Source organism: Candidatus Methylomirabilota bacterium, from assembly GCA_036002485.1.
Classification (GTDB): domain Bacteria; phylum Methylomirabilota; class Methylomirabilia; order Rokubacteriales; family CSP1-6; genus AR37.
Map to the genome: position 1 here is coordinate 1 of DASYTI010000118.1, position 57,545 is coordinate 57,545.

55 protein-coding genes and 1 pseudogene (1 of these 56 running past the window's edge) are annotated in these 57,545 nt (G+C 68.3%); 46 read left to right on the forward strand and 10 right to left on the reverse strand.

Going from position 1 to position 57,545, the window contains the following annotated elements; genetic code table 11:
* From VGT00_12025 to VGT00_12055, 7 genes are all read left to right on the forward strand, one after another.
* Positions 1-597: NAD(P)-dependent oxidoreductase (locus VGT00_12025; GenBank protein ID HEV8532138.1), on the forward strand; the 597-nt coding region annotated here is incomplete at its 5' end.
* Positions 598-600: 3 nt separating this feature from the next.
* Positions 601-1,398 carry a sulfite exporter TauE/SafE family protein gene (locus VGT00_12030; GenBank protein ID HEV8532139.1) on the forward strand — a complete coding sequence of 266 codons (798 nt, stop codon included), beginning with the start codon at positions 601-603 and terminating at the stop codon, positions 1,396-1,398.
* Positions 1,399-1,451: 53 nt separating this feature from the next.
* Positions 1,452-2,960 (forward strand): M81 family metallopeptidase, encoded by a 1,509-nt coding sequence (locus tag VGT00_12035; protein HEV8532140.1) that lies wholly within the window; start codon positions 1,452-1,454, stop codon positions 2,958-2,960.
* The gene (locus tag VGT00_12040; GenBank protein HEV8532141.1) at positions 2,957-3,379 is read left to right on the forward strand and encodes a MaoC family dehydratase; all 423 of its coding nucleotides are present in this window, start codon (positions 2,957-2,959) and stop codon (positions 3,377-3,379) included. The genes VGT00_12035 and VGT00_12040 overlap by 4 nt, the downstream gene beginning before the upstream one ends.
* Positions 3,380-3,389: 10 nt before the next feature.
* On the forward strand, positions 3,390-3,785 hold the full coding sequence (locus tag VGT00_12045; GenBank protein HEV8532142.1) for a MaoC family dehydratase: 396 nt from the start codon (positions 3,390-3,392) through the stop codon (positions 3,783-3,785).
* A complete protein-coding gene (locus VGT00_12050; GenBank protein HEV8532143.1) occupies positions 3,782-4,921 on the forward strand; it encodes a cobalamin-independent methionine synthase II family protein in 1,140 nt (379 codons plus the stop codon). Before VGT00_12045 ends, VGT00_12050 begins: the two co-directional genes overlap by 4 nt.
* A 74-nt stretch (positions 4,922-4,995) precedes the next feature.
* Complete coding sequence (locus VGT00_12055) at positions 4,996-6,006, forward strand: LLM class flavin-dependent oxidoreductase (protein ID HEV8532144.1); 1,011 nt, start codon at positions 4,996-4,998, stop codon at positions 6,004-6,006.
* A gap of 35 nt (positions 6,007-6,041) precedes the next feature.
* Here VGT00_12055 and VGT00_12060 read toward each other — a convergent pair whose 3' ends face one another.
* Positions 6,042-6,212, reverse strand: coding sequence for a hypothetical protein (locus tag VGT00_12060; protein ID HEV8532145.1), 171 nt, complete (start codon positions 6,210-6,212; stop codon positions 6,042-6,044).
* 89 nt (positions 6,213-6,301) lie between these two features.
* Between VGT00_12060 and VGT00_12065 the strand changes: the two genes are divergently transcribed.
* The 9 genes from VGT00_12065 to VGT00_12105 all read left to right on the forward strand — a co-directional run bounded on the left by VGT00_12065 (position 6,302) and on the right by VGT00_12105 (position 15,310).
* A complete protein-coding gene (locus VGT00_12065; GenBank protein ID HEV8532146.1) occupies positions 6,302-7,189 on the forward strand; it encodes an MBL fold metallo-hydrolase in 888 nt (295 codons plus the stop codon).
* A gap of 389 nt (positions 7,190-7,578) precedes the next feature.
* Positions 7,579-7,788: an NAD(P)-dependent oxidoreductase gene (locus VGT00_12070; GenBank protein HEV8532147.1), complete on the forward strand. Its 210-nt coding sequence runs from the start codon at positions 7,579-7,581 to the stop codon at positions 7,786-7,788.
* A gap of 7 nt (positions 7,789-7,795) precedes the next feature.
* A complete protein-coding gene (locus tag VGT00_12075; protein HEV8532148.1) occupies positions 7,796-8,962 on the forward strand; it encodes a thiolase domain-containing protein in 1,167 nt (388 codons plus the stop codon).
* 3 nt (positions 8,963-8,965) lie between these two features.
* Positions 8,966-9,358, forward strand: a complete 393-nt coding sequence (locus VGT00_12080) for a Zn-ribbon domain-containing OB-fold protein (GenBank protein HEV8532149.1) — start codon at positions 8,966-8,968, stop codon at positions 9,356-9,358.
* A 4-nt stretch (positions 9,359-9,362) separates the two neighbouring features.
* Positions 9,363-9,971, forward strand: a complete 609-nt coding sequence (locus tag VGT00_12085; protein HEV8532150.1) for a DinB family protein — start codon at positions 9,363-9,365, stop codon at positions 9,969-9,971.
* Positions 9,972-9,998: 27 nt separating this feature from the next.
* Positions 9,999-10,790 carry a class I SAM-dependent methyltransferase gene (locus VGT00_12090; protein ID HEV8532151.1) on the forward strand — a complete coding sequence of 264 codons (792 nt, stop codon included), beginning with the start codon at positions 9,999-10,001 and terminating at the stop codon, positions 10,788-10,790.
* Between the two features lie 70 nt (positions 10,791-10,860).
* The gene (locus VGT00_12095) at positions 10,861-12,516 is read left to right on the forward strand and encodes a thiamine pyrophosphate-dependent enzyme (protein ID HEV8532152.1); all 1,656 of its coding nucleotides are present in this window, start codon (positions 10,861-10,863) and stop codon (positions 12,514-12,516) included.
* 86 nt (positions 12,517-12,602) lie between these two features.
* Entirely contained in the window at positions 12,603-14,156 is a 1,554-nt protein-coding gene (locus VGT00_12100) for a carboxyl transferase domain-containing protein (protein HEV8532153.1), read from the forward strand.
* Positions 14,153-15,310, forward strand: a complete 1,158-nt coding sequence (locus VGT00_12105) for a cobalamin-independent methionine synthase II family protein (protein ID HEV8532154.1) — start codon at positions 14,153-14,155, stop codon at positions 15,308-15,310. The genes VGT00_12100 and VGT00_12105 overlap by 4 nt, the downstream gene beginning before the upstream one ends.
* Before the next feature lie 21 nt (positions 15,311-15,331).
* Here the strand turns inward: VGT00_12105 and VGT00_12110 are convergent, their stop codons facing one another.
* The 3 genes from VGT00_12110 to VGT00_12120 form a co-directional block, all read right to left on the reverse strand.
* On the reverse strand, positions 15,332-16,258 hold the full coding sequence (locus VGT00_12110; protein ID HEV8532155.1) for an ABC transporter permease: 927 nt from the start codon (positions 16,256-16,258) through the stop codon (positions 15,332-15,334).
* 28 nt (positions 16,259-16,286) lie between these two features.
* The gene (locus tag VGT00_12115; GenBank protein HEV8532156.1) at positions 16,287-17,243 is read right to left on the reverse strand and encodes an ABC transporter permease; all 957 of its coding nucleotides are present in this window, start codon (positions 17,241-17,243) and stop codon (positions 16,287-16,289) included.
* A gap of 65 nt (positions 17,244-17,308) precedes the next feature.
* The gene (locus VGT00_12120) at positions 17,309-18,985 is read right to left on the reverse strand and encodes an ABC transporter substrate-binding protein (protein ID HEV8532157.1); all 1,677 of its coding nucleotides are present in this window, start codon (positions 18,983-18,985) and stop codon (positions 17,309-17,311) included.
* A 145-nt stretch (positions 18,986-19,130) separates the two neighbouring features.
* On the opposite strand from VGT00_12120, the gene VGT00_12125 reads away from it, so the two are divergent.
* The 5 genes from VGT00_12125 (at position 19,131) to VGT00_12145 (ending at position 22,618) form a co-directional block, all read left to right on the forward strand.
* A complete protein-coding gene (locus VGT00_12125; protein HEV8532158.1) occupies positions 19,131-19,718 on the forward strand; it encodes a class I SAM-dependent methyltransferase in 588 nt (195 codons plus the stop codon).
* Between the two features lie 88 nt (positions 19,719-19,806).
* The gene (locus VGT00_12130; protein ID HEV8532159.1) at positions 19,807-20,310 is read left to right on the forward strand and encodes a flavin reductase family protein; all 504 of its coding nucleotides are present in this window, start codon (positions 19,807-19,809) and stop codon (positions 20,308-20,310) included.
* A 108-nt stretch (positions 20,311-20,418) separates the two neighbouring features.
* Entirely contained in the window at positions 20,419-20,898 is a 480-nt protein-coding gene (locus tag VGT00_12135) for a maleylpyruvate isomerase N-terminal domain-containing protein (protein ID HEV8532160.1), read from the forward strand.
* Between the two features lie 83 nt (positions 20,899-20,981).
* Entirely contained in the window at positions 20,982-21,848 is an 867-nt protein-coding gene (locus VGT00_12140; GenBank protein ID HEV8532161.1) for an isocitrate lyase/PEP mutase family protein, read from the forward strand.
* 80 nt (positions 21,849-21,928) lie between these two features.
* The gene (locus VGT00_12145; protein ID HEV8532162.1) at positions 21,929-22,618 is read left to right on the forward strand and encodes an aconitase family protein; all 690 of its coding nucleotides are present in this window, start codon (positions 21,929-21,931) and stop codon (positions 22,616-22,618) included.
* A gap of 163 nt (positions 22,619-22,781) precedes the next feature.
* Here the strand turns inward: VGT00_12145 and VGT00_12150 are convergent, their stop codons facing one another.
* Positions 22,782-23,870 (reverse strand): hypothetical protein, encoded by a 1,089-nt coding sequence (locus VGT00_12150; GenBank protein ID HEV8532163.1) that lies wholly within the window; start codon positions 23,868-23,870, stop codon positions 22,782-22,784.
* Between the two features lie 149 nt (positions 23,871-24,019).
* Between VGT00_12150 and VGT00_12155 the strand changes: the two genes are divergently transcribed.
* The 4 genes from VGT00_12155 to VGT00_12170 all read left to right on the forward strand — a co-directional run bounded on the left by VGT00_12155 (position 24,020) and on the right by VGT00_12170 (position 29,854).
* Positions 24,020-24,700, forward strand: a complete 681-nt coding sequence (locus VGT00_12155; protein ID HEV8532164.1) for a hypothetical protein — start codon at positions 24,020-24,022, stop codon at positions 24,698-24,700.
* A complete protein-coding gene (locus VGT00_12160; protein ID HEV8532165.1) occupies positions 24,697-26,007 on the forward strand; it encodes a DNA polymerase Y family protein in 1,311 nt (436 codons plus the stop codon). Before VGT00_12155 ends, VGT00_12160 begins: the two co-directional genes overlap by 4 nt.
* A gap of 20 nt (positions 26,008-26,027) precedes the next feature.
* A complete protein-coding gene (locus tag VGT00_12165) occupies positions 26,028-29,126 on the forward strand; it encodes an error-prone DNA polymerase (protein ID HEV8532166.1) in 3,099 nt (1,032 codons plus the stop codon).
* Positions 29,127-29,200: 74 nt separating this feature from the next.
* Complete coding sequence (locus tag VGT00_12170; protein HEV8532167.1) at positions 29,201-29,854, forward strand: hypothetical protein; 654 nt, start codon at positions 29,201-29,203, stop codon at positions 29,852-29,854.
* Between the two features lie 70 nt (positions 29,855-29,924).
* Here VGT00_12170 and VGT00_12175 read toward each other — a convergent pair whose 3' ends face one another.
* The gene (locus VGT00_12175; protein ID HEV8532168.1) at positions 29,925-30,296 is read right to left on the reverse strand and encodes a prepilin-type N-terminal cleavage/methylation domain-containing protein; all 372 of its coding nucleotides are present in this window, start codon (positions 30,294-30,296) and stop codon (positions 29,925-29,927) included.
* A gap of 327 nt (positions 30,297-30,623) precedes the next feature.
* Between VGT00_12175 and VGT00_12180 the strand changes: the two genes are divergently transcribed.
* The 18 genes and pseudogenes from VGT00_12180 (at position 30,624) to VGT00_12265 (ending at position 50,255) form a co-directional block, all read left to right on the forward strand.
* Complete coding sequence (locus tag VGT00_12180; protein HEV8532169.1) at positions 30,624-32,219, forward strand: PAS domain S-box protein; 1,596 nt, start codon at positions 30,624-30,626, stop codon at positions 32,217-32,219.
* A 43-nt stretch (positions 32,220-32,262) separates the two neighbouring features.
* A complete protein-coding gene (locus VGT00_12185; GenBank protein ID HEV8532170.1) occupies positions 32,263-32,652 on the forward strand; it encodes a zinc ribbon domain-containing protein in 390 nt (129 codons plus the stop codon).
* Positions 32,642-33,625, forward strand: coding sequence for a GNAT family N-acetyltransferase (locus VGT00_12190; GenBank protein HEV8532171.1), 984 nt, complete (start codon positions 32,642-32,644; stop codon positions 33,623-33,625). Before VGT00_12185 ends, VGT00_12190 begins: the two co-directional genes overlap by 11 nt.
* Positions 33,622-34,905, forward strand: coding sequence for a glycosyltransferase (locus tag VGT00_12195; protein HEV8532172.1), 1,284 nt, complete (start codon positions 33,622-33,624; stop codon positions 34,903-34,905). The genes VGT00_12190 and VGT00_12195 overlap by 4 nt, the downstream gene beginning before the upstream one ends.
* Entirely contained in the window at positions 34,902-36,137 is a 1,236-nt protein-coding gene (gene phnA, locus VGT00_12200; protein HEV8532173.1) for a phosphonoacetate hydrolase, read from the forward strand. Before VGT00_12195 ends, phnA begins: the two co-directional genes overlap by 4 nt.
* On the forward strand, positions 36,134-38,578 hold the full coding sequence (locus tag VGT00_12205) for an FAD-dependent oxidoreductase (GenBank protein HEV8532174.1): 2,445 nt from the start codon (positions 36,134-36,136) through the stop codon (positions 38,576-38,578). Before phnA ends, VGT00_12205 begins: the two co-directional genes overlap by 4 nt.
* Before the next feature lie 305 nt (positions 38,579-38,883).
* Entirely contained in the window at positions 38,884-39,888 is a 1,005-nt protein-coding gene (locus VGT00_12210; protein HEV8532175.1) for an ABC transporter ATP-binding protein, read from the forward strand.
* A gap of 92 nt (positions 39,889-39,980) precedes the next feature.
* Entirely contained in the window at positions 39,981-40,940 is a 960-nt protein-coding gene (locus VGT00_12215; GenBank protein ID HEV8532176.1) for an oligopeptide/dipeptide ABC transporter ATP-binding protein, read from the forward strand.
* Positions 40,941-41,185: 245 nt separating this feature from the next.
* The gene (locus tag VGT00_12220; protein ID HEV8532177.1) at positions 41,186-42,796 is read left to right on the forward strand and encodes an ABC transporter substrate-binding protein; all 1,611 of its coding nucleotides are present in this window, start codon (positions 41,186-41,188) and stop codon (positions 42,794-42,796) included.
* A 119-nt stretch (positions 42,797-42,915) separates the two neighbouring features.
* Positions 42,916-43,869 carry an ABC transporter permease gene (locus VGT00_12225; protein HEV8532178.1) on the forward strand — a complete coding sequence of 318 codons (954 nt, stop codon included), beginning with the start codon at positions 42,916-42,918 and terminating at the stop codon, positions 43,867-43,869.
* Positions 43,870-43,880: 11 nt separating this feature from the next.
* Positions 43,881-44,783 carry an ABC transporter permease gene (locus VGT00_12230; protein ID HEV8532179.1) on the forward strand — a complete coding sequence of 301 codons (903 nt, stop codon included), beginning with the start codon at positions 43,881-43,883 and terminating at the stop codon, positions 44,781-44,783.
* Positions 44,784-44,895: 112 nt separating this feature from the next.
* Positions 44,896-45,129 (forward strand): annotated as a pseudogene (gene fdxA / locus VGT00_12235) (ferredoxin).
* A 195-nt stretch (positions 45,130-45,324) separates the two neighbouring features.
* Complete coding sequence (locus VGT00_12240; GenBank protein HEV8532180.1) at positions 45,325-45,645, forward strand: helix-turn-helix domain-containing protein; 321 nt, start codon at positions 45,325-45,327, stop codon at positions 45,643-45,645.
* Positions 45,646-45,716: 71 nt separating this feature from the next.
* A complete protein-coding gene (gene dapA, locus VGT00_12245; GenBank protein HEV8532181.1) occupies positions 45,717-46,604 on the forward strand; it encodes a 4-hydroxy-tetrahydrodipicolinate synthase in 888 nt (295 codons plus the stop codon).
* Between the two features lie 77 nt (positions 46,605-46,681).
* Positions 46,682-47,809 (forward strand): hypothetical protein, encoded by a 1,128-nt coding sequence (locus VGT00_12250; GenBank protein HEV8532182.1) that lies wholly within the window; start codon positions 46,682-46,684, stop codon positions 47,807-47,809.
* Positions 47,806-48,237, forward strand: coding sequence for an OB-fold domain-containing protein (locus tag VGT00_12255; GenBank protein HEV8532183.1), 432 nt, complete (start codon positions 47,806-47,808; stop codon positions 48,235-48,237). The genes VGT00_12250 and VGT00_12255 overlap by 4 nt, the downstream gene beginning before the upstream one ends.
* Positions 48,238-48,292: 55 nt before the next feature.
* Positions 48,293-49,495: a CoA transferase gene (locus VGT00_12260; GenBank protein HEV8532184.1), complete on the forward strand. Its 1,203-nt coding sequence runs from the start codon at positions 48,293-48,295 to the stop codon at positions 49,493-49,495.
* Positions 49,496-49,559: 64 nt separating this feature from the next.
* Positions 49,560-50,255, forward strand: coding sequence for a VIT1/CCC1 transporter family protein (locus VGT00_12265; protein ID HEV8532185.1), 696 nt, complete (start codon positions 49,560-49,562; stop codon positions 50,253-50,255).
* 4 nt (positions 50,256-50,259) lie between these two features.
* Here the strand turns inward: VGT00_12265 and VGT00_12270 are convergent, their stop codons facing one another.
* Complete coding sequence (locus VGT00_12270; protein ID HEV8532186.1) at positions 50,260-50,991, reverse strand: thioredoxin family protein; 732 nt, start codon at positions 50,989-50,991, stop codon at positions 50,260-50,262.
* The gene (locus VGT00_12275) at positions 50,984-52,456 is read right to left on the reverse strand and encodes an amidohydrolase family protein (protein ID HEV8532187.1); all 1,473 of its coding nucleotides are present in this window, start codon (positions 52,454-52,456) and stop codon (positions 50,984-50,986) included. The genes VGT00_12270 and VGT00_12275 overlap by 8 nt, the downstream gene beginning before the upstream one ends.
* Before the next feature lie 156 nt (positions 52,457-52,612).
* Between VGT00_12275 and VGT00_12280 the strand changes: the two genes are divergently transcribed.
* Together VGT00_12280 and VGT00_12285 are read left to right on the forward strand one after the other, a co-directional pair.
* Positions 52,613-54,160, forward strand: a complete 1,548-nt coding sequence (locus VGT00_12280) for an ABC transporter substrate-binding protein (GenBank protein HEV8532188.1) — start codon at positions 52,613-52,615, stop codon at positions 54,158-54,160.
* A 92-nt stretch (positions 54,161-54,252) separates the two neighbouring features.
* Complete coding sequence (locus VGT00_12285) at positions 54,253-54,849, forward strand: Uma2 family endonuclease (protein ID HEV8532189.1); 597 nt, start codon at positions 54,253-54,255, stop codon at positions 54,847-54,849.
* A 171-nt stretch (positions 54,850-55,020) separates the two neighbouring features.
* Here the strand turns inward: VGT00_12285 and VGT00_12290 are convergent, their stop codons facing one another.
* Complete coding sequence (locus VGT00_12290; protein ID HEV8532190.1) at positions 55,021-56,067, reverse strand: alpha/beta hydrolase; 1,047 nt, start codon at positions 56,065-56,067, stop codon at positions 55,021-55,023.
* Positions 56,068-56,080: 13 nt separating this feature from the next.
* Positions 56,081-56,746 (reverse strand): DJ-1/PfpI family protein, encoded by a 666-nt coding sequence (locus VGT00_12295; protein HEV8532191.1) that lies wholly within the window; start codon positions 56,744-56,746, stop codon positions 56,081-56,083.
* Positions 56,747-56,955: 209 nt separating this feature from the next.
* Here VGT00_12295 and VGT00_12300 point away from each other — a divergent pair, with 209 nt between their 5' ends.
* Positions 56,956-57,545 carry the 5' portion of an SDR family NAD(P)-dependent oxidoreductase gene (locus tag VGT00_12300; GenBank protein HEV8532192.1) on the forward strand. Its footprint extends 211 nt past the window's final position, so only the first 590 of its 801 coding nucleotides appear in the window; its start codon is at positions 56,956-56,958; the stop codon falls past the right edge of the window.

Sequence of the window (57,545 nt, forward strand, 5' to 3'; positions counted from 1 at the left end):
TCGACCCCGCGCAAGCTCGAGCCCCGCGCCAAGGCGCGCGGCGTGCATTTCTTGGAGTCGCCGGTGAGCGGCGGCGTCGCCGGCGCGCGCGCCGCCACCCTGGCCGTCATGGTGGGCGGCGACCCCCAGGTGCTGGAGCGCGCCCGCCCGGTGCTCCGCTCCATCGGCCCCAACATCTTCAGCGTGGGCCCGGTCGGGGCCGGCAACACCGTGAAGGCGATCAACAACATGATGGCCTGCGTCAACTCGCTGGCCATGATGGAAGGGCTGGTGCTCGGGATCAAGGCCGGACTCGATCCCATGATCATCCACGACGTGGTGAAGGCGAGCAGTGGAGGGAGCAAGGCCCTCGATCGCATTCCGCGCGCGATCATTCCGCGCGATTTCGAGCCCGGCTTCAAGGTGTTCCTGATGAACAAGGACCTCGAGACCTTCAACACCATCGCCAAGGACCTCCACGTCCCCGTCAGCTTCTCCAACGTGGCCCAGCGCTACGAGCAGGCGGCCATGGCGGCCGGCCTGGCCGACAAGGACACCACGGTGGTCATGACCATCATCGAGAAGCTCGCCGCCCTGGAGGTGCCGCGCGGCAAGTAGGGGGTGCCCCTCCTGCCGGCACTCGTCGAGGCGGCCTCGGCCTGGTTCGCGAGGTCGCCTCTTCTTCTTGGTTACGTCGGCCTCTGCATTCTGGGCGCCTTCGTCGTCCGGGGATTCAGCGGTTTTGGCTCGTCGATGATCGCCGTCTCCGCCCTCACCCTCGCGATGCCGCCCGCTCAGGTGGTGCCGGCCATGTTCGCCCTCGAGATCGTGGCCTCGGTGGGTCTCTTGCCGTCGGTCTGGCACGACGTGGACTGGCGCTCGCTCGTGTGGATCGTCAGCGGCTGCATCGTGGCCACCCCGGTCGGGCTCGCCGTGCTCGCCCAGGCGCCGCTGAATCTCATGCGCGCCCTCGTCTCGGCCGTAGTGGTCATGGTCGCCCTCGTCTTGCTGAAGGGATTCGTCCTCCGGGCCACGCCGGGGCCCGGGGCGACCTTCGGGGTAGGATGCCTCGCCGGGCTCCTCAACGGATCGACGGGGCTCGCCGGACCTCCGGTCGTGATCTTCTATTTTTCCTCGGTGGGCGCCAGGGAGAGAGGCCGCGCCACCCTCATCGCGTTCTTCGTGGCCACCGATGTCTACGCGCTGCTGCTGGCGAGGGCGGGCGGCCTGCTGGACGCCCAGGCCATGGTCCTCGGGCTCTACGCGCTGCCCTTCGTCGCTCTCGGGATCTGGCTGGGGCACCGGCGCTTCATCGCCACCGAGCCGCAGACGTTTCGTCGGGTCGTGCTCTGGTTCCTCGCCGGTCTCGGGGTAGCCGGGCTCGTGCTGGCCGCGGTGAGGTACAGCGCAGCCACGTAGCCTGAGGTATGCTCGGGCGGCGTAGCTCATGCGGGACACCTGAGAGGACGGCCATGGCCCGCGGCAAGATTCTCGTCGCGATGATGATGCACGAGACCAACACGTTCTCGCCGGTGCCCACGCCCCTGGCCTCGTTCCGCCCGCTCTCCGGCCCCGCAGCCATCCAGGAGTTCCAGGACACCAATACCCAGCTCGGCGGCTTCCTGCACGTGGCCAAGGAGACGGGGGCGGAGATCGTCGTGCCCCTCGCGGCGGGCGCCCACCCGTCCGGCTATGTGGAGCGCGCGGCCTACGAGGACATGTGCGAGGCGATCGTGGGCGGGATCAGGAACGGCTGCGACGCGGCCTTCCTCGCCCTGCACGGCGCCATGGTGGCCGAGCACGTGGACGACGGCGAGGGCGAGCTCTTGCGTCGCATTCGCGCGGTGGCGCCACGCCTGCCCATCGCCGTGGGGCTCGATTTCCACGCGCACATGACGGCGCCCATGGTCGACCTCGCGACTGTCTTGACCGGGTACCGGACCTATCCGCACATCGACATGGGCGAGACGGCTCAGCGGGCCGCCCGGACGCTCGTGCGGGCCCTCGCCGGCGAGATCGAGCCCGTGATGGTATGGGGATGGCTGCCCATGATGACGAGCACGCTTGTGCACACTCCCTCTCGCCAGCCCATGAAGGACATCATGGACATGGCGATGGGCGCGGAGTCGTCCGGCGCCGTGGTCAACGCGTCCGTGTTCGGCGGCTTTCCGCATGCTGACATCCCGCATCTCTCCTGCTCGGCGGTGATCGTGTGCGACCGGCGCCCGGAGGCGGGCCAGGCCCTGCTCGACCAGCTGCTCGACCTGGCCTGGGACCGGCGCGAAGCATTCCTCTACCGCGGCGCCCCGCTTTCGAGCCAGATCGCGCAGGCACGGACGCTCGGCGAGGGCCCCATTGTCCTGGTGGATCATGGAGACAATACCGCCTCCGGGGGGACGCAGGACGTGATGAGCGTGATCGAGGAGACCATGCGACAGGGCCTCGCGGACGTCGTGGCCGGACCGATCTGCGATCCTGCCGGCATCGCGCGTATTCTGGCCGCGGGCACCGCGGCCAGCGTCACCCTGCCTCTGGGCGGCAAGGTCGACATGCCACAGGTCAATCTCACGGGCAGGCCGCTCACCATCACCGGCAAGGTCGCGCGCATCACGGAGGGCGAGTTCGTGGTCACGGGGCCGATGGCCACGGGCACGCGCGTGCGCATGGGCCGGACCGCCGTGCTCGATACCGGAAGCATGCAGATCGTCGTCTCGGAGCGCCGCAGCGAGCCGTTCGATGTGGGCGTGTTCACTCACTGTGGCATCGACCCGCGTGGCAAGCGATACGTCCTCATCAAGTCGCGGCAGCACTTCCGGGCCGGCTTCGAGCCGATCGCCCGGCACATCGTCCTGTGCGACGGTGAGGGCGTCACCAGCTCGGACCTCCAGCGCTTCACGTATCGGAACCGCCGCCGGCCCCTCTATCCGTTCGAGGCCAACGTCCACCCCGTTCCCCGCACCCGAAGTGGAGGACCACGATGATCCAGTTCAAGAAGCTGACCTACGAGGCCCTCGAGGTCGGCGAGGAGTTCGTCTCCGACGAGCATCTCGTCACCCCCGAAGACGTCGAGACGTACGCCTTCGCGGTGGAGGATCACCATCCCTGGTTCCTCGAGGACTCGCCCTTCGGGGGCCCCATCGCGCACCCCACGCTGCTCGGGAACCAGGCCCTGCGCATGCGCCACGGCCGCTACATCGTACACGCGGGGCTTCACGCGAAGATGGACTTCGAGTTCCTGGAGCCGATCCGGCCCGGCGTGCGCACGCGCTCGCGCGGCAAGGTCGTCGACAAGTACGAGCGCCGCGGCAAGCCCTACATGGTGACGGAGTTCGTGACCGAGGACGAGAACGGCACGCCGCTCGTCCGTGGCCGCTTCACCCAGATGCTCTTTCGCGACTGAGAGGCCAGCCATGGAGACCATGACCGAGACCCTCCCGTCCCTCGTGAAGGAGATCTCCCAGCGCAAGATCGACGCGTATTCCGTGGTGCGGCCGCGCTCCATTCACACGGATGAGAGCTGGGCGAGGGCCAAGGGATTCCGCGCTCCCCTTGCTCAGGCCATGATGTCGACGGCCTATGTCTCGGAGATGATGACGCGGTTCCTGGGCGCTGGCTTCGTCAAGGGCGGCACGATCTCGATGACTTTCGTCAAGCCCGTCTATGCCGGAGACCGGCTCACCGTGCACGGCGTGGTCAAGGACCGGCGCCCGGAGCATGGCGGCACGCGGATCGTGGTGGAGGTCTGGTGCGTGAACCAGCACGGCGAGAAGACGGCGATCGGCACTGCGAGCGGCCTCGAGCCGTGAAGCGCAGCACGGAGCGTATCCTCACCACCCACACGGGCAGCCTGCCGCGGCCTCCCGACCTGACGGCGATGCTGGAGTCGATGGACGCCGGGTACGCGCTCGACCCCGCCGCCTTCGACGACCGGGTGCGCCGCGCGGTGGCGGACATCGTGCGGCAGCAGGTGCAGGCAGGGCTCGACATCGTCAACGATGGCGAGCAGGGCAAGGTCGGCTACTCGACGTATGTGCGGCATCGCCTCACGGGGTTTGGGGGACAGAGTGCGCTGCCGAGCCGGGCCGACTGGGCCGACTTTCCCGAGGCCGCCGCCCGCGCCGAGCGGCGCTCGGCCGTGTCCCGCCCCTCCTGCGATGGCCCCATCGAGTGGCAAGACCGCGGGGCCGTGCAGAAGGACGTGGCCAACCTGCGCGCCGCCCTCGACGGCGTCAAGCCGACGGAGGCCTTCATGACGGCCGCCTCGCCCGGCGTCATCGCCCACTTCCTGCGTAACGAGTACTATCCGAGCCGGGAGGCCTACCTGGCGCGCCTCGTCGACGTCATGAAGGAAGAGTACGACGCCATCCACCGCGCGGGATTCGTGCTCCAGGTCGACTGCCCCGATCTCGCCATGGGGCGCCACCTCGCCTTCCCGAGCCTCAGCAACGCGGAGTTCGTGAAGATCGCCGAGGCCAATGTGGAGGCGCTCAACCACGCCCTCCGCGACATCCCGCCGGACCGGATGCGGCTGCACCTCTGCTGGGGTAATTACGAGGGGCCGCATCATCGGGACATTCCGCTGCGGGAGATCATCCACGTGGCCCTCAAGGCCCGGCCCCAAGCCCTCTCACTCGAAGGCGCCAATCCGCGCCACGAGCACGAATGGGTCGTGTTCCAGGAGGTGCGCCTGCCTGAGGAGAAGATTCTCATCCCCGGCGTGCTCGACTCCACCACCAACTTCATCGAGCACCCCGAGCTGGTTGCCCAGCGGCTCGTCCGCTATGCCGAGGTGGTGGGCCGGGAGCGCGTGATGGCCGGCACCGATTGCGGCTTCGCGACATTCGGACGATCCACCCTCCAGGTCGAGCCCGAGATCGCGTGGGCCAAGTTCAAGTCGATGGCCGAGGGGGCCCGCCTCGCTTCCGCCCGCCTCTGGTCCTGATCAGCACGTTTCACATCCCTCTCCCCTCAGGGGAGAGGGGAGGGTGAGGGGTGGTCTTCGATAAGGAGAACACGATGAAGATCGGGATCTTCCTGACGAATCAGAACCCGGTGGGAAGTGACATGATCTCCGCCCTCGAGGACCAGTGCCTCATGACGCGCCTGGCGCGGGATCGCGGCTGGGACGCCGTGGCCACGGGCCAGCACTACCTCAGCGAAGGCATGAGCCAGCTTCAGCTCATCCCATACCTGGCCCGCCTGGCCGCCGACGCGGGCCACATGACGGGCGTGGCCGGGGTCCTGCTCATCGGCCTGCACAACCCCGTGGAAGTGGCGGAGTGCATGGCCTCCCTCGACGTCATCTGGCAGGGCAACTTCGTGTTCGGCATCGGGCTCGGGTATCGGGACGTCGAGTTCGACGCCTTCAAGGTGCCCCGCGGGCAGCGCCTGCGTCGATTCGAGCAGTGTCTGGAGGTCGTGAAGCGTCTGTGGACCGAGGACAAGGTGACGGTGGACAATGACGTCTGCACGCTCTCGAACGTCACCCTGACGTGCCGGCCCGTCCAGCAGCCCCACCCGCCCATCTGGGTGGCCGCCAACAACGACAACGCCATCCGGCGCGCCGCGCGAATCGGCGACACGTGGTTCGTGAATCCACACGCGACCATGACCACCATCAAGCGGCAGATGGAGCTGTACCGCGCCGAGCTGGCGAGGCTCGGCAAGCCGTTCCCGCGGGTCCTTCCCCTCATCAAGGAGATCTTCTGCGCCAGGGACACTCCGACCGCGCTGGAGATGGCCGGCCCTTATCTCGCCAACAAGTACCGCACGTATGCGTCGTGGGGACAGGACGCCGTGATGCCCGGGGACGAGACCTTTCACCAGCCCTTCGAGTCTCTGCTCCGTGACCGGTTCGTGTTCGGAAGTCCGGAGGAGTGCTACGAGCAGCTGCGGCCGTGCTGGGAAGAGGCGGGCGCCAATTTCCTCTTCTTACGCACGCATTGGAGCGGCATGCCGGTGGGGCCTGCCCTGGCCAGCATGCGTCTGATCAGCGATGAGCTGCTTCCGGCCTTGCGCCGGATCTAGGCGGGGGACTGAAGCTCAGGTCCGCGCTATCCCTTCTACGAGGGGTCCTTCTCTCTCGTCCTGGTCACGCCGCGGGCGATGCCGATGCCGACCAGGCAGATGACGCCCACCCCTATCCATTTCGGGGGCACATGGAGCAAGTGGGCACCGATGGCCAGGCCAATGATCAGGATGCAGTACCCGATGAGATAAATCCCGAAGGCCATTGGCCATTCCTCCTTTGGCGAGCCTCGCACCCCATGCGGCCGCCGACTCTGCGTCAGCATAACGCATTCGTCGGCGGTACCATGAGCTCATGGCGAGCGTGAAGAAGCGGCTTCCCGGAAACGCGGCGGGCGAATTCTACGTCGACTCGACCTGCATCGACTGCGACCAGTGCCGGCAGATCGCGCCGGCAACTTTCCGCGCCAAGGGCGAGCACTCGATCGTGTTCCGCCAGCCCGCCACCGCTGGCGAAGCGCGGCGGGCCGAGAAGGCCATGGTCACGTGTCCCATCGGCTCCATCGGCGCCCTGGGGAAGCGCGACCTGTCGGAGGCGATCGCCGCCTATCCCGAGCGGGTCGAGGGGAACGTGTATTTCTGCGGCTTCGCCTCCGAGGACACCTACGGCGGCTCGAGCTATCTCGTCGTCCGCCCCCAGGGCAACGTGCTCGTCGACTCACCCCGCTTCGCCCGCCACCTCGTCCGCCGGATCGAGGAGATGGGCGGCGTCCGCTTCATGTTCCTGACGCATGTCGATGACGTCGCGGAGCACGCGAAGTTCCGGAGTCACTTCGGGTGCGAGCGTGTGATGCACGCGGACGACGCCCGCTTTCCCGTCGAGCGCCGCATCGAGGGCAGGGAGGCGACCCGCCTGGAAGATGACCTCCTCGTGATCCCGACGCCCGGTCACACCAAAGGGCATCAGGTGCTCTTGTACTCCGGGCGCATGCTCTTTACCGGCGACCATCTCGCCTGGTCTCCGAATGTCCGCCGTCTGGCCGCCTCTCGCGATGTCTGCTGGTACTCCTGGACGGAGCAGACGCGCTCCATGGAGAAGCTCCTCGCGTATCGCTTCGAATGGGTGCTGCCCGGTCACGGGCACCGTCACCAGTGCTCGAGCGAGGAGATGCACCGGCACCTGGAGCGCTGCGTGCGATCGATGAAGGGCGAGCAGAAGCGATCCATCCGCGCGATCTCTTGACCCCGGGAGTGGGAGCCGCCGCGGGCCTTGCTGCCGTGAGCTGACCGGACATATACGCCCACCCCGGAATGGCGCCTCGGTGTATGGTGTCCGGGTCCCCAAATGAACATCACGATCCTCGACGACTACCCGGACACCATCAGGACGCTGCCGTGCTTCAGCAAGGTGGCCGGCCATCACATCACGATCTGGAATGACCACACCAAGGACACCGGCACGCTGGCCGAGAGGCTCCGGGAGACCGAGGCGCTGGCCCTGCTTCGCGAGCGCACCCCGATTCGTGCGCCCCTCCCCGAGCGCCTCGACAAGCTCCGGCTCATCGTCTACCCGCGTCAAAACCAGCCGCGCCGGGGGCGCTGGAGGCGGCCCTTCGCGCCGGCCGCCCGGCCATGGCGGCCGTGGACGTCTTCGAGGACGAGCCGGTGCTGGGCGCCAAGCATCCGCTCCTGGGCATGGACAATGTGGTGGGCACTCCACACCTTGGCTACGTCGAGCAGGGCGGGCTCCAGCAGATGCTCAGCACAATCTTCGACCAGATGCTCGCCTATGCGAGCGGCCAGCCGATCAACGTGGTGAATCCGGACGCCCTGAAAGGATGAGACGCGCATGACCATCAAGGGCAAGGCCTACATAGGAGGGATTTACGAACATCCCACGCGCAAGGCCGACGACAAGTCGCTGGCCCAGCTCCACGCCGAGTCCGCCCGGGGGGCGCTGGAGGACGCGGGGCTGACCGGGAAGGACGTGGACGGCTATTTCTGCGCGGGTGATGCGCCCGGTCTGGGCGGGCTCTCCATGGCGGACTACATGGGGCTCAAGCTCCGCCACATGGACACGACGGAGACGGGCGGGTCCTCCTACGTCATTCACGTGGCCCACGCCGCGGAGGCCATCGCCGCCGGCAAGTGCAACGTGGCGCTCATCACCCTGGCGGGCCGGCCGCGGGCCGAGGGCATGGCCACGGGCACGGCGCCGCGCAACTACGGCGCCTCCCCGGACGCCGCCTTCGAGTATCCGTTCGGGCCGACGGTGGTGAATCAGTACGCGATGGCCGCCATGCGACACATGCACGAGTTCGGGACCACGAGCGCCCAGCTGGCCTGGATCAAGGTGGCCGCCTCGCACCATGCCCAGCACAATCCGCACGCGATGCTGCGCGAGGTCGTTACGGTCGAAGACGTGGTGAATTCGCCGATCATCTCCGATCCGCTCCACCGGCTCGACTGCTGCGTCATCAGCGACGGCGGTGGGGCGATCGTCGTCGTCAAGCCGGAGATCGCCAAGAGCCTCAAGCGACCGCGCGTCAAGGTGATCGGGGCGGGGGAAGCCTCGAAGCACCAGATGGGCGGCAAGGTGGACCTGACGTATACGGGGGCGGTCTGGTCGGGGCCGGCCGCCTTCGCGGAAGCCGGCGTCACGCCGGCCGACATCAAGTACGTGTCCATCTACGACAGCTTCACCATCACGGTGCTCATCACCCTGGAGGATCTGGGCTTCGCGGGAAAAGGCCAGGGGGGCAAGCTCGTGGCCGACGGCAATCTCATTTCCGGCACGGGCAAGCTGCCGTTCAATACCGACGGGGGCGGGCTCTGCAACAACCATCCGGCAAACCGGGGCGGCCTGACCAAGGTGGTGGAGGCCGTGCGCCAGCTCCGCGGCGAGGCGCATCCCAAGGTGCAGGTGAAGAGCTGCGACGTCGCGCTCGCCCACGGCACCGGGGGCTCGCTGGCCACGCGGCACGGCAGCGCCACCCTCATCATGGAGAGGGAGTGAGCCATGGCTGCTCAGGAGCGGAAGATCCCGGCGCCCGAAGCCAATCCAGAGACCAAGCCCTTCTGGGACGCGGCCGCGGAAGGGCGGCTGCTCGTCAAGAAGTGTGTGACCTGCGGCCAGGTGCATTTCTATCCGCGGGCCATCTGTCCGTTCTGCGGGAACGACAAGACGGAGTGGGTGACCGCGTCGGGCCGCGGCACCGTCTATTCCTATAGCGTGATGCGGCGGGTGCCCATCCCGTACGCGCTGGCCTACGTGACCCTCGAGGAAGGCGTGACGATGATGACCAACATCGTCGACGGCGACCTCGACGCCATCCGGATCGGCCAGCGGGTGACCGTGGCCTTCAAGCCGAGCGAGGGCGGCCCCCCCGTCCCCATGTTCCGCCCGATGTGACAGGATGGAATACGACTTCCTCCTCGACACCTATGACAGCGAGCGGCTCAAGACGCTCGCTGTCTGGAGCATGTTCGCGGATGCGGATTTGCCGATCCGCCCCCGCGCCTTGCCCCCGCGAGACAGGAATCCGCTCGAGCACATGGTCCATCAGTGCCTGAGCGAGGACAAATGGTTCTGCCGGATGTTCGGCATCGATGTCGGCGCGCCCCCGGTGCCCGCCCGCGAGACGCGCCTGGAGTTCATCAAGCGGTATGCGGAGGATTCGGGCAAGCGGCTCGCCGCGCTGCGGGAGAAGGACCGCGCGTGGTGGCAACGGGAGGTAGCCTTCTTCGATAAGACGCGAAGCATCGCCTGGATCATGGTCCGGCGCATCGCGCACACCGCGCATCACCGGGGAGAGATGACGACGCTCCTGCGACTGCTGGGGCGTCAGGTGCACAGCGTTTACGGGCCGTCGGCCGATACGGGCGGCCTGCCCGACAACAATGCCCGGACCATCTACGCCTATCCGGACATCGAGTCACTGATCGCGGGGGAGTCGCGCGGAGGCGCGAAGACCGCCTTGCCAGGCCCCGGAGACAGGCCGAGCACCGAGCGGCCTGATCGGTAGGTAGGCCTGGGCCACGGATCGCTCGAGATGGAGCCCCCGTTTCGGAGCCTGCTGTACGACCGCCCGGACCTCTACGACCTCGTCTTCCCGGACCCGGGCGAGACGCTGGTCGGGATGTGCCGTCAGGCGTTCGCGCGCTACCTGCCCTCTCCCCCGACGTCGCTCGTGGATCTCGGCTGCGGCAATGGCCACCACCTGGTGTTACTCGGTGCATCGATAGCGGAGTGCTGGGGCGTCGATGTGCTGGAGTCCAATATCGCCTTCGCGCGCTCGCGCGGAAGCTCGTGCGTTTTTCGGGACGGCGACATGCGCACGGTACGCCTCGGGCGGACATTCGACGCCGTGATCTGCCTCGGCAATGCGCTCTCCTACCTGCTGACCGACGAGGAGCTCGCGCAAGGGGTTGCGACATTTGACGCCCACGCCCGGCCCGGGTCGCTACTCGTCCTCGACCTGCTCAATGCCCGCTGCTACCTGGACGGCGACGGATTTCGCGAGCGTATCGAGGGGCGCATCGAGACGCCGGACTTCACGGCCGATTCCGTGGCCGTGCACCGCCTCGATCGGCTCACGCGCCGCCTGAAGCGCACGCGTACCTGGCGAACCCCCCGCCAACCCGACGTCGTGGATGTCGCCGAGTACCGGTTGCTCTACCCCGAAGAGATCCGGCGGCTCCTGGGGGCCGGCGGGTTCGAGGTGCTCGCGATGTACGACAACCGCGAGTTCAAGGACTCGGATCTCGCGGGAACCGTCACGGGCGAGCCCGACTGCGCGGGCATGCGGGGCCGCAAGCTCTACGTCTTCGCCCGGAAGTCATGAGCCCCCTTGACAGGGCCGTCGTCACGGGGTTACGTGGCACGGAGATGGAAGACCACAGAGGAGGAGACCGATGAAGATCAAGGCGGCCAATGGCTTTGCGCGGATCCTCAAGAGCGAGGGCATCCCGTGGGTGAGCTGCTATCCCACCAATCATGTGAACAATGCCCTCGGCGAAGAGGGCGTGCCCATCCTCATGATGGGAGAGGAGCGCTTCGCCGTCGCGGTGGCCGACGGCTTCTCGCGGGTGACGAGCGGGAAGCGGATCGGCGTGTGCACCGTCATGGCCAACCTGAATGCCGCGGGCATCCAGATGGCCTACGGCGCCATCGCCCAGGCCTGGGAGGATTCCTCGCCGCTTCTCGTCATCGCCGAAGGCGTGGGCCAGGGCGCGAGCCGGCACACTCACTTCGACATGGCCGCGGCCTTCAAGTCCGTGACGAAGTGGGTGGGCAAGATCGATCGCGCCGACCTCGTGCCCGACTACCTCCGCCGGGCCTTCACCCAGCTTCGCTCGGGACGGCCGGGACCCGTGCTGCTGCTCGTCCCGCGCGATCTGGGCGAGTACGACGAGGCCGAGCACCCCTACACGCCGGTGAAGGGCTGGAGATCGGGCCCCGATCCGGATGACGTGAAGACGGCCATCCGGACTCTCCTGGGGGCGAAGGACCCGCTCCTCTACGTGGGTGAGGGCGTCCTCTACGCCGACGCCACCAGCGAATTGCTCAAGTTCGCCGAGCTCGCGCAGGTGCCCGTGCTCACCACGCTGAAGGGGAAGAGCGCCTTTCCCGAGAACCACCCGCTCTCCGTGGGCTGCCGGGGCTCGCTGGCCGAGCACTTCCTCCGCAAAGCCGACGTCCTCTTCTCGATCGGCTCGAGCCTGTTTCCCAACCGCTTCAGCCATGCCGTGCCCGACCCCGACAAGAAGACCATCATCCAGTGCACGGTGGACACGCTGGACATCAACCGGAGCTATGAGACGCGCCACGCCGTGATCGGCGACGCCAAGCTCACCCTCCAGGCCCTGGCCGACGAGCTCGGCCGCCGGCCGGGCGGCGCGCGCAAGAAGCCAGAGCTCATCGAGGAGATCCGCCAGGGCAAGGAGGTCTTTCTCGCGAAGTTCCGTCCGTGGATGGAGTCGACCGATATCCCGATCAATCCGTATCGTGTGCTCGGCGACCTCATGAAGGTGCTCGACCCGAAGAATTCGTTCGTCACCGCGGATTCGGGCAACACGCGGGACCAGACGAGCACGGTGTACGAGGCGCAGATCCCGCGCGGGTTCCTGGGCTGGGGCAATGTCTCCACCCTGGGCTTCAGCCTGGCCGGCGTGGTCGCGGCCAAGCTCGCGTATCCGGAGCGGCAATGCGTTCACGTCACGGGCGACGCGGGCGTCTGCTACATGATGGGCAACTTCGAGGCGGTCGCGCGCTACGGCATCGGGATCACCACGCTTCATATCAACAACGGCGGCTACTCGGGCTATGGCCCCGGCTTCTGGGGCGCGGGCCATGATCCCTATACATGGAAGGTGTCCGACCACGGGTCGGCCTGCATGGCGTCCATGGCCAGGGCCGTGGGCTTCCACGCCGAGGACGTGACACAGCCCTCGGAGATCATCCCGGCTCTCAAGCGAGCCCTCGACGAGAACGTCAAGGGCCGGCCCGCCTTCCTGGAGTTCATCTGCTCGCATCATCCGGTGCACGGGGGCTGGGTCCGGAGCGCGTAGCAACTATCCCTCTCCCCTCAGGGGAGAGGGCAGGGTGAGGGGTGGGTCTTTCCCTGATGATTCTCCCGATAGGAGTAGCTCAGTAAATGCCTGACGACTGGAAGCCCGAGCTCGACGAGCTGCGACGGCGCGAGGCCTTCGCCGAGCAGCTCGGCGGGCCGGCGCGTGTGAAGCGCCAGCACGACGAGGGGCGGCTGACCATCCGCGAGCGCCTCGCGCGCCTGGTCGATCCCGACACCTTCCACGAGGTGGGCAAGATCGCGGGCAAGGCGACGTACGACGCGGACAACGAGCTCGAGAGCCTGACCCCGTCCAACTTCGTCTTCGGCCGCGCGCGCGTGGACGGCCGGCCCGTGGTGGTGGGCGGCGACGATTTCACCGTGCGGGGCGGCTCGGCCGACGCCACCATCAAGGGCAAGCACCTCATGTGCGAGCGGATGGCCCAGGAGCTGCGGCTGCCCCTCATCCGCCTCGTCGAGGGCTCGGGGGGCGGGGGCTCCGTCAAGACCATCGAGACCACGGGCCGCGCCAACGTCCCTGGCGTCGACGGCTGGGAGATCGTGGTCGACAACATGGCCATCGTGCCCCGCGTGGCCCTCGGGCTCGGCTCGGTGGCCGGGCTCGGCGCCGCGCATCTGGCCGCCGCGCACTACTCCGTGATGGTCAAGAACATCTCCGCGCTTTTCGTGGCGGGCCCGCCCGTGGTGGAGCGCATCGGGCAGAAGCTGACCAAGAACGAGCTGGGCGGCTGGGAGATCCAGCTGAAGGCGGGGGCGGTGGACGATGCCGTCGATACCGAAGACGAGGCCTTCGCGCGCGCCCGGCGCTTCCTCTCCTACCTGCCCTCTTCCATCGACGATCTGCCGCCGCGCGGGCCACGCACGGACGATCCCAATCGCCGTGAAGACTGGCTCTTCGGGGCCATTCCGCGCGATATCCGCAAGACGTATCGCATGCGGAAGATCGTCGAGGCCGTGGTCGATCTCCATTCCTTCTTCGAGATCGCGCCGCTCTACGGCCGCTCCGTCATCACGGGGCTGGCCCGGCTGGCCGGCTGGCCGGTGGCCATCATGGCGAGCGACCCGAACAACTATGGCGGCGCCTGGTCGGCCGATACCTGCCAGAAGGTCGAGCGCTTCGTCGACACGGCGCAGACCTTCCACCTGCCCGTCGTCTATCTCGTGGACTGCCCGGGCTTCCTGATTGGCCTCGAGGCCGAGCGCACGGGGACGATCAAGCAGGGCGTGCGCGCCATGTCGGCCATGTGGCAGACGAGCGTGCCGTGGTGCGCGGTGATCGTGCGGAGCTCCTTCGGCGTGGCGGGCGCCGCCCACCGTAACGGCCGGCGCTACTGCACGCGCTACGCGTGGCCGTCGGGGCGCTGGGGCTCGTTGCCCCTCGAGGGTGGGATCGAGGCGGCCTACCGGGCCGACATCGACGCGGCGGACGATCCAAAGGAGAAGATGGCGGAGATCGAGACCCGGCTCAACAAGCTCCGCTCGCCGTTCCGTTCGGCCGAGACGTTCTGGATCGAGGAGATCATCGATCCCCGCGACACGCGGCCGCTCCTCTGCGAGTTCGCCGAGCTGGCGGCGCCACTCCGCCGCCCCGGCCCCTCGTCGCACGGGATGCGGCCGTGATCAAGAGCGAGCGGCGGATCCTCGTCACGCATGTGGGCAGCCTCCCGCGCCCGGCCGCGCTGCGCGACCTGCTCGTGCGCCAGGAGCGAGGGGAGGCCATCGACGCGGCAGCGCTGGAGCGCGAAGCGGACGCGGCCATCCGGCGCGTGGTCGCCAAGCAGTTCGAGGTCGGCATCGACGTGGGCAATGACGGAGAGATGCCGCGTCCCGGGTTCTCGACCTATGTCGCGGGACGCATGCGCGGCTTCGGGGGCGAGAGCAAGCGGCGGCTGGCCCGCGATCTCATCGAACATCCAGATTTCGAGGCGATGCTCGCCCAGCGCCGGCGGAGCGCCGCGCGCATCGGCAACGCGCCCCAGTGCGTCGGGGAGATCGACTACGCCGACCTCGGCGCGGCCGGCCGAGAATGCGATCTCTTTCTCGCCGCCACCCAGAAATCGCCGGGGTTCGCCGAGCGCTTCATGACGGCCGCCTCCCCCGGAGTCATCGCCACCATCCTGCTCCGCGCCCACTACGATTCGCACGAGGCCTATATCGCCGCCCTGTCCCGCGAGATGCGCAAGGAGTACGCGCTCATCCATTCCCGCGGGCTCGTGCTCCAGGTCGATTGCCCCGATCTCGCCATGGAGCGGACACGCTTCTTCCAGGACGACTCGCTCGATCGCTTCCTGGCCATGGTCGACCTGCACATCGACGCCATCAACCAGGCCACCGTGGGGATCCCCGCCGAGGGCATCCGCCTGCACGTGTGCTGGGGCAACTACGACGGCCCCCACACCCACGACGTGCCCCTGGAGCCGCTGCTGCCGCATCTCTACCGGGCCCGTGTGGGCGCGCTGTCGCTGCCCCTGGCCAATCCGCGCCACCAGCACGAGTACAAGGTCCTGCGGCGGAACCCGCCTCCCGGCACCATGCTCCTCTTGCCCGGCGTCATCGACAGCACCACCAATTACGTCGAGCATCCCGAAGTGGTGGCCGACCGCATCGGCCAGGCCGTGGAGGCGATGGGCGATCGGACGCGGGTGATCGCCTCGACGGACTGCGGCTTCGGCACCTTCGCGGGCTCGGAGAACGTGGCGGAGAGCGTGGTGTGGGCGAAGCTGCGCGCGCTGCGGGAAGGCGCGGACCTGGCCACGAAGCGGCTGTGGGGGTGACAGCCGCCCCTGAAGGGGGATTTAGGCTCCGGTTCTGTCCTCTTGAAGCGCGGCCGCCGGGCGCGCCGCGACGGCCGGCGCGCTACGTCCCGAGCCGGTGACCAGGCGAAGGAAGCCGGGGGAGAGGCGCGGATCGAGGGTGTCGCGGATCCCGTCGCCGAGCAGGTTGAAGGCGAGCACCGTGGTGGTGATGGCAAGGCCGGGGAAGAACACGAGCCACCACCGCGGCACCAGGCCCGTGATCGAGTCCGCGAGCATATTGCCCCAGGTCGCGGTGGGCGGCGGCACGCCCACGCCGAGGAAGCCGAGGGCCGCCTCGATGACGATGGCCACGCCGAGGTGGGTAGTGGCGAGCACGAGGTAGGGCGCCACGCACTGAGGCAGGACGTGAAGGCGCATGATGCGGAACGCCGAGGCGCCGCTGGCCCGTCCCGCCTCGACGTAAGCCATCTCGCGCACGGTGATCGCCACCGAACGGATCACCCGGCCCCCAAAGGGAATGCGCGTGACGGCGATGGCGACGATGACGGCCGGCAGTCCCGTCCCGATGGCCATGGAAATGGCCATGGCCAGGATGAGATCCGGGAACGCCTGCAAGATCTCCATGATGCGCTGGCTGGCCAGGTCGAAGCGCCCGCCGAGATAACCGCAGGCCACGCCCCACAGCGAGCCCACCGTTGTTCCCAGGAGCACGGCCGAGAAGGCCACGAAGAGCGACGTGCGCGCGCCGTGGATGACGCGGGAGAGCGTGTCCCGTCCCACCTGGTCGGTGCCGAACAGAGACTGCGCGTCCGGCTCGTGGTTCATCCGGCGGAAATTCGTCTTGAGCGGGTCCAGGGGCGCGACCCAGTTCGCCCCCAGCGCGATGGCGACGATGAGCAGGCCCACGAGGGCGCCGGCCGCGGACAGCGGCGTGCGCCCGGCGAAGGCGACGAGCTCGCGGATCACCGAGCGCTCCCCGTTTGCCCGCGCGGGCTCAGGCATAGTGGATGCGCGGGTCCAGCCAGGCATAGCTCAGGTCCACGAGCAGGTTCACCACCACGAAGATGGCCGCGTAGAGCAGCACGAGATTCTGGACGACGATGATGTCGCGCTCGATGACTGCAGTGACGAGCGCGCGACCCAGGCCGGGGACGCCGAAGGCCTGCTCGACGGCGACGGAGCCGCCCAGGACGAAGCCGAGGAGGACACCGGAGATCGTGATGACGGGCAGCAGGGCATTCGGCAGGGCGTGGCCCAGCACCACCCGACGCTCCACCACCCCCTTGGCCCGGGCCGTGCGCACGTAGTCCTCGCGAATCACCTCGAGCAGGCACGAGCGCGCCATGCGCGCGATGTACGCGCCCTGGGCGAGCCCGAGCACCACGGCGGGACCCAGGACGATCTGGAAGTTCTGCCACGGCGACTGCCACACTTGGACGATGATGATGGGCGCCTTGTAGCCGAACCAGAACAGGAGCGCCAGCACGATGAGCATGCCGAGCCAGAAGCCCGGGATGGCGATGAACAGGATGGCGAGGGAGCGGGTGATATTGTCGATGGAGCTATTGGGCTTGATCGCGCTCACGATGCCGATTGGCAATCCGACGAGCCAGGAGACGATGAGCGCGAGGATGCCGATCTCGGCGCTGATGGGGCCGCGATGCAGGATGAGATCGGCCACGGTGTCGCCCCGGAAGAACGACTTGCCCAGCTTGCCCGTGGCGATATCGCGCAGCCAGTGCACGTACTGCACAGGGAGCGGATCGGAGAGTCCGAGGTCGTGCATGATGCGCACGCGATCCTCTTTCGTCATCCTCGCGTGGCCCTCCACCCCGAGGATGGCCACCAGCGGATCGCCGGGCAGGATGCGCAGGACGACGAAGATGATCAGGGAGACCCCGACGAGGGTTCCCAGGGCGAAGAGAGCCCGCCGGGCGAGGTACTTGCGCACGCGTGATCGCTCGCGCTTCCGCCCGCCTCGCCCGGCGAGCTCCTCAGAGGGCTCCGGCTAGCGCCTTACGCCAGCCAGACCTGGTCCCAGCGGACCACGTCGTAGATGCCGAAGTACGTCGAGGGGTTCTGCCCCCGCACCTTGTTGTACCAGGCGTCGTAGATCTGCTCGTAGGCCACGGGAATCAACGGTGGATCTTGCTCCAGGATCTCTTCCGCCTTGCGTACCATGGCCTTGCGCTTCGTGTCGTCGAGCTCGCGCTCGATCTGCTTGGCGAGCGTCTGGAACTGCTCGTTGTTCCACCCGGAGTAGTTCTGAGGACCGTTCAGGCCGTACCAGGCGCTGAAGTAGTCGGAGGGGTCCATGAGGCTGGACACGATGGCGCTGATGGCGAGGTCGAAGTTGCCCGCGGCCGCCTCATCGAACCACACGGAGGTCTGCACCGTCCGCAGGTTGGTCTCGATATTGATGTGCTCCTTGAGCATGGCCTGGATGGCCACGGCCCAGAGCTTGAACGTCTGGATGTCACGCACGACGAAGTCGAGCCCCTTGATGCCCTGGCCGTAGCCCGCTTCCTGCATGAGCCGGCGCGCTTCCTGGACGGCGGGCTTCATGTCCTTCTGGTAGCCGAGGCGCTTCTCCAGATCGGCCTTCGGCGTCGACATTTCGTGGAACGGATAGACGAAACCGCCGATCTGCATGGGCGCGGTGTCCTTCACCACCTCGACCAGGGTGTGACGGTCCATGGCGAGGTGAATGGCCCGGCGCACGCGGGGGTCGGCGAGCGGCTTCCTCTTCATGTTCGTCCAGAAGGCCTGGATCACGCTCTGGTTGAAGGCGGCCGCCGTGACCCCGGGCATCTCCTTGGCCTTGCGCCAGGAGACCGGGTCCAGCAGCCGCGCATAGTCGACCTTGCCGGAGATGAACGCCGAGCCCAGCTCTGGCGAGAACGGGAACATGTGATAGACCTCGAGCTTGTCGAGATAGGGCAGCCCCTTGTTCCAGTAGTTGGGGTTGCGATCCATGATCCAGACCTCTTTGTCCTGCCGCGACACGTGCTTGAAGGGCCCCGTGCCAGGGTAGTTCATGACCTGCCGGAGATTACCCTGATTGTCGTCGAGGGTCTTCTTTCGGACGATGATGTTCCAGCCGCTGGCGAAGGAGCCCAGCATGAATGCCTTCGGCCGCGCCTCGGTCAGCCGGAACTCGATCTTGTGCGGATCCAGCACCACGATCTCGCCCACCGTGGTGAAGAGCGACGAGCGCGGGATGACCACGCCCTTGGGCGGCCGCACGATGCGCTCGTAGGTTGCCCTGACGTCCTCAGCGGTGAAGTCCGCCCCGTCGTGGAACTTCACGCCCTTCCGGAGATGGAAGGTGTACTTCTTGCCGTCCGGCGAGATCTCGTACTTCCACGCGAGGTCGGGGATGATGGTCTGCCCGTCCTTCGGATGGCGCCGGAGCAGGGTGTCGTACATCGGGCTCTGGGGCCCGATATTGGCCACGGTGCCGGACTGGTGCACGTCGAAGTGGGCCGGCGCGTTGTGGACTGCGTAGCGCAGCGTTCCGCCGCGCTTGGCCGCGGGATCAGGCCGGATGGGCGACGGTGTCTCCTGGGCCTCGGCCCTTCTGCGGAGCACGGCGGGGCCGAGGGCGGCGCCGCCCGCCACCCCTGCAGCGCGGAGGAAGGTGCGACGGCTCAGGGTGTGGGGTCGGTTGCCGGAGACGGGCTGGTTACTCATGTGGCACCCCCATTGGGTTTGGTCCGCGCATCGATGCACGGGTGCGCGAAAGATACACGACCGCCCGTCGAGAAACAAGGCGCAACGCGCGTGCGCCTCCGAGAAGCCCGGGACTGGCGCGGCACGGTGGCGGTACTCTAGGGGCGTGAAGGCCTATTACCACGCGAGGGCCCGTGAGTACGACGACTGGTGGCTGGGCCGAGGCCTCTTCGCGGGCAGGAAGCGGCCGGGGTGGGAAGACGAGCTCGAGGTGCTCGCCTCCGTACTCCGCGGTCTCCCCGCGGCGCGAACGCTCGACATCGCCTGCGGAACCGGTTTCCTGACCCGCCACCTGGCCGGCGAGGTGATCGGGCTCGACCAGAGCGATGCCATGCTCGTCCTCGCGCGGCAGCAGGCGCCGCGTGCCGGATTCGTCCTCGCCGACGCGCTCGCGCTGCCCTTCGCGGCGCGAAGCTTCGATCGCGTCTTCACGAGCTTCTTCTACTGCCACCTCGTCGAGGCGGAACGGCTCCGCTTTCTCGCCGAGGCGCGGCGCGTGGCCGGGGAGGTCGTGGTGGTGGGCAGCCGGCCTGGCGGCACCGAGCAACGCGCACGCTGGGAAGAGCGCACGCTCGCCGACGGCTCGCGCTGGAGCGTGTACAAGCGCGTGTTCGAGAAGGATGAGCTCTTCGCCGAGCTCGGGGGCGGTCGCCTCGTCCACGAGGGCCGGTGGTTCGTGGCCGTCTCCGTCTGATCCGCCCGTCCCCGGTGCCGCGCCCGCACCCTGAGCGTCCCTCTGCGTTACACTGACGCCCGACGCATATTCCGAGAGGAGGAGAACCATGGATGCCAATGTGAAGAAGAGCGTGCTGCGGATGATCCCCTACGGACTCTTTGTGCTGACCGCGAAGGGGAAGGACGACGCGGTGGCGGCCGGGACGGTGAACTGGGTGACCCAGGCCTCTTTCGCGCCCCCGCTCATCGTCGTGGGTGTGAAGACGGACTCACACGCGCATGCCGCCATCAAGCACTCGCAGGCCTTCGCGCTCAATGTGCTCGGCAAGGACCAGGGGCCCATGGCCTTCACCTTCTTCAAGCCCGCCGCCCTCGAGGGCCAGACCATCTCGGGCGAGCCGTTCCGGTGGGGGACGACGGGCGCGCCCATCCTGGAGCGGACGCCGGCGGCCATCGAGTGCCGGCTGGTGGACAGCGTCGAGCGCGGCGATCACTCGATCTTCGTGGGCGAAGTGGTCGAGGTGTCGCAGACCAAGGCGCCCGAAGGCCGGGCCGACGATGCCACCCTCTGGCTGAAGGACCTGGGGCCGAGCATCTTCTATGGGGGCTAGCGGGGCTTAGCCCTTTACGCTACCGGCCGTGAGCCCTTCCACCATGTGCTTCTGGAGATAGATGTTTCACACGAGACCAGATTCGGTGTCTCATGCGTGAGCCAGACCATGGCCATCCCGCGCGAGGAGGAGGACATCATGAGCACTGATCGCACCTACGTCACCCAGAACGATGCGGAGCGCAGCCGGCTGCGGTCCCTCGTGGCCCGGCTGAGCGACGCCGATCTCGCCCGTCCCATGCCCGCGGGCTGGACGGTCGCCGCGGTCCTCGCTCACCTGGCCTTCTGGGACCAGCGAATCCTGGTCTTGCTCGAGCAGTGGGAGCACTCTCCATCCGCCAGCCCTCCCCTCGAGAACGCTGCGGATGTCGACTGGATCAATGACGCGACGAAACCGCTTTTCCTCGCATTGACCCCACGCCGGGCCGCCGAGGTCGCCGTGGGCATCGCCGAGGCAGTGGATCGGAAGGTGGCCGCGTTGTCAGACGACTTCCTCGCGCGGAACAAGGCGGCGGGCAGCCCGCTCAACATGGTTCGCGCCGAGCATCGCCGGGAGCACCTTCAGGAGATCGAGCAGATCTTCGGCTGACTGCATTGACAGCCCTGCGGGATCGTAGAACAATCCGCTCCTGTCGCTGCCGTCGGGCCTGAGGGCCCGAGAAAGGCTCTCCCATGCGGACCACCACGCGTCTTCGCCAGATGCTCAGCCAACCCGGCATCATCGTCGCCCCGGGCGCCTACGATGGCTTCTCGGCGCGGCTCATCGAAGCGGCCGGCTTCTCGTGCGTTTACATGACCGGCGCGGGCACGGCGGCCTCGCATCTGGGCCAGCCCGATCTCGGGCTCGCCACGCTCACCGAGATGGCCAATCACGCCTCGCATCTGGCTTCCTGCGTGACGCTGCCCATCATCGCGGATGCCGACACGGGCTATGGCAATGTGCTGAACGTGGTGCGGACCGTGCGGGAATACGAGCGGGCCGGCGTGGCGGGGCTGCACATCGAGGATCAGGTGGCGCCGAAGAAGTGCGGCCACATCGCGGGCAAGCAGATCATTCCCGCGCAGGAGTTCTGCGACAAGATCCGCGCGGCGGCCGAGTACCGTACCGATGCCGACTTCGTCATCATCGCGCGCACGGACGCTCGGGCCGTGACGAGCCTGGACGACGCCATCGAGCGCGGCAATCGCGCCGCGGAGGCCGGCGCGGATGTCATCTTCGTCGAGGCGCCCCAGACGGACGACGAGATCCAGCGCGTGGCGCGCGAGGTCAAGGCGCCGCTCCTGGCGAATATGGTCCAGGGGGGTCGGACGCCCGCCGTCAAGACGGCAGAGCTCGAACGACTCGGCTTCAAGATCGTGATCTTCCCCGCGGTGTGCATGGCGGCGGCGGTTCCCGCCATGGAGCAATCGCTTCAGCGCCTGAAGGAGACGGGCACGGACTGGCACGATGGGCCCGTGCTCTCGCCCATGGACATCTTCCGCCGGGTCGGGTTCGACTGGTGGCAGCAGATCGAGGAGAAGTTCGCGCCCCGGTCGTGAGGATTCAGCCCTGGCGGCGGATGTATGCGTGTTCGTCGTAGGCCCCCTCACCCTGCCCTCTCCCCCGATGGGGGAGAGGGATGGGAACGCTGACTGAGGAGGATGCCGTGCCCACCATGTTCGAGAAGATCTGGAGCCGGCACGTCGTGGCCGAGGGGCCGGGCGGCCAGACGCTCCTCTACGTCGATCGTCATCTGCTGCACGACGGCTCGCCGGAAGCCTTCCGCCGCCTCCGCAAGGCCGGACGCACCGTGCGCAGGCCGGGCGAGCTGGTGGCCACGGCCGACCACTACGTGCCCACGGGGGCGGGGTCGGAGGCCTCAGCCAACGAGGAGATCCGCGGCATGGTCGAGGCCCTCGCCCGCACCTCGCGCGAGCTCGGCATCACGCAGTTCGGACCCGGTGATGTCCGCCAAGGCATCGTGCACGTCATCTGGCCCGAGCAAGGACTGACGCAGCCGGGCATCGTCCTCGTGTGCGGTGATTCCCACACGGCGACCCACGGCGCCTTCGGCGCTCTCGCCTTCGGCATCGGCTCGACGGAGGTCGAGCACGTCCTGGCCACGCAATGCCTCTGGCAGAGGAAGCCCAAGGTGATGCGGATCACCGTCAACGGCGCGCGCCCATTCGGCGTCGCGGCCAAGGACGTGATCCTCGCCATCATCGCCAAGATCGGCGCCGCCGGTGGCGTCGGGCATGCCATCGAGTACGCGGGGCCGGCGATTCGCGCCATGTCCATGGAAGAGCGGATGACCGTCCCTGGCTGGTGAGGGGCGGCGGTCCCGCGGCCTAGCGGTGTGTCCAAGTAATTCCCATGCCTTCGCGAGCAGAAATGGTCCGCTTCGAGCGCCGGCTTCGCCGGCGCAATCGGTACCGGGGGGTGGCTTCGGAAGGGGGGCGGAGCCCCCCTCCGAGTTACCTAGCCGAGCGCGCCTACCGCGCTTCGACCCGGATGCTGGTGAGCACGTTCTGCCAGCTCGCTTCGTCGCCCGATACGAATTGGATCTTCGAGAGATGCACGTCCAGGCACGCGCCCTCCTGACCGAGGTAGGCGTTGACGTGCTTCTGATTGATGGGTACACCTTGAAAATCCTTGATCAAGTAGTCGAGCACGGCGAGCTCGCCCAGCTCGGACATCCGGACCGTGATCCCCTTCATGATCGGACTTCTCTGGAGGCGGGCGGCGTAGTAGGTGCGGCACGCCTTGGCGTCCATGGGCTCCGGCACCCGCTCGAGAAAGGCGGTCAGGGTGATGCTGCCCTCGCGCTTCTCGGCGGCGATACGTCGCGCCGTCCGAGCAGAGTTCATCTCGTCGCCGGTGATGGCGAAGCCCGCGAGATCGAGGCGGACCCCCCATCGGTACCCCGGCAGAGAGAGGGAAAGCGGGCCGGAGGGAGCGGGCGGAAGCGTGGTTGCGACCTCGCTCTTCGCGCGGGCCCCGGCCAGCATGGCGAGCGCGGCCTCCCGGTCGGGCCCTTCCTTGGTGCGGAAGAAGTAGCTGAAGGCAAGGAGGAGGTCTCCCGCGCTGGTCATGCCTTGAATGACGTACGGGTAGTCGCCCGGGGCGGACGGTTTTCCGACCGAGCTCTTGTCGGTGAGCGTGTAGTGATAGCCGCGAGGGGTCTGGCCGGGGAGAGGCTCGACCACGAGGGTCTTCTCGACAGCGGTGGGCAGGAGCTTCTGACCCATGTGCTGGACGAAGGAGCGGATGGCCGCCGGTGAAAACGCATCGGCAGGACGAGTCTGGTCCCAGCTCACCGTGACCTTGAACTCGAACTCCTGGGTAGTAGAGGGTGTGAAGGTGATGGTCGGGGCCCGGCCGCCAGGTGGCTGATCCAGCGAGCTCTTCCACGCGGTGGGCCCATCGAGCTCGAGAACGCCGTGACTCGGGATCGGGTAGGAGCGGGGGGCTTTCGTGGCCGGAGGGTCGGCCGCCTTTGTCGCGGGGACCGTGAGGGTTGCCACGGCGATGAGAGCGAGGATTACCCAGAGCGGGATGACCCAATGTCCATTGAAGGCCATGGATGCCCCCTCCGCCTGGCGGTTGTCGTGAAAGGTCTCAAGACTTCTATATCTTGTAGTGTTCCTCGGCTTTCTCCCCTCCATTTTGGCCTTGTAATACTCAACACATGATGGGTAATCTATGCACTCCTTAATAAGAGAGTGTCGCTATGGCCACCTCGATCGAGTCCCCGCCCCCGCCAGGGCCGGATCGCGAGGGGCTCGATGGCTTGCTGCAGGCTTTTCCCCAAGGCCGGCTCAGCGAGATCGTCGGCCCTCGATCCTCCGGAGGGAGCAGCCTGTTGCTGGCGCTCCTGGCCCACGCGGTCGGACGCGGCGGAGTCGTCGCACTCGTGGACGCCTCCGACACGCTCGATCCCGCCGTGGCTGCCCGCGCCGGGCTCGATCTTCGTGGCTTGCTCTGGGTGCGCTGCGGCGGGCGTCTGCCCGTGGCCTGGCGCGCGACGGATCTCCTTCTCCGCTGCCCGGGGTTTGCCGCCGTCGCGCTCGATGTGGGCGAGTCGGCCTCCGCGCCGCCGGGGATGGGCGTGCGTCTCCAGCGCGCCGTGGCGGGCGGCGAGAGCATCCTCGTCGTTCGCGGGCCGCGGCATCTCCTGGGCTCGGCCGCCGCGCTGGTGGTGTCGGTGCGCCGCGTGCGCACGCGCTGGAATAGTCAATGCGGTGGGGGGGTCTGGGGGCGGAGCGGCGCCGCTCCCCCCCAGAACCGATTCGGCGTTCCCCGGCCTCTGCGGCTGGGCGGGCTCGTCTCCGAGGCGCGCGTGGTGCGCTCGCGCTCCGACCCGCGCCTGGCCATGCCCGAGCGTGCCTGGCTCCTCGAGTGGCGGACATGATGCGCATCGCCTGCCTTCAGGTGCCGGGCGCCGACGCGGCGGTCCAGTCCGCCCTGCTCGACATCGCCCTCCGCCATTCGCCCTCGGTGGAGGATGTCGCGCCGGGCATCGTCTTGCTCGACCTCCGCGGGCTGGGCAAGCTCTGGGGCGGTGAGGAGGAGTTGGCGCGTCGGCTTCGCGAGGCCGTGGCCGAGCGAGGATGGGCGGCGCGAGTGGGGATCGCGGGCAGCCGCGCGGGCGCACGCTTCGCCGCCCGCGCTGGAGATGGTGTCACCATCGTTCCGCCTGGGCGTGACGCGCGGAGACTTGGAGTGGCGCCCCTGGCTCTCCTCGATCTCGGTCCCGAGATGACGGCCCGCCTCGCCCGCTGGGGCATCCGCACGCTCGGCGAATTGGCGGATCTTCCCGCGCGCGGGCTCGCGCAGAGGCTGGGCGACGAGGGACCGCGCCTTCAGCGGCTGGCACGGGGCGAGGATCCCACGCCGCTCCGCCTCTGGGCCCCGCCGCCCGTCTTCGAGGAATCGGCGGAGTGCGCCTGGGGCATCGAGGCGCTCGAGCCGCTCGGCGATCTCATGGCAGGGCTGGCCGAAGTGCTCTGCGCGCGCCTCCGCCGCGACGAGCTCACGGCTGATCGCTTCGAGTGGGTCTGCCGGCTTGCCAATCGCACGGTGCACGAGGGCGTGTGCGCGCCAGCGGCTCCGCTGGCCGATCCCGCGGCGGCCGCCGCGATGCTCCGCGCCTCGCTCGCGGCCCGGCCACCGCGCGCCGCGGTGGAGGGGATCACCCTCCGCGCGCATCCTCTGCGCGCGCCGAAGGCGCAGCCGCGCTTCGATGAGCCGCCGCGCCCGAGCCCGCGTCTGCTCACCGCTGCCCTCGCGCGCCTGAGCGGTCTCGTGGGCGCCTCCGCCATCGGCTCGCCCGAGCTCCTGGACAGCCACCGCCCCGACGCGATCCAGATGACGCCATTTCTTCTCCCCTCTCCCCAATGCAGAGAGGGGGTTCGAAATCAAATCCCTCTCCCCCATCGGGGGAGAGGGCAGGGTGAGGGGGCGGTTCTAGCTGTACGCAGGATGAGACCGCCGCGCCCCGCGCAGGTAACGCTCGAGAGCGGAGCGCCTACTCACCTCCGCGTGACCGGACTCACAGGCCGCATCGTCGCCGGCGCGGGCCCGTGGCGCGTCTCGGGCGAGTGGTGGAGGGAAGACGCTTTCGTCCAGGACGAGTGGGACGTGGAGCTCGGCGACGGCACGCTCTGCCGCCTGGCGCGCGACGGGCGCGGCTGGCGCCTCGAAGCAATTTATGATTAGCCAGCTCGAACGGCACTGACATGTTCGTCGAGCTGCATGCCAAGAGCGCATTTTCTTTCCTCGAGGCGACGGCGTTGCCCGAGGCGCTGGCGGAGCGGGCCAGTGCCCTCGAGCAGCCAGCCCTGGCCCTCCTGGACACCGACGGGGTGTATGGAGCCCCGGCCTTCTACCGGGCCTGTACACGTCTGGGGATCACGCCGCTGGTCGGGGCCGAGATCAGCATGGCCGACGGCGGCAGGCTGCCGCTCCTCGTGGAAGACCAGGAAGGCTACAAGAATCTCTGCCGCCTCCTGACCCGCATCAAGATGCGCGCGGCCAAGAGCCAGGGCACCGCGGGCTGGGACGATCTCGAAGAGCATACGGGCGGGCTCGTCTGCCTCACCGGCGGCACGTCCGGGCTCATCACCTCGGCCCTTGCCCGCGCCGGCCACGAGGCCGCGCGCGCGACGCTCGACAGGCTCGCCGGTCTCTTCGGCCGCTTCGGCGTCTACGCCGAGCTCCAGCGCGATCTCTCCCGCGAGCAGGAGGCGCGCAATGAATGGCTGCGTGCCGAAGCCGAGCGGCTGGGGTTGCCGCTTCTCGCCAGCAATGCCCCCCTCATGACCGCGCGCGGAGATCGCCCATTGCTGGACACGCTGACCTGCATCAAACACGGCACGACGATCGGCCAGGCCGGGCGATTGCTCGCGCGCAATAGCGAGCGCTTCCTCAAGCCCGCTCGCGAGATGGAGAAGCTCTTCGCCGATTGCCCATCGGCGGTGGCCAATACGGGCGAGCTGGCCCTGCGCCTCGGCTTCACCCTCAAGCACCTGGGCTATCGCTTCCCGGACTACCCGCTGCCGCCCGGTCAGACGCCGATCGGCTGGCTCCGCGCGCTCTGCAAGGAAGGGGCGCGGCAGCGCTATGGCGCGGGCCCGCTGGCCCAGCGGGCGAAGCGCCAGATCGAGCGCGAGCTCGACTTGATCGCCCGCCTCGACCTGTCCGGCTACTTCCTCATCGTCTGGGACCTGATCGAGTTCTGCCGCCGCCACGACATTCTGGTGCAGGGGCGGGGCTCGGCCGCCAACAGCGCGGTTTGCTATGCCCTCGGCATCACCGCGGTGGATCCGGTGGGGATGGAGCTCCTCTTCGAGCGCTTCCTCTCCGAGGAGCGTGGCGAGTGGCCGGACATCGACCTCGATCTGCCGAGCGGCGACCGGCGCGAGAAGGTCATCCAGTACGTCTACGAGCGCTATGGCCGGCTGGGCGCCGCCATGACGGCCAATGTCATCACCTATCGCGGCCGGAGCGCGGCGCGCGAAGTGGGCAAGGTCCTGGGACTCCCCGTTGCTCTCTGCGATCGCCTTTCCGGGCTCGTCAGCGACTGGGAGTACAGGGATCCGGGCGATAGCCTCCTCGTCCATCTTCGCGAGGCCGGCTGCGATCCCGCGCAGCCGGTGATGCGCCACTTCGCCGGTCTCTGGACGGCCATCCAGGATCTGCCCCGGCACCTGGGCCAGCACTCGGGCGGCATGGTCATCTGCCAGGGCCGGCTCGATAGCTGCGTGCCCCTCGAGCCGGCGACCATGCCCGGGCGCTCGGTCGTGCAGTGGGACAAGGACGACTGCGCCTCCATGGGCATCATCAAGGTGGATCTCCTGGGTTTGGGCATGATGGCGCTGCTCGAGGACGCCATCGGCATGATCCACCGGCGGGGCGGCCACGTGGACCTGGCGCACTTGCCCCCCGACGACCCGACCGTCTACGCCATGCTGCAGAAGGCCGATACCGTCGGCGTCTTCCAGGTGGAGAGCCGCGCCCAGATGGCCACCCTGCCACGTCTCAAGCCCCGCTGCTTCTACGACCTCGTGGTGCAGGTCGCCATCATCCGTCCGGGGCCCATCGTGGGCGACATGGTGCATCCGTATCTGAGGCGGCGCGCCGGGCGCGAGCTCCCCACCGTGCCGCATCCCTCGCTCGAGCCCATTCTCCGGCGCACGCTCGGCGTCCCGCTCTTCCAGGAGCAGCTCCTGCGCATGGCCATGGCCACGGCGGGCTTCACGGGCGGCGAGGCCGAAGAGCTACGCCGCGCCTTCGGCTTCAAGCGGCGCAAGCAGGCCATGGACGAGGTGGAGAAAAAGCTCCGGGCCGGCATGACGGAGCAGGGGATCACGGGCGAGGCGGCCGAGGCCATCATCCGCTCCATCACCGCCTTCGCCCTCTATGGATTTCCCGAGAGTCATGCGGCCAGCTTCGCGCTGCTCGCCTATGCCAGCACGTATCTCAAGGCGCATCACCCGGCGGCCTTCTACGCGGCGCTGCTCAACAACCAGCCCATGGGCTTCTATCATCCCGCCACCATCGTGGGCGATGCCGCGCGGCACGGGCAGGTGATCCGCCCCGTAGACGTCAACTACTCCGACTGGCTCTGCGCGATCGAGGCCGATGGGACGGTGCGGCTCGGGCTGCGCTATGTCCGGGGGCTGCGCGAGGAGGCGGGTCGGCGCATGGAGCGCCTACGCCCCTTCGCCTCCGCCGACGATCTCGTCCGCCGCGCGGGGCTTCATCGCGACGAGCTGACCCGGCTGGCCGAGCTCGGGGCGCTGGGCAGCCTCGGGCTCGAGCGTCGCGCGGCGCTCTGGGAGATCGAGCTGGCGGCGCGCCCGGCCGGCGCGCTCTACGAAGATATCCCGGCCCCGCCCTCGCCCTCGCCGCTGCCGTCGATGACGGCCGAGGAGGCGCTCGTGGCCGACGGTGAGGGCACCGGGCTCACCCTGGGGCCTCATCCGATGGTTTTCCACCGGGAGCGGCTCGAGCGGCTGCGGGTGGCGCGGGCTACTGATCTGCCTCGGCTCCGGCACGGTGTCACCGTGCGGGTTGCCGGAGCGGTGGTGGTACGCCAGAGGCCCGGCACCGCCAAGGGCTTCGTCTTCCTGAACCTCGAGGACGAGTCGGGGCTCGTGAACGTGGTCGTGCCCCCGCCACTCTTCCACCGCTACCGTCTCATCCTGGTGCAGGAGTCCTTCCTCTACATCGAAGGTACCCTCGAGCATCGCGAGGACGTCATCTCGGTCCGCGCCGGGCGCATCCAGCCCCTCCGCCCCGAGCTCGGACGGATGCCCTCCCACGACTTTCACTAACTCTTGACCGCCGCTTCCTGCTACCTTCTTGCCGCGTCCGATCCTGACCCCGGCCGAGGCCGGAAGGAGGCCAAGTGCTCTTCGCCCCGTGGCTCGTGGTGCTGCTGCTCGGCGCCGCGGGCATCGTCGAGATGAGCATCGGGCTCCATGCGGCGCGGCTCAAGAAGCCGTTCCTGCTGCCCGCTCATCACCTCTACTGGACGCGCGCCGCCGTGTTCACCCTCATCATGCTCATGCTGCCGCGCCTGCCCCTGCGCTCGGCGCCCGGCGTCAACAGCAATGCTCTCGATGCCATGCTGCTTCTCCCGGTGGTCCTGGCCGCCGGCTGCTTCTGGATGCTTGGCCGAGGCTATGCCGCGCCCGGGGTGGCCGTGGAGTCGCTGCTCGAGACCGTGCGCGAGGTGCTGGGGCAAATGGGCTACTACAGCGCGCGCGAGTCCGTCCCGCGCGCCGGGGAGCACGAGCTCATGATCAAGGATCTGGGCGTGGTGGTGACGGTGTCGGCCCCATGGTGGAGCGGGACGCCCCGGCTGCGCGTGCAGCCGGCGGACGAGAGCGGGCTGCTTCGTCAGGTGGTGACCGCGGTCAACGTCCTGCTGGCTCTCGGGCCCTACGAGGTGCGCAGCGCTCCCTTCATGCTCCACACTCTCAAGGGAGGCGTCCTGATCGTGGCGGCCGTGGCAGGCCTGATCGCTCTGGTCGCGCGCGGGACTCTGAGCCCCGCATAGATTCTGTAGGCTGCTCAAAAGGGCCCAGATGCGAGGGCGCCAACGAAGCACATGGGCCTTTTTCAGCAGCCTACGGGCGGACTATTGTCGTACTATCCCCGCTCGCGACGATCTGGTAGCCGTTGGCGCCGCCCGCCGAATAGGTATACGTCCAGCCGGGAGGCGGGGTCGGTGTCGAAGCCATGAAGGGGCCCGCGATTTCCCCGTTCACGTTGGTCTGCGGGCTCGTGAGATCGGTCAGCGTCGAGGGCATCTGGCCCATGTGCGCGCTGAAGGTGCCAATAGCTCCCGCCAGGGTGCGCGTGTCCGCTTCGGCCTTGGCCACGCGCGAGCGGGCCTGAACATTGTGATAGATGGTCATGGCTATGGTGGTCAGCACGCCGAGCACGGCAATGACGACCAGGAGCTCAACCAGAGTGAACCCGGCTTCTCGGCGACGCATGTCGGCCTTATTAGGGCAAAGGTGATGCCATGCGCGGAATTCAGCCCGAGCCCCCTAACTGCCCAAGTTTCCTGACCTTCCACAGGCCCCAACGCGGTCTGGGGTCGGGCAGACCGCCAAAATTTGGTTTCGATTGGCCCATTTAGCGCACTGCGCGCCGGGCTCTGACCGCGCGGATGGGTGGCGCGCCGACCTGAAGTCGCGCGCCTCGAGGGATGCATCCAAGGCGAGGATGACGGCGTATCGCTTCTACGGTATCCTCGGATTCTGGTGCGTAGCGCATCCAAGATCATCAGCAATCGCCCTCCCATGGAGGGGTCCATCGACGTGAGTCCACGCAGGCTACATCGGGCCGAGCGCGCATACCTGCGGCAGCTGCTGAGTCCCGCCTTCGCGCTGGCCGCCATCGCCATCATCGAGGCATTTTCCTGGACCCCGTGGCAGATCGTAGCGCCGACCACCCTTCTCCTGACCGCCGTGGTCGCCTCGACCTTCGTGGGGGGCCTGGTCGACGGGCTCATCAGCGCCGGCATCACCGTGTGGTATTACTCGTACCTGCTCTCCTCCCCCGGCACGGTCTTTCCGTACACTCACGAGACGCTGCGGCGCGTGCTCGTCTATGCCTGCTCGGCGCCCGCCGTCGCTCTCATGGTCGGCGTCATCAAGCAGCGCGCCGCGCGCATCGCCGCCGACGCCGCGCGCCGGGAGCGTGACTCATCGGATGCCGTGTACGCCTCGCTGACGTGGTCGCGGGAGGCGGAGAAGACGGGGCGGGAGGCAGAGCGCCGCTACCGGGCCTTCTTCGACGCCAACGTCGCGGGCATCGTCCACGCCTTCCGGGACGGCAAGATGCTCGTGTGCAATGAGGCCTTCCGGCGCCTGACCGGCTTCAGCACGGATGAGGAGATCAAGGCGCGGAACATCCGCGACTTCTTCGAGGAGCGGGCCGACTTCGACCGTATCATCGAGCGTCTCGATCGAGGGACGCTGTCCATCGAGGAAGAGCTTGGGTTCCGGCGGCGTGATCGCGACCTGCGCCGCGTGCGCCTCACCGCGCGGCGCCTGGAGGAGGGCGCCCGGCTCGTGGTCGAGGTGAGCGTCGTGGACATCACGGCGCAGTGGACGGCTCAGACGCAGGCGGCCGCCCTCGAGACCAAGATGGCCACTCAGGAGGCCTATATCGCCATCTTGGGTCAGGAGGTGGATGCGCTCGCGCATGCCGTGGCGCATGACCTGCGCGGGCCGCTGCGGCGCATGGATGACCTGAGCGAGGCACTCATCGTGGACTACGGTCTCAGGCTCGACGGAGAAGGACGCGGCCGGCTCAATCGCCTGGCCACGACGAATCGCAGCATGGAGAAGCTCGTGCAGCGGTTCATCGAGCTGTCGCGCCTCACGAGCGGCGAGCTCAAGCGCGAGAGGGTGGACCTTTCCGCACTGGCTCGAGGAGTGGCCGAGGGGCTCCGGGCCGGCCATGCCGGGGACGACGTCACCTGCACGATTGCCCCAGGGCTGACGGCCAACGGAGATCCGGGCCTCCTGCGGCTGGCCCTCACGCACCTCATCGGCACGGCCTGGAGCGCGACGGCAGGACAGCCGGGCGCGCACATCGAGTTCGGCTCTGCCCGCGTGGGGGACCGGGAGACTTTCGTGATCACCGATGGCGGCGGCACCATTGACCGGCCCTATGCCGGGGCGCTGCCGGGCGCCGTCCAGCGCCTGGACAATGGGCATGGACCAGAGGGAAGGCATGGACCGGACGGGGGGGCCGTCGCCCTGGTCATGGTCCAGCGCGTCATCCAGCGCCATGGAGGCCGGGTCTGGGTCGAGGCCACGCCCGAAGGTGGGGCCGTGTTCTTCACGCTCGGCAACGAGCCGGAGAAGTCTCCCCCATCCCCCCGCATCTCCCCAGCATCCCTTTGATGTCTTAACGCGTCCAAACACCCGGACAGACGAGGAACCATCGGTGCCTATCTACGAGTACGAGTGCCAGGCCTGCCACCGCCGCCTGAGCCTGCTCGTGCGCTCGATGTCACAGCAAGCCTCGCCTCGATGTCCGGGCTGCGGCAGCGCCGAGCTCTCACGACTCATGTCCCGTTTCGCTACCCTCAAGTCCGAAGATGACCGGCTGGAAGCCGCCGCCGATCCCTCCCAATACGGTGACCTCGACGAAAGCGACCCTCGCAGCATTGCCAAGTTCGTCAAGCGCATGGGCGACGAGGTGGGCGAGGATCTGGGGCCGGATCTCGACGCGGCCATGGACGAGGCCATGGCCGAGGGCGGAGATGGCGGCGAGGAGGGGGGGCCCGGCGGTGAGGCCAGCCTGTCTGAAGCCGGGAGCGACGATGAAGGTTGAGGCGCTGCCGGGTTTCGAAGGCCTGGACGAGCCGCGCTGGAATGGCCTCCTCGACCAGGCCCGCCTCCCCTCCGTTTTCCTGACCTGGCAGTGGCAGACGGTCTGGGCCCGGGCATTCCTGGGCGGCCGGCCGCTTCACCTCCTGCGTATCGCGGACGATGCCGGCACGCTGGCCGGCCTCCTGCCCCTCTACGACGAGGCGCCGGGAGAGCGGCGCCTGGTAGGCGGCGTGGACGTCTCCGACTATCTCGACCTCATCGCACCGGCCGGTCGCGAGGAGGACGCGTGGCAAGCGCTCCTCCATCACCGCGCGGGCGACTCGGCGGCCTGGGATCTCCACGGCATCCGCGCCCTCTCCCCCACGCTCGAGATCCTTCCCAGGCTCAGCCCGACATCGGGGCTGCGGGCCTCGGTCGAGCGAGAAGATCGCTGTCCGGTCCTGGAGCTGCCGTCCTCCTGGGAGACCTATCTGGAGCGGCTGTCCGGCAAGGATCGTCATGAGCTCAAGCGCAAGATACGCAAGCTCGAGCGCGAGCTCCCGGGCACCTCCGCGCGCTCCCATGCCTCGCCCGAAGGGTGGGAGGGAGAGCTCGCGAAGTTCCTCAGGCTCCACCGGCTCTCCAAGGGCGGCAAGGCGCGCTTCATGGACGAGCGCATGGAGGGCTTCTTCCGCGAGGTCACGCGGGCCCTGGCGGCGGCGGGCTGGGCGCGGCTCTGGTTCCTCGATCACGAGGGGGCCGGCGTCGCGGCCTTTCTCTGCTTCGAGTACCGCGGCTCCGTGGGTCTCTACAATTCGGGCTTCGATCCCCAGCACGCCAAGCTCTCGCCCGGCATCGTCCTGCTCGCCCACGTGATCCGCGACGCCATCGAGCGGGGGGTGCCCCTGTTCGACTTCCTCCGTGGAGAAGAGCCGTACAAGTACGCGTTCGGCCCGACCCCGCAGGATCTCTTCCGCATACGGGTGACCCCGTGAGCCTGCGCGTGGCCGTGCTGAGCGTCCACACGTGCCCGCTCGCCGCCCTCGGGGGCAAGGAGACGGGCGGCATGAACGTGTACGTGCGCGAGACCGCGCGCGAGCTTGGTCGCATGGGCGTGGCCGTGGATGTCTTCACGCGGTCACAGAACCCCAGCATCCCCCGCGTGGCCGAGCTCGGAAACGGCGCGCGCGTCATCCACTTGCCCGCGGGACCCCAGGCGCCCATCGGGCGCGCGACCATACACCAGCACCTGGCCGAATTCGTCGAGGGCGTGGAGAAGCATCGCTGGGACGAGGGCATCGACTACGATGTGATCCACGGCCATTACTGGCTTTCGGGCGTGGCGGGGCTCGAGCTGCGCGAGCGCTGGGGCGTGCCGCTGGTACAGATGTTCCACACGCTGGGCCGGCTCAAGAACTCGGTGGCGCAAGACGACCTCGAGAGGGAGCCCGAGCTCAGGCTGTCCGAGGAGGCGCGCATCGTGGCGGGGGCGGACCGCATCGTGGCCGCCAATGTGGTCGAGCGCGCCCACCTCGTCTGGTACTACGGGGCGACCACCGATCGCATCGCGGTCATCCCATGCGGGGTCGACACCGATCTCTTCCAGCCCATGGGGCAGGCGGCCGCCCAGGATCTCCTCGAAGTGCCGACCGGCCCGATGCTGCTCTATGTCGGGCGGCTCCAGCCCATCAAGGGGCTCGAGACGCTGCTGGAGGCGGTGGCGCGGCTGGGTGATTCGTCGCGGCTCTACGTGGTGGGCGGGGATGCCGACGAGCCGGAGCCGTCTCCCCTGGTGCGGGGCGGCGCGGCGCGGGGGCATGCCACCCGGCTCCGCGCTCGCGTGCGGGCGCTCGGGCTCCAGGATCGCGTACACTTCCTGGGCGCCCAGCCGCAGCGGCGGCTCCGACTCTTCTACGCCGCGGCCGACGCGACGGTCATGCCGTCGGCGTACGAGTCGTTCGGGATGGTGGCCCTCGAGGCCATGGCCTGCGGCTGCCCCGTGGTCGCCTCGCGCGTGGGCGGGCTTCAGACCACTGTCAAGGACGGCGTGACGGGCTATCTCGTGCCCGAGGGCGATCCCGCCGCGCTGGCCGAGCGCCTCGAGCGCCTGCTTCACGATCCCGCCGAGCGCGCCCGCCTGGGCCGCGAGGCCTCGCGCTGGGCGGACGACTATCGCTGGCCCTGCGTCACCGAGTCGGTGTGTAGACTCTATTCCGAGCTGCGCCCCGCCGCCGTCTCGCATCTCGGCCGCGGCCGCTGCCAGACTCAACCATGAGCGTCACCTCGCGAGAGCCCATCAGCATCAACGGACGCACCTATGCGTGGCCGCCCCGGCCGCTCGTGGTCGTGTGCGTGGACGGCTGTGAGCCCGATTACCTCGAGCAGGCTTTCCTGGCCGGCGCCATGCCGTATCTGGCCTCGGCCGTGGCCGAGGGTACGCGGCTGCTCGGCGCCTGCGTGGTGCCGAGCTTCACGAATCCGAACAACCTCTCCATCGTCACCGGCGTGCCGCCTTCCGTGCACGGCATCTGCGGGAACTACTTCTGGGACCGCGAGGCCGGCGCCGAGGTGATGATGAACGACCCGAAGTATCTCCGCTGCGATACCATCCTGGCCGCCTTCGCGGAGGCCGGGGCCTGCGTCGCCGTGGTCACGGCCAAGGACAAGCTGCGGCGGCTGCTCGGGCACGGCATGCGGGGGATCTGCTTCTCCGCCGAGAAGGCGAACGAGGCCACGGTGGCCGAGCACGGCATCGCGGATGTGCTCGAGCTGGTGGGGTTGCCGCTGCCCTCGGTGTACAGCGCCGACCTCAGCGAGTTCGTCTTCGCCGCGGGCGTGAGGCTCATGGAGACCACGCGGCCGGACCTGACATACCTGTCCACCACGGACTATGTCCAGCACAAGCATGCCCCCGGCACCTCGGCCGCCAACGCGTTCTACCGGATGATGGACGGCTACCTCGCGCGTCTGACCGGGCTCGGCGCCTCCATCGCCATCACGGCCGACCATGGCATGAACGCCAAGACGGACGGCGAGGGCAAGCCGCAAGTGATCTATCTCCAGGACGTCCTCGACGGCTGGTTGGGGACGGCACGGGCGCGCGTCATCCTTCCCATCACCGATCCCTACGTCGTCCATCACGGCGCCCTCGGCTCCTTCGCCACCGTCTACCTGCCGGATGGCATTGACCCGGGGGCGGCGGCGGGAAGCGTGGCGGCGCTGCCGGGCATGGAGCTGGTGCTGGACCGTTCGGAAGGCTGCCGGCGCTTCGAGCTGCCGCCGGACCGGATGGGCGATCTCGTCGCGGTCTCGCGGCGACACTACGTCATCGGCACGAGCCAGGCCAAGCACGACCTCTCGGGACTGGATGCGCCGCTCCGCTCCCACGGCGGGCTCTCGGAGCAGACGGTGCCGCTCGTCCTGACCGAACGCCTTGGCGACCTGCCGCCCGGTCGCCGCCTCCGCAACTTCGACATCTTCGACCTCGCCCTCAATCGCGTCCTGTGACGCGGCTGCCCAGCCAGGCGCGCGTCGTCATCGTCGGCGGCGGCATCGTCGGCACCAGCGTCGCCTATCACCTGACCAAGCTCGGATGGCGGGACGTGGTGCTGCTCGAGCAGGGACGCCTGTCGGGCGGCACCACGTGGCATGCCGCCGGTCTCGTGGGCCAGCTGCGCTCGTCGAGCAATCTGACCCAGCTCATCCGGGACAGCGTCGACCTCTATGGCCGCCTGGAAGCCGAGACCGGCCAGGCCACGGGCTGGAAGCGCTGCGGCAGCATCAGCGTGGCGCGCACGGCCGAGCGTATGGTCCAGCTCCGGCGCAATGCCTCCGTGGCCCGCTCCTATGGCATCGACGCCGAGGAGATCAGCCCCAAGCAGGCGGGCGAGCGCTATCCGCTCATGCGCACCGATGACCTGATCGGCGCCGTGTGGATTCCCGGCGACGGCAAGGCGAATCCCGCCGACATCACCCAGGCCCTGGCGCGGGGCGCCCGGGCGGGTGGCGCGCAGATCCACGAGGGCGTCAGGGTCACGGGCGTCAAGCTCGAGAGTGGCCGCGTGGCAGGCGTGCAGACCTCGCAGGGCGACATCGCCATCGAAGTGCTCGTCAACTGCGCGGGCATGTGGGCGCGGGAGCTCGGTCGGATGAGCGGGGTCAGCGTTCCCCTGCACGCCTGCGAGCACATGTACATGGTCACCAATCCCATCGACGGCGTCACCCCCGACCTGCCCGTGCTGCGCGATGGCGACGGCCACGTCTATTTCAAGGAGGAGGTGGCGGGCCTCCTCATGGGCGGCTTCGATCCCTGGGCCAAGCCGTGGGGCATGGACGGCATTCCCGAGGGCTTCAGCTTCGGGACGCTCCCCGAGGACTGGGCCAAGTTCGAGATCCTCATGCGGCACGCCATCGAGCGCGTCCCCGCCCTCGAGACGGCCCCGGTGCGGCTCCTCATGAATGGACCCGAGAGCTTCACGCCCGACAACTACTTCATCCTGGGCGAGGCGCCCGAGGTGCGCCGCTACTACGTCGGGGCCGGCTTCTGCTCGGGCGGCATCGCGACGGCCGGGGGGGCGGGGCGGGCCCTCGCCGAGTGGATCGTGGAGGACCGGCCGTCCATGGATCTCTGGCAGGCGGACATCCGGCGCTTCGCTCCCTTCCATGCCAACCCCGAGTTCCTGCGCGAGCGCGCGAGCGAGATCGTGGGCGTGCACTATTTCGTCGCCTTCCCCAACCGTGAGCTCGAGAGCGGTCGCGGGCTGCGCCGCTCGCCCCTTCACGATCGTCTCCAGGCGCGCGGAGCCTGCTTCGGCAACAAGATGGGCTGGGAGCGCCCGAACTGGTTCGCCCTGGCGGGGGTCAAGCCGGAGACCGTCTATTCCTTCGGCCGCCAGAACTGGTTCCCCCAGGCCGCCGCCGAGCACCGCGCGTGTCGCGAGGCGGTGGCCCTCTTCGATCAGACCTCCTTCTCCAAGTTCCTCGTCCAGGGACCCGATGCCGAATCCGTCCTCCAGCGGCTCTGCGCCAATGACGTGGCCGTGCCCCCCGGGCGCATCGTGTACACGGCCATGCTGAACGAGCGGGGCGGCTTCGAGAGCGACCTCACGGTGACGCGGGTCCGCGAGGACGCCTATCTCGTCGTGACCGGCTCCGCCCAGACCACGCGTGACGCCAGCTGGATCCGACGCCATATTCCTGCGGAGGCCCGCGCGACCTTGACCGACGTGGGCAGCGCGTATGCCGTCATCGGCGTGATGGGGCCACGCGCGCGCGCGCTTCTGTCCCGCGTGAGCGGCGCCGACCTCTCGAGCGCGGCCTTCCCGTTCGCCACGAGCCGCGAGATCGGCATCGGCCGCGCTACCGTCCGCGCCTCACGCATCACCTATGTGGGAGAGCTCGGCTGGGAGCTGTACGTGCCGGTGGAAGTCGCCGCGGACGTCTACGACACGCTGCGCGAGGCGGGAGGGGATCTCGGGCTCGTGGATGCCGGCTACTACGCGATCGACTCGCTCCGGCTCGAGAAAGGCTATCGCGCCTGGGGACGGGAGCTGACGCCCGACGACACGCCCCTGGAGGCGGGGCTCGGCTGGGCGGTGCGCTTCGACAAAGGCCGTGACTTCCTCGGCCGCCAGGCATTGCTCGCGCGCAAGGGCCAGCCTCTGGCCAGGCGTCTGGTCAGCCTTGTGCTCGAGGATCCGGAGCTCTTGCCCTGGGGCGACGAGCCCATCTGGTGCGACGGCAGCCTCGCGGGCTCGGTCACCTCGGCGGCGTTCGGGCACACCCTGGGACGCGGCGTGGCCCTGGGCTGGGTACGTCGCGGCGAGGGCGTCGATGCCGACTGGCTCGAGCGCGCGCGTGTGGAGATAGAAATCGCCGGCCAGCGCCATCGGACCCGCGCGAGCCTCCGCGCGCCGTATGATCCCGACGGCCAGCGGGTGAAAGCTTAGCGGGCGCCCGCGGGGCTATTCATCCCTCGCCTCAGCAGGCGAGTGCCGTCGTCCGCTCAAACCTCCTCGCCTCGACGTGCCTCCTCGCTCGGGCGCCTCCGCCCGCCCCCCATCCCCCAGAGGGGGGTGCGCTCGCCGCCCTGCTGCGCAGGACGGCTCGCGCGGCGGAGGCGCCCTGCGCTTCGGGGCACGCTACGGCTCGTCGGATTCGCTCCCGACGGCACTCGCCTGCTGAGGCGAGCGCGGAGTGGGTCAAGGGGCCCGTCGCGTCCCCGGTCAATGGTGCTGTGCTAGACTGCGCGCACATGGAGCAGGGCGGGGATCTCCTCCTCGACGTTCAGAACCTCCAGACCCAGTTCTCGACCGCCGACGGCATCGTGCGCGCAGTGGACGGCGTGTCGTGGGACGTGCGGGCGGGGGAGACGGTGGCCCTCGTGGGCGAATCGGGCTGCGGCAAGTCGGTGAGCGCGCTCAGCATCATGCGGCTCGTCTCCGCTCCCGCCGGCCGCATCCTGGGCGGGCAGATCTTCTTCAAGGGGCGCGACCTCCTCCAGCTTCCCGAGGATCAGATGCGTCAGGTCCGCGGGCGCGAGATCGCCATGATCTTTCAGGAGCCGATGACGTCCCTCAATCCCGTGCTGAGCGTAGGCCGCCAGCTGACCGAGCCCACGGAAATCCATTTCGGGGCGACCCCCTCCCAATCGCGGGCGCGGGCCATCGAGCTCCTGGGTCTGGTCGGCATCTCCGATCCCGAGCGGCGGCTGCGCCAGTATCCGCACCAGTTCAGCGGCGGGATGCGGCAGCGGATGATGATCGCCATGGCCCTGGCCTGCAATCCCGCCCTCATCCTGGCCGACGAGCCGACCACCGCGCTCGACGTCACCATCCAGGCTCAGATCCTCGAGCTCATGAAAGGCCTCTCGCGCCGGCTCGGCGTCGCCATGGTCATGATCACGCACAATCTCGGGGTGGTCGCCCGCTACGCCGACCGGGTCAACGTGATGTATGCCGGCCGCATCGTCGAGCGGGCCACCGCCCGTGAGATCTACGCCAACCCGCGCCACCCCTATACGCTCGGTCTGCTGCGCTCGGTGCCTCGGCTGGACGAGCCGCGGCGCGCGAAACTTCTGCCCATCCAGGGTCAGCCCCCCGATCTGTCGCGGCTGCCCCCGGGGTGCGCCTTTCAGCCGCGTTGCCAGTACGCATTGGAGCGCTGTCGTCTCGAGGCGCCGCCTCTCGAAGCGGTCTCGCCCGGGCACGTCTCGGCCTGCTGGGTCGCCGCCGAGCTGGGCCAGAAGGTGTCCGCGTGACCGTGACGGCCTCCGCGCGCGAAGGCCGAGGCGCTGAAAATCGCGGACGCGACGATCGGGCGCGCGATGAGCCGCAAAGGGGCGAAGAGATCTTGGAAGTCCGCCACCTCAGCAAGCACTTCGAGGTCAGCGGGGGCTTCTTCGGTGGTGGCCGCGGCGTCATCAAAGCGGTGGACGACGTGTCCTTTTCCATCCGCCGCGGCGAGACCCTGGGCCTCGTCGGTGAATCCGGATGCGGCAAGACCACGACCGGCCGCTGTGTCCTGCAGCTGGAGAAGCCGACCAGTGGCTCCATCCTCTTCGAGGGCAAGGATCTGGCCGCGGCCTCGCCGGCCGAGCTCCGCGCGGTGCGGCGCAAGATGCAGGTCATCTTCCAGGACCCGTACAGCTCGCTCAACCCGCGGATGACGGTGGGACAGATCATCGCCGAGCCGCTGGCCGTGCACGGCATCGTCCCCGGCAGCGCGGCCAGGGAGGCGCGGGTCAAGGAGCTGCTCAGCCACGCCGGCCTTCCCTCCGGCATGGCCCGGCGCTATCCGCACGAGCTCTCGGGCGGCCAGCGCCAGCGCGTGGGCATCGCGCGCGCCCTCGCCATGGAGCCGACGCTCATCGTCTGCGACGAGCCTGTCTCCGCCCTCGATGTGTCGATCCAGGCTCAGATCATCAACCTGCTCGAGGAGCTCCAGACGGAGTTCGGCCTGACCTACCTCTTCGTCGCTCACGATCTCTCGGTGGTCCGTCACATCTCGGACCGGGTGGCCGTGATGTACCTGGGCAAGATCGTCGAGATCACCGACCGCCAGGCGCTCTACGAGGATCCGCAGCACCCGTACACCAAGGCCCTCCTCTCGGCCGTGCCCATTCCCGACCCGGCCGTGGAGCTGGCCCGCGAGCGTACGGTGCTGGGGGGCGAGGTGCCGAGCCCGCTCAATCCCCCGTCGGGCTGCGTCTTCCACCCCCGGTGCCCCATCGCTATCGAGGAGTGCGAGGGGGCGGTGCCGGCGCTTCGTGAGATCAGGCCCGGGCACTTTGCCGCCTGCATCCGTGTTTGAGTAGTACTGGGCCAAGTTGCTTCGCCAGATCAACTCAGCTCTCGTCTCGGGGCTGGCTCGCAACTTGACCCAGTACCCTATGTTGGTCGACCTTGACAGGGCGGGGTGGGGCCGCTAGGGTAACTTGCTGTCACAATTGATGGACTTTCCCGTGGCTTCCGAAACGTCCCGGTCTCGTCTGGGGGACTCCCCTATGGACGATGGCTGTGGTCGCTGATCGCCGGTGCCGCGCAAGGAGGCGTGGAATGAAAATGTCAAAGTTGCTGGGAGTCGCCGTCGGGCTTCTCCTGGCGGTCGCGCTGGCGGCCGGGCTAGTGGTCCCTGGCCTCGTGACTGCTCAGGTCAAGCCGCGCGCCGGCGGCGAGCTCATCTTCGTCGTTCCCTCCGAGCCGCCCTCCTACGATGCCCACCAGGAGGAGACCTTCGGCGTCATCCATCCCATGGCGCCGCTGTACAGCACCCTGTTGCGGGTCGATCCCGTCGACAAGACGGGCACCAGGCCCGTCGGTGATCTGGCCGAGTCGTGGACCGTCTCCAAGGACGGCATGACGTACACGTTCAAGATCCGCCAAGGCGTCAAGTTCCACGACGGCAGCGCGCTGACCTCCAAGGACATCAAGGCCTCCTACGACAAGATCGTCTTCCCGCCCGCGGGCATCAAGTCCCTGCGTAAGGAGGCCTACGACGTTATCGAAGTCGTGGAGGCGCCGGATCCGTCCACGGTCCGGTTCCGTCTCAAGAGGCCGGAAGCCTCGCTGCTCCTGAACCTCGCCTCACCGTGGAACTGGATCTACAAGGCCGATCTCCTCGCCAAGGACATCCACTGGTACGAGAAGAACGTGATGGGGACGGGCGCCTTCGTCTTCGTCGAGCACGTCAAAGGGTCCCACCTGGTGGGCAAGAAGAACCCCGAGTACTGGGACAAGGGCAAGCCGTACCTCGACGGCTATCGCGCCATCTTCATCAGTGCCTCGTCGGCCCAGGTGGCGGCCATCCGCGGCGAGCGGGCGCACATCCAGTTCCGTGGCTTCAGCCCGCCCGAGCGCGATCAGCTCGTCCAGGCCCTCGGGCCCAAGATCACCGTGCAGGAGAGCCCGTGGGACTGCTTGAACTTCGTCTCCATGCACCACGACAAGAAGCCCTTCAACGACAAGCGGGTGCGACGGGCCCTCTCGCTGGCTCTCGATCGATATGAGGGCTCGAAGAACCTGTCCAAGATCACCCTCGTGCGGGACGTGGGCGGCATCCAGGTGCCCGGCACGCCGTACGCGACACCGCCGGGCGAGCTCGAGAAGCTCGCCGGCTACGGCCACGACATCGCGGCCAACCGCGCCGAGGCGCGGCGCCTTCTCAAGGAAGCCGGGGCCGAAGGGCTCTCCTTCACCTTCAAGAACCGCGGCATCCCGCATCCCTACGAGCCCATCGGCATCTGGCTCATCGATCAGTGGCGGCAGATCGGCATCACCGTCAAGATGGAGATGATCGAGGCCGCCTCCTATCACCCCATGCTCAAGCGGGGTGACTTCGAGGTGGCCATGGACTTCCAGTGCGGCTTCATCGTGGAGCCGGACCTGGACTTGCCGCGCTTCATAACCAAGTCCGACGCGAACTTCGGCAAGCACAAGGACACGGTCATCGACGATCTCTTCCAGAAGCAGGCGCGGGCCACCGACCTCGAGGAGCGCAAGAAGTACCTCCGGGCGTTCGAGAAGCGGCTGCTGGACGAGGAGGTCCACGTCATCTACACGATCCAGTGGCACCGGATCATCCCGCACAACGCCAAGGTCAAGGGGTGGACGATCACGCCCAGCCACTACCTGAACAACCAGCTCGACGTGGTCTGGCTTGGTGACTAGCTTGGCGTCTAGCCAAGCTACTCCTCTCACCCCTCTCCCCCATCGGGGGAGAGGGCAGGGTGAGGGGGCGGTTCCCGAGGGGGCGGCACCCTGGGCGGGGGCCGTCCAAGCCTGACGCTATGTGGCGCTACCTCCTCAAGCGCTTCGCCCTGATGTTCCCCACCTTGCTCGGGGTGGCCATCTTCACGTTCTTCCTGATCCGCGTCATTCCCGGCGATGTGGTCGAGCTGCGGCTGGCCGGCGACCGCGGGTCGGTCTCCCCGGAGGCGCTGCAGACGGAGCGCGCGCGCTTCGGTCTCGACCAGCCCATCTGGCGTCAGTTCGTGACGTGGATAGGGGGCGCGGCGCGGCTGGACTTCGGCACTTCGATGTGGACCGGCTCGCCCATCTGGCAGGAGATCCGGCTTCGCTTCGCGCTGTCATTCCAGGTGGCCATCATGGCCACCATCCTTTCCGTGCTCCTGGCCATTCCCCTGGGGGTGATCGCCGCCCTCAAGCAGGACACGTGGATCGACTATGCCGTCCGCGTCTTCTCGATCGCGGGGCTGGCCACGCCCTCCTTCTGGCTGGGCATCGTGCTCATCCTGGCCCTCCTCATCATCTTCAAGTGGCTGCCCCCCATGGTCTACACGCCCTTCTGGGTCAATCCCTGGCAGAACCTGGCCCAGCTCATCTGGCCGGCCCTCGCGGTAGGTTACCGCTATTCGGCGGTGGCCACCCGCATGACCCGCTCGGCCATGCTCGAAGTGCTCCGCGAGGACTACATCCGGACCGCGCGCGCCAAGGGCCTCGTGCAGAAGCTCATCCTCTCCCGTCACGCCCTCAAGAACGCCATGCTCCCCGTGCTGACGGTGGTGGCCATCGAGTTCGCCTTCCTCATCGGCGGTCTCGTGGTCACCGAGCAGGTCTTCAATCTCAACGGCATCGGGCTGCTCTTCGTGCAGGCCGTCGCCCACCGGGACTACACGCTCATCCAGGCCCTCGTCCTGCTCGTCGCGGCAATCTTCATCTTCATGAACTTCCTGATGGACATCATGTACGCCTGGCTCGATCCGCGGATCCGGTACCGATAAGGCCTCCCTCCATGGCCATCAATCCCGCCATCGATTCCGTCGCCGATCGGCTCGCCGAAGAGCCCCCGGCGGGCTGGGGTGCCGCCGTCATGGACTTCGCCCGGCGCCGGCCGCTGGGCGCCGTGGGCGGGCTCGTGGTGGTGCTGATGCTCGTCACGGCCGCGGGGGCGGGCGTCCTGGCGCCGTACGATCCCGTGACCGTCGACTTCGGGGCCATGCTCGCTCGACCGAGCGCCGCTCACTGGCTCGGCACCGATGCCTTCGGCCGCGACGTGCTGAGCCGGCTGATCTATGGCTCGCGCACGGCCCTCCTCGTCGGATTCGGCGCGGCGCTGATCGGCGCCACCGGGGGGGCCATCCTCGGGGTGGGCAGCGCCTACTTCGGCGGGAAGGTCGACCTCTATCTGCAGCGGCTGATGGATATCTTCCTCTGCTTCCCGCTCATCATCCTGGCCCTCGCCCTCGTGGCGATTCTCGGCAATAGCCTTCCCAATCTCATCACGGCGATCACCATTCCCATGATCCCGCGCTGCGCCCTCGTCATCCGCGCGAGCGCCCTGGCCATCCGCGAGATGCCCTATGTCGACGCCGCGCGGGCGGCCGGCTTCAGTAGCGCGCGCATCATCCTGCGACACATGCTGCCCAACGTGATGGCGCCGTACCTGATCATGCTCACGGCCTTCCTGGGCCAGGCCATCCTGCTCGAGTCCTCGCTCTCCTTCCTGGGTCTGGGCGTCCAGGAGCCGACGGCCGCCTGGGGGCTCATGCTGCGCGGAGCGGCCGTGGACTTCGCCGAGTCGGCGCCGTGGATGGCCATCTTCCCCGGGCTCGCCATCAGCCTGGCCGTCTTCGCCTTCAATCTCTTCGGCGACTCCCTCCGGGACGCGCTGGATCCCAAACTCCGGACCCTCTAGACGTTGGCGTAAAGGCTTGACACACTAGGACCACGTTGATACAACTACGAGGGTTTTAGCGCCCGGCGCCCACGCGCCGACGAGGAAAACCGCGGTTCACAGGGAGGCGGTAATGGCGTACATCATCGCGGAACCATGTATCAGCGTGAAAGACAAGGCCTGCGTGGAGGTCTGCCCCGTGGACTGCATCTACGAGGGCGACACCATGCTCTACATCCACCCGGATGAGTGCATCGATTGCGGCGCCTGCGAGCCCGTCTGCCCGGTCAAGGCCATCTTCGCCGAGGACGAGACGCCGGCCAACTGGAAGAACTACATCGAGCTGAACAAGCAGTTCTTCAAGGACCACCCGGGCGTCAAGCCCGCGACCAAGTCCTAGCCGCTCCGATCGCTCGCATCCACGCGGGGGCCCGCGGCCGGGCTCCCGCTTTTTTTGTGCGCGCGAGCTGCCCAGCCCCGGCGGCAGCGCGAGCGCCTCGATGCACAGGGCCTGCGGCAGCCGCGCGTCGCCCAGACGCCCATGTGGCTGAAATGTAGAAGGGTGCGTGGTGGCACGAGCCTTGCCATCTCCTTCTGCATGGCCGCCATCGCTCCCACACCCGATCCCACGCCGCCGAGCTTCCATGGCGCCGTCACCGACTTCAAGCGGCGACTCATCGAAGCGACCTTGACTCAGTCCGGCGGCAATCGCACACGCGCCGCCCGCGTGCTGGGGCTTCAGCGCACGTATCTCCTTCGGCTCATGCGCGAGTTCCAGGTGAACATCCCTCCGCCACCGGGTCCACACGGGCGCGCGGCGGGCGTGCCGCCCGCCAACGGCGGGAATGGCGCCCCGCCTGCCCCGCCGAACCGGAGACGATGACCTCACGGAGCCGTGCTAGACTTCCTTCCCAGAGCCGACGGCCGGGTGCCGCGGCGAAGAGGAGCCTGGCCATGGCGACGTTCTCGGGAGTGTGGCTGCCCATCATCACGCCGTTCATCGACGGCGAGATCGACTACGCAGGCTACGAAAAACTGATCGACCACTACCTGCGCGCCGGGGTGGCCGGGATCATTCCGCTCGGCACCACGGGCGAGAGCCCGACCATCGACGAGGTCGAGGCCGAGACGCTGGTGGAGCGGACGGTGGCCGCGGTGGCGGGACGCGTGCCGGTCCTGGTGGGCGTAGGCGCCAACGACACGCGCAAGGCCGTCAAGGCGGTGAAGCGCCTGGGCCGCCAGAGCGTGCAGGGCATCCTCTCCGTCTGTCCCTACTACAACCGCCCGAGCCAGGACGGCATGCGCGAGCACTTCACGCGCATCGCCGAGGCGACCGACCGGCCGATCCTGATCTACAACATCCCGTATCGGACCGGCGTCAACCTGAGCAACGAGACCCTGCTGGCCCTGGCCGAGCTGCCCAATATCGCCGGGGTGAAGGACTCGTCTGGCATCATCGCCCAGTCTCTCGAGCTCCTCCGCCTGCGACCCAAAGGCTTCAGCGTGCTCACGGGCGAGGACGCCTACTTCTACACCATGCTCGCCCACGGCGCCGACGGCGGCATCCTCGCCTCCTCGCATGTCGAGACCGACCGGTTCCTGTCCGTCTACGACCGTATGAGCGCGAACGACCACCAGGGTGCTCGCGCGGTCTGGCAGGGGCTCGAGACGCTCGTGCCGCTCCTCTTCAAGGAGCCGAACCCCATGCCGATCAAGCATTGCTTGTGGCGGCAGGGGCTGATCCAGTCGCCCGAGGGCCGCCTGCCCCTCACGCGCATCACCGAGGCCCTCGCCCGCGAGCTCGATCGCGCGACCGCCGGCGCCGCGAAAGCGGGCGTGTAACGCGCCCGTAAGGGTCGACTTCCACCGTCTGGCCAAAGAGTTTGACACTTCATAGGCTCACGGTTTGAAATGAGTCCGTGAACCAGGTGTGGATAGCCGGGGTGGGGATGACCCGCTTCGGCCGGCGCGACGAAACCCTCCCCGACCTCATGGCCGAGGCCGCCCTGTCCGCCCTCGCGGATGCCATGATCGAGGAGCCCGACGGCCTCGTGGTGGCCGCCATGAATCCGGAGGAGTTCACCGGAGCGGGCAACTACGGCTCGCTCATCAATACGCATCTCGGCCTGTCCCACGTCCCCGCCCTCCGCGTGGAGACGGCCACATCTTCCGGGGTCGCGGCTGTCTATACCGCGTTTGCCGCGATAGCCTCGGGGCTGCACAAGACTATCCTCGTGGTGGGCGGCGAGAAGATGAGCCATATGCCGACGCCGCGGGTCTCGGAGATCATCGGCCGATCCATCGACCCCCACGAGCGGAGCTATGGCACGACCATGCCGGCCCTGGCGGGGCTCATCACGCGAGCGGCCATGCAGCGTCGCGGCCTCACCCTCAAGGAGATCTCCCAGGTCGCCGTCAAGAACCACGCCAATGGGGCGCGCAACCCGCTGGCCCACTTCCAGGAGGCGGTGACGCTCGAGACCGTCATGGAGAGCCGCCTCGTGGCCGATCCGCTCCGGCTCTTCCACTGCTGCCCCATCTCCGACGGCGCGGCAGCCCTCGTCATGACCGCCGAGCCGGCGGAGGTTCGCATCGCCGGCATCGGGCAGGGCACCGACACGATCGCCATGCGCTACCGGAACGACCTGACCGCCTTCGTGGCAACCCAGACGGCCGCTCAAGTGGCGTACCGGATGGCGGGCTTCGGTCCCGAGCGCGTCGAGGTCGCGGAGATCCATGACGCGTTTACCCCCTTCGAGATCATCTCGCTCGAGGACACGGGGCTCATCCCGCCGGGCAAGGCCGGGCGGGCCACCCTCGAGGGCGAGACGGCGCTGGACGGTCGGCTGCCCATCAATACCTCGGGCGGGCTCAAGGCGCGCGGGCATCCCCTGGCGGGCACCGGTATCGCGCAGCTCGTCGAGCTTTGCTGGCAGCTCCGCGGTATGGCGGCGGGACGTCAGGTCCAGGCCCAGGTCGGGCTCGCCCAGTCCATCGGCGGCCTCGCCACCAACAACTGGGTGACCTTGCTCGAGGCGCGTCGGTGAACGTCCACGCGCTCCCGGCCTCACGCTGCCCGCGCTGTCATCGCCTGGTGGTGCCGCCGGCGCGACTCTGCCCCGACCACCCGGTGACCATGGAGGCCGCGACCGTTGCCAATATCGGCGAGGTCGTGTCGTTTACCACGCTCCACTCGCCGCCCGAGGGCTTCAAGGCCCCCCTCCATATCGCGCTGGTGGAGCTCGACGGCGGCGCCCGGCTCTTCTGCCACGGCGAGGAGACGCGCGGCATCAGGATCGGCTCGAGCGTGGGCGTCGAATCGGTCGATCACGTGTTTTACTTCTCGCACATGGGGTTCGCGGATCGGGCGCGGCTCTTCTGGCGGCGGGCGGGCGCCAGTGGCGAGAAGGTCGCCTCCATCACCAAGAGCGTGGTCCAGGGCATCTGGAGAGGACGGTCCCGTGGCGACAGCTAGGAAGAAGGCGTCGGCGAAGAAAGGACGGTCCCCCTCACCCCGTCCCTCTCCCCCACTGGGGGAGAGGGGGGAAAGCCCGCCGCTCGCGGGTATTCGCGTGCTCGACCTGACCCGCGTGCTGGCCGGCCCCTTCTGCTCGATGATCCTGGGCGACATGGGGGCGGAGGTCATCAAGGTCGAGGAGCCGGGCAAGGGGGATGACACGCGCGGCTGGCCGCCCTTCGCGGGGGGCGAGGCGACGTATTTCCTCTCCGTGAACCGCAACAAGAAGAGCCTGACCCTCAACATGAAGGCGCCCGACGGGCAGGCCATACTGAGAAAGCTCGTGGCCAAGGCCGACGTGGTGCTCGAGAATTTCCGGCCCGGCACCATGGAGCGGCTGGGCTTCGGCTTCGCGGCGCTCCGCAAGCTGAACCCCCGCCTGATCTACTGCGCCATCTCGGGCTTCGGCGAGAGCGGCCCCGAGGCCTTGCGCCCGGGCTATGACCTCATCGTCCAGGGCGAGTCAGGCGTGATGGACCTCACCGGCTTCGCCGACGGCCCGCCCGTCAAGGTGGGCAACTCCGTGGCTGATCTCGTCTCCGGTATGGCGGCCGCCCATGGCGTGACCCTCGCGCTTCTTTCGCGCGCCCGTACCGGCAAGGGCCAGAAGGTCGAGATCGGCATGCTGGATGTCATGGCCTCGCTCCTGACCTATCAGGCGGGGCTCTACTGGAATGCCGGGGGCCGGCCTGCGCGTCGCGGCAACCAGCATCCCTCGATCGTGCCCTACGAGGTGTTCCAGTCGCAGGACGCCTACCTGACGCTGGGCGTGGCCAACAACTCCCTCTTCGAGCGCATGTGCCGCGCCATCGGCCGGGAAGAGCTCGCGAAGGACCCGCGCTTCGATTCCGAGACCAATCGCGTGACCAATCGCGAGACGCTCGTCCCGCTCCTGAATTCGATCTTCTCGACGCGCCCGGCCTCCGACTGGCTCGAGCGCCTCGACGAAGCGGGCGTGCCCGCGGGCCGGATCAAGACCGTGGCCGAGGTCTGCGACAGCGAGCATCTTCGCGCGCGCGGCATGTTCGTCCAGCTCCAGCATCCGAAGGCCGGGGCCGTCACCGCCATGGGCGTGCCCATCCGCCTCTGGGACACGCCGGGGTCCGCGCAAGCTCCCGCGCCCCTCCTTGGCCAGCACACCGACGAGATCCTGACCGGCCTCCTCGGCATCCCCAAGGCCAAGGTCGACCAGCTCCGCGCCGACAGCGTGGTCTAGGTTTAGACTCCCGCCGTAGCAGGTTGTTCCCGGCGCGCCCACCACGTCGAGATGGAGGTTACCCGTGCCCCAGACTCCGCACGTCGAGAAGCACTTCACCGCCTCGGAGACGATTCGGGACATCGTGATCGGCATGTCCGACGGGCTGACCGTGCCCTTCGCCCTTGCCGCGGGTCTGTCCGGGGCGGTGGAGTCGACCCGGGTCATCATCACGGCCGGCTCGGCGGAGATCGCCGCGGGCGCGATTGCCATGGGCCTGGGCGGCTACCTCGCGGCGAGGACCGACGCCGAGCACTACGCCTCCGAAGAGGCGCGCGAGAGACGCGAGACGGTCGAGATGCCGGACGAGGAGACGGAGGAGGTCGCGCAGATCTTCCGGACCTATGGCTTGCCCGAAGCGATGGCGACCCGGGTCGCGCATGCGATTCGACGGGACCGGAGGCGCTGGGTGGACTTCATGATGAGGTTCGAGCTCGGGCTCGAGCGGCCCGATCCTCGGCGGGCTAGGGTCAGCGCCCTCACCATCGGTCTGTCCTACGTGGTGGGCGGCCTCGTCCCCCTCTCGCCCTACTTCTTCACCAGGTCTCCCTCGACGGGCCTCGTCGCGTCCATCGCGGTCACCCTGCTGGCACTCCTGGTCTTCGGCTACATCAAAGGCACCTTCACGGTGCGCCGGCCTCTGCGGAGCGCCTGGCAGACGGTCGTGGTCGGCGGGCTCGCCGCCGCCGCCGCCTTCGCCATCGCCAAGTTCATCGCCTGACCGATCAGCTGCCGACCACCTGCTTCTCGTGGAGGGCGCTCAGGATCTCGTCGATGCCCGAGGAGGCCCAGAGGTCGAAGAAGGGCGAGGCCTGCAGGGCCGCGAACTCGCCCCGGTCGCGCTCCTTGGCCTGGGCCTCGCTCTCCCCAGGGCGCGCCGCCTGCATGTGGCCGCGCACGCGGTCCTTGTGGTAGATGGCCGGGTACTCGAAGTAGCGGTGGAGCTCCCGGAAGTCCCTGGTGTAGATGGCCACCACGGGGAGGGAGGCCCACTCGCCGCCGTTCTTCTTGTTCATGAACTCGAGCATGAGGTCGTGATTGCCGTCCGGGTAGGCGGCGGGATCCGGGCGCCGCGTGCCCAGGATCTTCTTGCCGTCGCGGTTGAAGATGCGGAACTCGAGCCCGCCCGCCTCCGCCAGCCGGGCCAGGATGGGCATGTCGCGGCGACAGTCCGACGACCAGTCCTCGGAGATCGCGAGGATCTTGGCGGGCCCGTTGGGCTGCGCGGCCAGCCACTTGATGGCCGCGGCCTGGTGATCGCTGAGACGCGCCCGGGCATAGCGCTCGCGAAAGACGCCGCTATTGTCCTTGCGCGGAACGCCGATCGAGCCGGCATCGGGAAAATACCCACCCCACGCCTCGCGGGCGAGGTTCTCCGGCGTGCCGACAAACTTCACGTACTCGTCGAAGGTCATGCCCTGGGCGAAGCGCTCGGGGGTGACCGCGCTCTTAGACACGCACGCCTCCCTTGGCGGAGGCCAAGACCTCCGCGGCCTGCTTCTCGACCACCGTGCCCTTGAAGAAGTCGGGATTGACCTCGCCCCAGAAGCGCACGGCATTGCTGAACATGAAGTCGCGGAAATCCTCGTCGTTGAGCAGCCCGTGCTCGACCAGCTCGTAGGCCTCGGGGACGACGTCGGTCATGTCCGGCACGTCGAAGTGCCCGATGTCCGAGCTGAAGATCGCGTTGAGCCGGGCGCCCATCGGGTTCGCGCTCTTGTTGAAGGCCCATCCATTGACGGGGTCGTCGGCCTCGCAGCCGAAATAGAAGCGCGGGACGAACAGCTCGCGGATGTCTTGTTTCTTCTCGATCTTGCAGCGGAAGTAGTCGTCGAGATCCTCGATGCCGCCCGTCATGGTGGAGTTGGAGTCCCCCTCCAGCCCCTCGCCGCGGCGCACCGCCTCCACGAGCTCCGCGCGGCCGTACTTCTGCGCGTACTGCAGCAGAGCGGCGCGGTCGAGCTTGCTCGGATTCGTGCTCTCGATGGCCTGGCGGTTGCGCTTCTCCCAGTGGCCGACCAGATCCGCGTAGAGCATGCAGGCCCAGCCGACCCCACCCTCGAGGAAGGCGAAGTTCAGATCCGGGAAGCGTCGGGTCACCCCGCCGAAGAAGAGCGCCTTGCAGACGGCATGGCCGGCAGAGGCGAAGTGGCCGATGTGGTTGTAGCAGAAGTTCGACGGTGAGTTGCGCAGGAGGATGGAGCGCGCGCCGTTGTGGAAGCTGGGCGCGATCTTGAGCTCGCGGCACTTGGCCCACACGGGATCGTAGTCGTGGTCGCTGTCGATGCCGACCACGTCGTACCACTCGATGAGCTTCGCGGCGTCGGGCTTCTCCTCGAGGAGGGCCGGGATGGGCCGGCGCATGAGGCCGCCGACCATGATCACCTTGTAGCCGAGCTGCTTGGTGGCGAACTCGATCTCCTCGATCGCTTCCTCCGGCGTGTACATGGGGATGATGGCGGCGGGAATCACGCGATCCTCGAGCCCGCGGAACTGGTCGGCCGCGAACACGTTGTAGGCGCGGCAGATGGCCCGGCGCAGCCGGGTGTCCTGCATGCGGTGGTAGCCGAGCCCCGCCGTGGGGTAGACGACGCAGAAGTCGATGCCGAGATCGTCCAGGCGCTCGTACATGAGACGCGGCAGCATAGCGGTGGCCCGGTCGAGCACGTTCTCGCAGGGCGAGGACCAGAAGGCCTCCTGTCCGACCCGGCGCCGGCGACGCTCGGCCAGCGTCATCTTGAGGGAGCTGGGGACCCGCTGGCTGGCGATGTCGTAGGCTTCGGCCGCCGCCTCCCCTCCGATGCGCCGGAACTCCTCCCGCATGACCGGGGCGTACTCGATCCAGTGCCCATCGGCGTCGATGATGGGGTGGCTGAGACGGGAGTGGAGCTTCCGGGCCTCCGTGTGACCGTTAGTCTGCATGGCCGAGCCTCCCAGGAGAGCGGGTTGAGTGATGAGGTGAGGGGATGATACCCGACCCGGGCGCCGAGCGCGACGGGATCGATGGGCCGCCCCGGCGACAATCTCGGCCGAGCGCCGAGCCGTCGATCTGGACTACGATAGCGGACCGGAGGTGTCATGAGACCCTTGCTCGTTCGCTCTGCGATCATCACGTTGGCCGTCCTGCTGCTGCTCCCCCTCTTCGCGGGGCCCGCCACGGCCGCTCCCGAGGGCACGCTCACCTGGGGAGTCCACGTCACCCTGGCTGCGCGCTGGCTCGACCCCAGCGACACCGAGGCGTTCATCACGCCCTTCCTGGTGCTGTACGCCATCCACGACGCCCTCGTGAAGCCGATGCCGGCCGGGGACAACACGCCGAGCCTGGCCGAGTCGTGGACGGCATCGAAGGACGGGCTGAGCTATGAGTTCCTCCTGCGCAAGAGCGCCAAGTTCCACAACGGCGATCCCGTGACGGCCGAGGACGTCAAGTTCTCGTTCGACCGTTACAAGGGCGCGGGCGCCACGCTGCTGAAAGAAAAGGTGAAGGATGTGCAGGTGCTGGCCCCGAACCGCGTGCGCTTCGTCCTCAAGGAGCCGTGGCCCGACTTCATGACGTTCTATGGCACCTCGGCCACCGGGGCGGCATGGATCGTGCCCAAGAAGTACGTCGAGAAAGTGGGCGACGACGGCTTCAAGAAGGCGCCGATCGGGGCCGGGCCCTACAAGGTGGTGAGCTTCAACCCGGGCATCGAGCTGGTCATGGAAGCGTACGAGGGTTATTGGCGAAAGGTCCCCAACGTCAAGCGGCTGGTCTTCCGCAGCATGGGCGACGAGACGACCCGCGCCGCCTCTCTCAAGGCGGGCGAGGTGGACATCGTCTATCTCCTGAGCGGGCCGGTGGCCCAGGAGATAAAGCGGACACCGGGGCTCAAGCTGGCCGCGGCCATGCCGCCCGGCGTCGCTTTCCTCGACTTGCCGGAGCAGTGGGACCCGAAATCTCCGTGGCATGACCGGCGCGTGCGGCTCGCGGCCAGCCACGCCCTTGACCGGAATGCCCTGAACCAGGCCGAGACGCTCGGCTTCTCACATCCGACGGGCGGGCTCATCCCACGGAGTCTCGAATTCGCGCGGCCCTATGAGCCGCCCGCCCACGACCCGGCCCGGGCCAAAAAGCTGCTCGCCGAGGCCGGTTATCCGAACGGATTCGACGCCGGCGAGCTGACGCCGTTTCCCCCGTTCTTCTCGCTGGCCGAGGCGATCGGCAACTACCTCCAGGCGGTGGGCATCCGCACGCGTCTCCGCACGATGGAACGTGCCGCCTTTCTCACCGCGTGGCGCGAGCACAAGATCAAGGGCGTGATCATGGGCTTGGGGGCGCCCGCGGGCAACGCGGCGACGCGCATCGAGGTCTACGTCACCAGGAGCGGGATCTATTCCTCCGGCGTAGTGCCGGAGATCGAGGATCTCTACCAGCGCCAGGCACGGGAGCTGGACCGCAAGAAGCGCGAGGCCCTCGTCCACCAGATCCAGCAGATCATGCACGACCGCGTGCTGCACGTGCCCATCTACGAGCTGGCCTTCCTCTGGGGCATCGGTCCGCGCGTGGAGGAGGCCTGCGTCGACCACATCAAGGGCTTCGCCTACTCCGCCCCCTATGAAGACCTGAAGCTCAAGGCGGGGCGATAGGAATCTAGGTGACCGCCACTCCGGACGGGTTCTGGACCCGTATACGATAACTCACATTGACGGAATGGAGCCCCGCGGGTAGCGTGTTGGCGATGGCGATTTCTCCCACGCGTACGCGCCGCTGGACCCGGCGGGAATACGAGCGCCTCATTGAGGTCGGCGTGTTCCGGCCTGGCGAGCGCCTCGAGCTGCTGGCCGGGCATCTGGTCGTTAGCGAGCCGCAGGGAAGCCTCCACGCCACGGCAATTGGGCTTGTCGAGGATGCCCTGCGCGCATGCTTTGGATCGGGCTGGCACGTGCGCGTGCAGATGCCGATCGCCCTTGACGACGAATCCGAGCCGGAGCCCGACGTTGCGGTGGTGCCTGGAGGACGGCGGGACTACGAGCTGGCTCATCCAGAGCGGCCCGCGCTGCTCGTCGAGGTCTCCGAGTCCTCGCTCGCTGATGACCGCGGCGCCAAAGCCGCTCTCTATGCTCGGGCCGGGGTGCCGGAGTACTGGATCGTCAACCTCGTGGGCCGTTCCCTGGAGGTACGTCGCGAGCCGCTGCAGACGGCAAACGCACCTCTCGGCTGGAGCTACAAGGTGGTGATGGTTCTGGAGCCCGGCGCGTCAGTCAGTCCACTGGCGTGTCCGACAGCGCGGATCCAGATCGTCGATCTTCTCCCGCACGCGCGATACTCGCGCTAGGGGACTCGGAGGGGGGCTTCGCCCCCTTCCGAACCTCCCCCGAAGGGCTGCGCCGGCAAAGCCGACGCTCGAAGCGGACCAGCAATTGCGCACCGGCTGCTTCAACCGTCTGCGGCCGACTCCTCCGACAGGCTCCTAGCCTGCGTCCTTTCAGCATCCCGTGGCGCCGAGCTACGCCTGACTGAGCTGTTGCCGCAAGTAGTCTCCGATCTCCATCGTGCACGCCAGGCCCTGCGGGATTGCCTTGGTGAGCGAGACGAACGCGTGAATCTGGCCGGGATACTCGTGGTAGACCACGTCCACTCCGGCGGCGCGTAGCCGGTCGGCATACGCGAGCCCTTCGTCGCGAAGCGGATCGAAACCCGCGGTGATGACGAGAGTGGGCGGCTGTCCCGCCAGGTCGCTCGCGCGGAGCGGCGCCGCCCTTCGATCCTCGCGGTCCGCCTCTCCCCGCAGGTACTGCTCCATGTACCACAAGATGCGCTCGCGCGGGATGACGTGCGCGTCCTCCAGCTCGCGATGCGATGGCGTATCGAGGCCGCAGTCGACGGCGGGATAGATCAGGGCCTGGCAGGTGGGGATGGGGAGGCCCGCGCGGGCCGATAGTTGCGAGACGACCGCGGAGAGGTTGCCCCCCGCAGAGTCGCCGGCCAGGCTGACGCGGGCGGGGTCGCCGCCAAGCTCTCCCGCGTGAGCACGGAGCCAGCGGTAGGCTGCCAGGCAGTCCTCCACGGCGGCGGGGAACTTGTGCTCCGGGGCCAGGCGGTAGTCGACGGCCACCACGAGGGCGCCGGAGCGCAGGGCGAGCCGCGCGCAGAGTCCATGATGCGTTTCCAGGTCGCCCTGCACCCAGCCGCCGCCATGGAAGTACGCGACCACCGGACGGAGAGAGGTCGACGCCGCGGCCGGGTCGTAGACTCGGGCACCGATGGCGCCGGCCGGTCCGGGAATGTGGATGTCCTCGATTCGGGACAGAGCGGGCGCCGGCTCGTCCATCAGACCCACCATGGTCCGGAGCTGCTGGCGCAGCTCGGGCAGGGGGGGATAGTAGCCCGGCACACGGATCGACTTGACGAACTCGCCGACGATCTGGGCCTTCGGGTCCATCGTGCGACCGCCCCGACTGATTCGATGGCCGTCCAGGAACCGAAGCGCCTCTTCGTCGTTCATGGCCGTATGCTTCAGCTCGAGCACGGGGACCGTTTGCCTGTCGCTCATCGCTCGCTCGCCCTCACGCTTTCTGCGCGGGGGCGGCCGCGCTCGCCTCGAGCCGGGCCCGCAGCCGCTCGCGCAGCTTGGCCACGACGTGCGGAGGGGCCGTCTCCGGCGAGCCCGCCGAGAACGGCGGCTGCGGATCGTACTCGATGCCTAGCTGGATGCTCTGGGCCACCTCGTCGCCCGCGATGCGCGCGGCCAGGGTCAGGGCCATGTCGATGCCCGACGAGACCCCCGCCGCGGTGATGATCTTGCCCTGCACGACGACCCGCTTCAGCGTCGGTCGCGCGCCCAGCTCGCGGAGGGTGTCGAGGGCCGCCCAGTGCGTGGTCGCCTCCAGCCCCTTGAGAAGGCCGGCGGCGCCGAGCAGGAGCGAGCCGGTGCAGGTCGAGGTCGTCCACTGGCTGGTCGTATGCGCCTCGCGGATCCAGTCCAGCAGGGGATTGGGCGTCATGAGCGCGCGCGTGCCGAAGCCGCCCGGCACCATGATGATCTCCGGATGAGGCACGGCCGAGAGGGGCTCGTCAGCCACCAGCGTGACCTGCTTCGTGTCGGTGCGGTACGGGCCGGCCGTGATTCCGACGAAGCGCACGCGGGCGCCGGGAAGGCGCGAGAGCACCTCGTAGGGACCAATGGCATCCAGAGCGGTGAAGCCGTCGAAGAGCGGGATGGCGATGTCCATGGGGGTCTCCTTGGCCTCGTCTCACGAGGTGCCATGCCGAAGCATGCCGCGAACGGGCCGCGGCCGCAATGCCGTTGATACGGCAAATCCCGCCACGTTCTCGCCCAGGCCCGATCCCATCACCCCGCTGGACGCCTGTGGCATCATGAGCTCGTGAGAGCAGGGCGCGGTCGGGTGATTCGAAGCGGCCTCGAGGAGGAGGGTGAACGATGACGGGAAAGCTCGAGAAAAGGGTCGCGGTCATCACCGCCGCGGGCTCCGGGATCGGCGCGGCGACGGCGCGACGCTTCGCGAAGGAAGGGGCGCGCATCGTCATCGGCGATCTGAGCGGCAAGCGCGCCGAGGCGGTGGCGGAAGAGATCCAGTCGACGGGCGCGCGCGTCGAGTGGCTCAAGATGGACGCCGCCGACCCCGACGGCGCGCAGGCCCTTGTCTGGCGCGCCCTCGACGCCTTCGGACAGATCGACGTGATGGTCAACAATGCCGGGTACGCCGAGGTGGCCCCGCTCGAGGAGATCACCCTCGAGAGCTGGAACCGCGTGCTCGCGGTGACCCTGACCGGCACCTTCCTCGGGATGAAATACTGCCTGCCCGTGATGCGTCGGCAGGGCGGGGGAGCCATCGTCAATACCGCCTCGATCTCCGGCACGGCGGGCGACTACGGCCTCTCCTCCTACAATGCGGCCAAGGCAGGGGTGATCAATCTCACGCGCTCGGCGGCCATCGAGAACGCAAAATACGGGATCCGCGTGAACTGCGTGTGCCCGGGGACGATCGACACGCGGGCGCCCCAACTCCT

Bases quoted from the DNA above. Each gene is read 5' to 3' on its own strand.
- VGT00_12280 (HEV8532188.1), top strand. From the start codon at position 52,613: ATGAGACCCTTGCTCGTTCGCTCTGCGATCATCACGTTGGCCGTCCTG.
- VGT00_12135 (HEV8532160.1), top strand. From the start codon at position 20,419: ATGGCCATCCCGCGCGAGGAGGAGGACATCATGAGCACTGATCGCACC.
- VGT00_12210 (HEV8532175.1), top strand. From the start codon at position 38,884: ATGGAGCAGGGCGGGGATCTCCTCCTCGACGTTCAGAACCTCCAGACC.
- VGT00_12140 (HEV8532161.1), top strand. From the start codon at position 20,982: ATGCGGACCACCACGCGTCTTCGCCAGATGCTCAGCCAACCCGGCATC.
- VGT00_12190 (HEV8532171.1), top strand. From the start codon at position 32,642: ATGAAGGTTGAGGCGCTGCCGGGTTTCGAAGGCCTGGACGAGCCGCGC.
- VGT00_12035 (HEV8532140.1), top strand. From the start codon at position 1,452: ATGGCCCGCGGCAAGATTCTCGTCGCGATGATGATGCACGAGACCAAC.
- VGT00_12155 (HEV8532164.1), top strand. From the start codon at position 24,020: ATGGCCACCTCGATCGAGTCCCCGCCCCCGCCAGGGCCGGATCGCGAG.
- dapA (HEV8532181.1), top strand. From the start codon at position 45,717: ATGGCGACGTTCTCGGGAGTGTGGCTGCCCATCATCACGCCGTTCATC.
- VGT00_12220 (HEV8532177.1), top strand. From the start codon at position 41,186: ATGAAAATGTCAAAGTTGCTGGGAGTCGCCGTCGGGCTTCTCCTGGCG.
- VGT00_12040 (HEV8532141.1), top strand. From the start codon at position 2,957: ATGATCCAGTTCAAGAAGCTGACCTACGAGGCCCTCGAGGTCGGCGAG.
- VGT00_12070 (HEV8532147.1), top strand. From the start codon at position 7,579: ATGGCGGCCGTGGACGTCTTCGAGGACGAGCCGGTGCTGGGCGCCAAG.
- VGT00_12230 (HEV8532179.1), top strand. From the start codon at position 43,881: ATGGCCATCAATCCCGCCATCGATTCCGTCGCCGATCGGCTCGCCGAA.
- VGT00_12225 (HEV8532178.1), top strand. From the start codon at position 42,916: ATGTGGCGCTACCTCCTCAAGCGCTTCGCCCTGATGTTCCCCACCTTG.
- VGT00_12130 (HEV8532159.1), top strand. From the start codon at position 19,807: ATGGATGCCAATGTGAAGAAGAGCGTGCTGCGGATGATCCCCTACGGA.
- VGT00_12165 (HEV8532166.1), top strand. From the start codon at position 26,028: ATGTTCGTCGAGCTGCATGCCAAGAGCGCATTTTCTTTCCTCGAGGCG.
- VGT00_12075 (HEV8532148.1), top strand. From the start codon at position 7,796: ATGACCATCAAGGGCAAGGCCTACATAGGAGGGATTTACGAACATCCC.
- VGT00_12160 (HEV8532165.1), top strand. From the start codon at position 24,697: ATGATGCGCATCGCCTGCCTTCAGGTGCCGGGCGCCGACGCGGCGGTC.
- VGT00_12275 (HEV8532187.1), bottom strand. From the start codon at position 52,456: ATGCAGACTAACGGTCACACGGAGGCCCGGAAGCTCCACTCCCGTCTC.
- VGT00_12045 (HEV8532142.1), top strand. From the start codon at position 3,390: ATGGAGACCATGACCGAGACCCTCCCGTCCCTCGTGAAGGAGATCTCC.
- VGT00_12060 (HEV8532145.1), bottom strand. From the start codon at position 6,212: ATGGCCTTCGGGATTTATCTCATCGGGTACTGCATCCTGATCATTGGC.
- VGT00_12175 (HEV8532168.1), bottom strand. From the start codon at position 30,296: ATGCGTCGCCGAGAAGCCGGGTTCACTCTGGTTGAGCTCCTGGTCGTC.
- VGT00_12120 (HEV8532157.1), bottom strand. From the start codon at position 18,985: ATGAGTAACCAGCCCGTCTCCGGCAACCGACCCCACACCCTGAGCCGT.
- VGT00_12065 (HEV8532146.1), top strand. From the start codon at position 6,302: ATGGCGAGCGTGAAGAAGCGGCTTCCCGGAAACGCGGCGGGCGAATTC.
- VGT00_12080 (HEV8532149.1), top strand. From the start codon at position 8,966: ATGGCTGCTCAGGAGCGGAAGATCCCGGCGCCCGAAGCCAATCCAGAG.
- VGT00_12085 (HEV8532150.1), top strand. From the start codon at position 9,363: ATGGAATACGACTTCCTCCTCGACACCTATGACAGCGAGCGGCTCAAG.
- VGT00_12095 (HEV8532152.1), top strand. From the start codon at position 10,861: ATGAAGATCAAGGCGGCCAATGGCTTTGCGCGGATCCTCAAGAGCGAG.
- VGT00_12100 (HEV8532153.1), top strand. From the start codon at position 12,603: ATGCCTGACGACTGGAAGCCCGAGCTCGACGAGCTGCGACGGCGCGAG.
- VGT00_12290 (HEV8532190.1), bottom strand. From the start codon at position 56,067: ATGAGCGACAGGCAAACGGTCCCCGTGCTCGAGCTGAAGCATACGGCC.
- phnA (HEV8532173.1), top strand. From the start codon at position 34,902: ATGAGCGTCACCTCGCGAGAGCCCATCAGCATCAACGGACGCACCTAT.
- VGT00_12295 (HEV8532191.1), bottom strand. From the start codon at position 56,746: ATGGACATCGCCATCCCGCTCTTCGACGGCTTCACCGCTCTGGATGCC.
- VGT00_12285 (HEV8532189.1), top strand. From the start codon at position 54,253: ATGGCGATTTCTCCCACGCGTACGCGCCGCTGGACCCGGCGGGAATAC.
- VGT00_12150 (HEV8532163.1), bottom strand. From the start codon at position 23,870: ATGGCCTTCAATGGACATTGGGTCATCCCGCTCTGGGTAATCCTCGCT.
- VGT00_12055 (HEV8532144.1), top strand. From the start codon at position 4,996: ATGAAGATCGGGATCTTCCTGACGAATCAGAACCCGGTGGGAAGTGAC.
- VGT00_12090 (HEV8532151.1), top strand. From the start codon at position 9,999: ATGGAGCCCCCGTTTCGGAGCCTGCTGTACGACCGCCCGGACCTCTAC.
- VGT00_12145 (HEV8532162.1), top strand. From the start codon at position 21,929: ATGGGAACGCTGACTGAGGAGGATGCCGTGCCCACCATGTTCGAGAAG.